General features: G+C 31.4%; 53 protein-coding genes (2 of these 53 cut by a window edge). 34 read left to right on the forward strand and 19 right to left on the reverse strand.

Annotated features, from left to right (window positions below; translation table 11 throughout):
• The 7 genes in view from BT107_RS01995 to BT107_RS02025 are tightly spaced (at most 52 nt apart) and all read left to right on the forward strand, a layout consistent with a single transcriptional unit that may run on beyond the window.
• A protein-coding gene (locus BT107_RS01995) for a CusA/CzcA family heavy metal efflux RND transporter (RefSeq protein WP_072302075.1) crosses the window boundary here: on the forward strand, positions 1–48 show its final stretch. The gene continues 4,278 nt to the left of window position 1, outside the view; only the last 48 of its 4,326 coding nucleotides appear in the window; the start codon falls outside the window, past its left edge; it ends in the stop codon at positions 46–48.
• Positions 44–1,240 carry an efflux RND transporter periplasmic adaptor subunit gene (locus tag BT107_RS02000; protein WP_244543103.1) on the forward strand — a complete coding sequence of 399 codons (1,197 nt, stop codon included), beginning with the start codon at positions 44–46 and terminating at the stop codon, positions 1,238–1,240. Before BT107_RS01995 ends, BT107_RS02000 begins: the two co-directional genes overlap by 5 nt.
• Before the next feature lie 4 nt (positions 1,241–1,244).
• Positions 1,245–1,655 (forward strand): Fur family transcriptional regulator, encoded by a 411-nt coding sequence (locus tag BT107_RS02005; protein ID WP_072302077.1) that lies wholly within the window; start codon positions 1,245–1,247, stop codon positions 1,653–1,655.
• 45 nt (positions 1,656–1,700) lie between these two features.
• Positions 1,701–3,638 carry a heavy metal translocating P-type ATPase gene (locus BT107_RS02010; protein WP_072302078.1) on the forward strand — a complete coding sequence of 646 codons (1,938 nt, stop codon included), beginning with the start codon at positions 1,701–1,703 and terminating at the stop codon, positions 3,636–3,638.
• Between the two features lie 45 nt (positions 3,639–3,683).
• Positions 3,684–4,187 (forward strand): SMI1/KNR4 family protein, encoded by a 504-nt coding sequence (locus tag BT107_RS02015; RefSeq protein ID WP_072302079.1) that lies wholly within the window; start codon positions 3,684–3,686, stop codon positions 4,185–4,187.
• 52 nt (positions 4,188–4,239) lie between these two features.
• A complete protein-coding gene (locus BT107_RS02020; protein ID WP_072302080.1) occupies positions 4,240–5,334 on the forward strand; it encodes a hypothetical protein in 1,095 nt (364 codons plus the stop codon).
• Positions 5,335–5,370: 36 nt separating this feature from the next.
• Positions 5,371–5,964 (forward strand): Crp/Fnr family transcriptional regulator, encoded by a 594-nt coding sequence (locus tag BT107_RS02025; RefSeq protein WP_072302081.1) that lies wholly within the window; start codon positions 5,371–5,373, stop codon positions 5,962–5,964.
• Positions 5,965–5,979: 15 nt separating this feature from the next.
• On the opposite strand, the gene BT107_RS02030 is transcribed toward BT107_RS02025, so the two are convergent.
• The 3 genes from BT107_RS02030 to BT107_RS02040 are packed head-to-tail and all read right to left on the reverse strand — an operon-like array spanning position 5,980 to position 7,880.
• Positions 5,980–6,693 (reverse strand): pirin family protein, encoded by a 714-nt coding sequence (locus tag BT107_RS02030; protein ID WP_072302082.1) that lies wholly within the window; start codon positions 6,691–6,693, stop codon positions 5,980–5,982.
• 12 nt (positions 6,694–6,705) lie between these two features.
• On the reverse strand, positions 6,706–7,584 hold the full coding sequence (locus BT107_RS02035; protein WP_072302083.1) for a pirin family protein: 879 nt from the start codon (positions 7,582–7,584) through the stop codon (positions 6,706–6,708).
• The gene (locus BT107_RS02040) at positions 7,584–7,880 is read right to left on the reverse strand and encodes a GNAT family N-acetyltransferase (RefSeq protein ID WP_072302084.1); all 297 of its coding nucleotides are present in this window, start codon (positions 7,878–7,880) and stop codon (positions 7,584–7,586) included. The genes BT107_RS02035 and BT107_RS02040 overlap by 1 nt, the downstream gene beginning before the upstream one ends.
• A gap of 166 nt (positions 7,881–8,046) precedes the next feature.
• Between BT107_RS02040 and BT107_RS02045 the strand changes: the two genes are divergently transcribed.
• Both BT107_RS02045 and BT107_RS02050 read left to right on the forward strand, forming a co-directional pair.
• Positions 8,047–8,982 carry an EamA family transporter gene (locus BT107_RS02045; protein WP_072302085.1) on the forward strand — a complete coding sequence of 312 codons (936 nt, stop codon included), beginning with the start codon at positions 8,047–8,049 and terminating at the stop codon, positions 8,980–8,982.
• 109 nt (positions 8,983–9,091) lie between these two features.
• Entirely contained in the window at positions 9,092–10,645 is a 1,554-nt protein-coding gene (locus tag BT107_RS02050) for a DEAD/DEAH box helicase (RefSeq protein ID WP_072302086.1), read from the forward strand.
• A gap of 849 nt (positions 10,646–11,494) precedes the next feature.
• Here the strand turns inward: BT107_RS02050 and BT107_RS02055 are convergent.
• The 3 genes from BT107_RS02055 to BT107_RS02060 form a co-directional block, all read right to left on the reverse strand.
• Complete coding sequence (locus BT107_RS02055; protein ID WP_072302087.1) at positions 11,495–12,829, reverse strand: serine hydrolase domain-containing protein; 1,335 nt, start codon at positions 12,827–12,829, stop codon at positions 11,495–11,497.
• A 477-nt stretch (positions 12,830–13,306) separates the two neighbouring features.
• Positions 13,307–13,474, reverse strand: coding sequence for a hypothetical protein (locus BT107_RS17475; protein ID WP_170854687.1), 168 nt, complete (start codon positions 13,472–13,474; stop codon positions 13,307–13,309).
• Between the two features lie 172 nt (positions 13,475–13,646).
• On the reverse strand, positions 13,647–14,747 hold the full coding sequence (locus BT107_RS02060) for a vWA domain-containing protein (protein ID WP_072302088.1): 1,101 nt from the start codon (positions 14,745–14,747) through the stop codon (positions 13,647–13,649).
• Between the two features lie 213 nt (positions 14,748–14,960).
• On the opposite strand from BT107_RS02060, the gene BT107_RS02065 reads away from it, so the two are divergent.
• From BT107_RS02065 to BT107_RS02115, 11 genes are all read left to right on the forward strand, one after another.
• Positions 14,961–15,422 carry a (2Fe-2S)-binding protein gene (locus tag BT107_RS02065; RefSeq protein ID WP_072302089.1) on the forward strand — a complete coding sequence of 154 codons (462 nt, stop codon included), beginning with the start codon at positions 14,961–14,963 and terminating at the stop codon, positions 15,420–15,422.
• 24 nt (positions 15,423–15,446) lie between these two features.
• Entirely contained in the window at positions 15,447–17,612 is a 2,166-nt protein-coding gene (locus BT107_RS02070) for a xanthine dehydrogenase family protein molybdopterin-binding subunit (protein ID WP_072302090.1), read from the forward strand.
• A 2-nt stretch (positions 17,613–17,614) separates the two neighbouring features.
• Complete coding sequence (locus BT107_RS02075) at positions 17,615–17,860, forward strand: MoaD/ThiS family protein (protein ID WP_072302091.1); 246 nt, start codon at positions 17,615–17,617, stop codon at positions 17,858–17,860.
• Between the two features lie 25 nt (positions 17,861–17,885).
• Positions 17,886–18,869 (forward strand): GTP 3',8-cyclase MoaA, encoded by a 984-nt coding sequence (gene moaA, locus BT107_RS02080; RefSeq protein ID WP_072302092.1) that lies wholly within the window; start codon positions 17,886–17,888, stop codon positions 18,867–18,869.
• Between the two features lie 30 nt (positions 18,870–18,899).
• Positions 18,900–19,490 carry an NTP transferase domain-containing protein gene (locus BT107_RS02085; protein WP_072302093.1) on the forward strand — a complete coding sequence of 197 codons (591 nt, stop codon included), beginning with the start codon at positions 18,900–18,902 and terminating at the stop codon, positions 19,488–19,490.
• Between the two features lie 22 nt (positions 19,491–19,512).
• Positions 19,513–20,574: a HesA/MoeB/ThiF family protein gene (locus tag BT107_RS02090; RefSeq protein WP_072302094.1), complete on the forward strand. Its 1,062-nt coding sequence runs from the start codon at positions 19,513–19,515 to the stop codon at positions 20,572–20,574.
• Positions 20,574–21,773, forward strand: a complete 1,200-nt coding sequence (locus BT107_RS02095) for a molybdopterin molybdotransferase MoeA (RefSeq protein WP_072302095.1) — start codon at positions 20,574–20,576, stop codon at positions 21,771–21,773. Before BT107_RS02090 ends, BT107_RS02095 begins: the two co-directional genes overlap by 1 nt.
• 1 nt (position 21,774) lies before the next feature.
• Positions 21,775–22,785: an XdhC family protein gene (locus BT107_RS02100; RefSeq protein ID WP_072302096.1), complete on the forward strand. Its 1,011-nt coding sequence runs from the start codon at positions 21,775–21,777 to the stop codon at positions 22,783–22,785.
• Positions 22,786–22,794: 9 nt separating this feature from the next.
• On the forward strand, positions 22,795–23,379 hold the full coding sequence (locus BT107_RS02105; protein WP_072302097.1) for a nucleotidyltransferase family protein: 585 nt from the start codon (positions 22,795–22,797) through the stop codon (positions 23,377–23,379).
• Positions 23,380–23,492: 113 nt separating this feature from the next.
• Complete coding sequence (locus tag BT107_RS02110) at positions 23,493–23,981, forward strand: sigma-70 family RNA polymerase sigma factor (RefSeq protein ID WP_072302098.1); 489 nt, start codon at positions 23,493–23,495, stop codon at positions 23,979–23,981.
• A 2-nt stretch (positions 23,982–23,983) separates the two neighbouring features.
• Complete coding sequence (locus BT107_RS02115; RefSeq protein WP_072302099.1) at positions 23,984–24,592, forward strand: hypothetical protein; 609 nt, start codon at positions 23,984–23,986, stop codon at positions 24,590–24,592.
• Positions 24,593–24,659: 67 nt separating this feature from the next.
• Here the strand turns inward: BT107_RS02115 and BT107_RS02120 are convergent, their stop codons facing one another.
• Positions 24,660–24,923 (reverse strand): heavy-metal-associated domain-containing protein, encoded by a 264-nt coding sequence (locus tag BT107_RS02120; protein ID WP_072302100.1) that lies wholly within the window; start codon positions 24,921–24,923, stop codon positions 24,660–24,662.
• 163 nt (positions 24,924–25,086) lie between these two features.
• Here BT107_RS02120 and BT107_RS02125 point away from each other — a divergent pair, with 163 nt between their 5' ends.
• The 3 genes from BT107_RS02125 (at position 25,087) to BT107_RS02135 (ending at position 27,845) form a co-directional block, all read left to right on the forward strand.
• Positions 25,087–25,659 (forward strand): uracil-DNA glycosylase family protein, encoded by a 573-nt coding sequence (locus BT107_RS02125; protein ID WP_072302101.1) that lies wholly within the window; start codon positions 25,087–25,089, stop codon positions 25,657–25,659.
• A gap of 259 nt (positions 25,660–25,918) precedes the next feature.
• Positions 25,919–26,368, forward strand: a complete 450-nt coding sequence (locus tag BT107_RS02130; protein WP_072302102.1) for a cold-shock protein — start codon at positions 25,919–25,921, stop codon at positions 26,366–26,368.
• 124 nt (positions 26,369–26,492) lie between these two features.
• On the forward strand, positions 26,493–27,845 hold the full coding sequence (locus BT107_RS02135; RefSeq protein ID WP_072302103.1) for a DEAD/DEAH box helicase: 1,353 nt from the start codon (positions 26,493–26,495) through the stop codon (positions 27,843–27,845).
• 4 nt (positions 27,846–27,849) lie between these two features.
• On the opposite strand, the gene BT107_RS02140 is transcribed toward BT107_RS02135, so the two are convergent.
• A complete protein-coding gene (locus tag BT107_RS02140) occupies positions 27,850–28,446 on the reverse strand; it encodes an acyl carrier protein phosphodiesterase (RefSeq protein ID WP_072302104.1) in 597 nt (198 codons plus the stop codon).
• Between the two features lie 95 nt (positions 28,447–28,541).
• Between BT107_RS02140 and glmM the strand changes: the two genes are divergently transcribed.
• Entirely contained in the window at positions 28,542–29,930 is a 1,389-nt protein-coding gene (gene glmM, locus BT107_RS02145) for a phosphoglucosamine mutase (RefSeq protein WP_072302105.1), read from the forward strand.
• A gap of 56 nt (positions 29,931–29,986) precedes the next feature.
• Here glmM and BT107_RS02150 read toward each other — a convergent pair whose 3' ends face one another.
• Complete coding sequence (locus tag BT107_RS02150; RefSeq protein ID WP_072302106.1) at positions 29,987–30,874, reverse strand: lysophospholipid acyltransferase family protein; 888 nt, start codon at positions 30,872–30,874, stop codon at positions 29,987–29,989.
• A 58-nt stretch (positions 30,875–30,932) separates the two neighbouring features.
• Between BT107_RS02150 and BT107_RS02155 the strand changes: the two genes are divergently transcribed.
• Positions 30,933–31,580 carry a rhomboid family intramembrane serine protease gene (locus BT107_RS02155; protein WP_072302107.1) on the forward strand — a complete coding sequence of 216 codons (648 nt, stop codon included), beginning with the start codon at positions 30,933–30,935 and terminating at the stop codon, positions 31,578–31,580.
• Between the two features lie 202 nt (positions 31,581–31,782).
• On the opposite strand, the gene BT107_RS02160 is transcribed toward BT107_RS02155, so the two are convergent.
• Positions 31,783–32,892 (reverse strand): TlpA disulfide reductase family protein, encoded by a 1,110-nt coding sequence (locus BT107_RS02160; protein ID WP_072302108.1) that lies wholly within the window; start codon positions 32,890–32,892, stop codon positions 31,783–31,785.
• 107 nt (positions 32,893–32,999) lie between these two features.
• On the reverse strand, positions 33,000–33,515 hold the full coding sequence (locus tag BT107_RS02165; protein ID WP_072302109.1) for a hypothetical protein: 516 nt from the start codon (positions 33,513–33,515) through the stop codon (positions 33,000–33,002).
• A gap of 89 nt (positions 33,516–33,604) precedes the next feature.
• On the opposite strand from BT107_RS02165, the gene BT107_RS02170 reads away from it, so the two are divergent.
• On the forward strand, positions 33,605–36,511 hold the full coding sequence (locus BT107_RS02170) for an FAD-binding and (Fe-S)-binding domain-containing protein (protein ID WP_072302110.1): 2,907 nt from the start codon (positions 33,605–33,607) through the stop codon (positions 36,509–36,511).
• A 10-nt stretch (positions 36,512–36,521) separates the two neighbouring features.
• Here the strand turns inward: BT107_RS02170 and BT107_RS02175 are convergent, their stop codons facing one another.
• A complete protein-coding gene (locus BT107_RS02175; protein ID WP_072302111.1) occupies positions 36,522–37,388 on the reverse strand; it encodes a UDP-2,3-diacylglucosamine diphosphatase in 867 nt (288 codons plus the stop codon).
• 167 nt (positions 37,389–37,555) lie between these two features.
• Between BT107_RS02175 and aroC the strand changes: the two genes are divergently transcribed.
• Together aroC and BT107_RS02185 are read left to right on the forward strand one after the other, a co-directional pair.
• Complete coding sequence (gene aroC, locus BT107_RS02180) at positions 37,556–38,617, forward strand: chorismate synthase (RefSeq protein ID WP_072302112.1); 1,062 nt, start codon at positions 37,556–37,558, stop codon at positions 38,615–38,617.
• Between the two features lie 125 nt (positions 38,618–38,742).
• Positions 38,743–40,074 (forward strand): dicarboxylate/amino acid:cation symporter, encoded by a 1,332-nt coding sequence (locus BT107_RS02185; RefSeq protein ID WP_072302113.1) that lies wholly within the window; start codon positions 38,743–38,745, stop codon positions 40,072–40,074.
• A gap of 37 nt (positions 40,075–40,111) precedes the next feature.
• On the opposite strand, the gene BT107_RS02190 is transcribed toward BT107_RS02185, so the two are convergent.
• From BT107_RS02190 to BT107_RS02215, 5 genes are all read right to left on the reverse strand, one after another.
• Complete coding sequence (locus BT107_RS02190) at positions 40,112–40,297, reverse strand: hypothetical protein (RefSeq protein WP_072302114.1); 186 nt, start codon at positions 40,295–40,297, stop codon at positions 40,112–40,114.
• 307 nt (positions 40,298–40,604) lie between these two features.
• Entirely contained in the window at positions 40,605–42,626 is a 2,022-nt protein-coding gene (locus BT107_RS02200; protein ID WP_072302116.1) for a DUF4139 domain-containing protein, read from the reverse strand.
• Positions 42,627–42,734: 108 nt separating this feature from the next.
• The gene (locus tag BT107_RS02205) at positions 42,735–44,000 is read right to left on the reverse strand and encodes a mechanosensitive ion channel family protein (protein WP_072302117.1); all 1,266 of its coding nucleotides are present in this window, start codon (positions 43,998–44,000) and stop codon (positions 42,735–42,737) included.
• A gap of 42 nt (positions 44,001–44,042) precedes the next feature.
• Complete coding sequence (locus BT107_RS02210; RefSeq protein ID WP_072302118.1) at positions 44,043–44,450, reverse strand: thiol-disulfide oxidoreductase DCC family protein; 408 nt, start codon at positions 44,448–44,450, stop codon at positions 44,043–44,045.
• Between the two features lie 39 nt (positions 44,451–44,489).
• Positions 44,490–46,364, reverse strand: coding sequence for a tetratricopeptide repeat protein (locus BT107_RS02215; protein ID WP_072302119.1), 1,875 nt, complete (start codon positions 46,362–46,364; stop codon positions 44,490–44,492).
• 359 nt (positions 46,365–46,723) lie between these two features.
• Here BT107_RS02215 and BT107_RS02220 point away from each other — a divergent pair, with 359 nt between their 5' ends.
• On the forward strand, positions 46,724–48,679 hold the full coding sequence (locus BT107_RS02220) for a thiol-activated cytolysin family protein (protein WP_072302120.1): 1,956 nt from the start codon (positions 46,724–46,726) through the stop codon (positions 48,677–48,679).
• 90 nt (positions 48,680–48,769) lie between these two features.
• Positions 48,770–49,381 (forward strand): hypothetical protein, encoded by a 612-nt coding sequence (locus tag BT107_RS02225; RefSeq protein ID WP_072302121.1) that lies wholly within the window; start codon positions 48,770–48,772, stop codon positions 49,379–49,381.
• A 456-nt stretch (positions 49,382–49,837) separates the two neighbouring features.
• Here the strand turns inward: BT107_RS02225 and BT107_RS02230 are convergent, their stop codons facing one another.
• Both BT107_RS02230 and rlmF read right to left on the reverse strand, forming a co-directional pair.
• Positions 49,838–52,009 (reverse strand): endonuclease MutS2, encoded by a 2,172-nt coding sequence (locus BT107_RS02230; RefSeq protein WP_072302122.1) that lies wholly within the window; start codon positions 52,007–52,009, stop codon positions 49,838–49,840.
• Positions 52,010–52,081: 72 nt separating this feature from the next.
• Positions 52,082–52,939 carry a 23S rRNA (adenine(1618)-N(6))-methyltransferase RlmF gene (gene rlmF / locus BT107_RS02235; RefSeq protein ID WP_072302123.1) on the reverse strand — a complete coding sequence of 286 codons (858 nt, stop codon included), beginning with the start codon at positions 52,937–52,939 and terminating at the stop codon, positions 52,082–52,084.
• A 101-nt stretch (positions 52,940–53,040) separates the two neighbouring features.
• On the opposite strand from rlmF, the gene BT107_RS02240 reads away from it, so the two are divergent.
• The 4 genes from BT107_RS02240 to BT107_RS02255 all read left to right on the forward strand — a co-directional run.
• Positions 53,041–54,378, forward strand: a complete 1,338-nt coding sequence (locus tag BT107_RS02240) for a DEAD/DEAH box helicase (RefSeq protein WP_072302124.1) — start codon at positions 53,041–53,043, stop codon at positions 54,376–54,378.
• A 16-nt stretch (positions 54,379–54,394) separates the two neighbouring features.
• A complete protein-coding gene (locus BT107_RS02245) occupies positions 54,395–55,705 on the forward strand; it encodes a DEAD/DEAH box helicase (RefSeq protein ID WP_072302125.1) in 1,311 nt (436 codons plus the stop codon).
• Between the two features lie 3 nt (positions 55,706–55,708).
• Positions 55,709–57,259, forward strand: a complete 1,551-nt coding sequence (locus tag BT107_RS02250; RefSeq protein ID WP_072302126.1) for an SDR family NAD(P)-dependent oxidoreductase — start codon at positions 55,709–55,711, stop codon at positions 57,257–57,259.
• Between the two features lie 134 nt (positions 57,260–57,393).
• A protein-coding gene (locus BT107_RS02255) for a peroxiredoxin-like family protein (protein ID WP_072302127.1) crosses the window boundary here: on the forward strand, positions 57,394–57,671 show its 5' portion. It continues 229 nt past the right edge of the window; 278 of the gene's 507 nt are visible here — the first part of the coding sequence; it begins with the start codon at positions 57,394–57,396; its stop codon lies off the right edge, out of view.

Here is a 57,671-nt window from a genome sequence, read left to right on the forward strand (position 1 = left end):
AATTATATGAATAGTTTGTTTCAAGTTCAATATTATAATCAAAATTAAGATGAAAAAATACATTTATATAACAGTTCTAATATTGGCAATTGGTATTTCTAGTTGTAAGAATACGAGTAGTACCAAAGAAAATCATTCAGAGGATACTCATAAAAAAAGCGAACAGGAAGTAGATGATCACGAAGAAGAAGTGATGTTAACAGCACAGCAATTTATAGCCTTACAAATGGAGATTGACACATTAAAAAAACGTACTATAAGTGGTTTTGTTGAAGCAAATGGGCAATTAGAGGTTCCGCCGCAAAATGAAGCTTCTATTACAGCAACTATAGGTTCTAATGTAGTTTCTATAAAGGTTATAGAAGGAGATAAGGTTGGTAAAGGGCAAGTTGTAGCTTATTTGTCGCATCCAAATATTATTCAATTGCAAACAGATTATTTAAAGGCATACAGTAACAGTAATTTTGTAAAACAGGATTTTGAAAGACAAAAAAAGTTGTATGATGCTGGTGTTGGTTCCGGTAGTACATACCAACAAGCAGAAGCAAGTTATAATGTATCTAAATCTTTAGTAAATGGATTAGGTGCACAGTTGCAAATTTTAAATATAAATGTTGCAAGTGTTCGTAAAGGAAATATCTTTAAACAAGTACCATTATTAAGTCCTATAGAGGGTTATGTACAAAAAGTAGCAATTAAAACTGGTCAATATGTAGACCCACAAACCCAGTTGTTTGAGGTTGTAGATACACACCATATACATGCAGATTTAATGGTTTTTGAAAAAGATGTGCATAAGGTAAAAGAAGGCCAAATAGTAATTTTTAGTGTGCAATCTGTACCAGAAGAACAGCTAACGGCTAAAATTATATCTGTTGGTAAAACTTTTGAAGAAAACCCTAAAGCAGTGCATATACACGCAGAAATTGAGAATAAGAAAGACAATTTAATACCTGGTATGTATATAGAAGGAAGAATAGAGACTGATAGTAAAAAGGGAATTGCACTGCCAGAAAGTGCTATTGTTAAAGACGGAGAACGATTTTTTGTGTTTTCAGTAGAAAAAGAAAATGAAGATTGGAGTTTTAAGCCAGTAGAAATTTTAAAAGGAAATACAGTAGATTCTTGGGCAGCTGTAAATTTTTTAGTAACTATAGATCCTAATACCAAATTTGCTTATAACAACGCATATTATTTATTGGCAGAAATGAAAAAAGGAGAGGCAGAACATAGTCATTAAACATATGGAAACTATAGAGAAACACTTAGAAAAAAAAGGAATTAGGGTAACAGCAATGAGACTCTTAATTTATAAGTTTTTAGCAGAAAAAAAGAGCGCTGTTACACTTAGTGATATAGAAAACGCTTTTGATAAAGTAGATAGAACTACGTTATATAGAACAGTAAAAACGTTTGAAAGTAAAGGTGTTGTTCATCAAATAAATGATGGTTCTACGGGAACTAAATATGCTTTATGCGAAACAAATTGTAAGTGCGAACTGGAAACAGATTTGCACTTACACTTTCATTGTAACAATTGTGAAGAAACGGTCTGTTTAACAGATCATAAAATTCCACAAATAAAAGTTCCAGATGGCTTTATTGCAGAAAATGCAAATTTGGTAGTAAAAGGAATATGTAACAAATGTAGTTAAGTCCAATGCACTATTGTTGCACGTATATTTTATAGAAATTTGAATATGAAAGAGAGAAAAGAGTTAAAAGATCTAGAAAAAAATACACACAACCATACACATAATCACAGTCATTCTAATACAAATTTTGGTATAAAAGTATATATACCAGCAATAGTTAGTTTTGCTATGCTGTTTATTGGTATTGCAGCAGACTATTTTAACTTTGTTTCCTTTTTTAAAGGATGGGTACGAGTAATTTGGTATACAATTGCTTATTTACCGGTAGGTTTACCAGTTGTAAAAGAAGGCTGGTTAAGTATAAAAAAAGGAAATTATTTTACAGAATTTTTACTAATGTCTATTGCTACAATAGGCGCTTTTGCAATAGGAGAATATCCAGAAGGTGTTGCTGTAATGCTTTTTTATGCTGTTGGTGAGCTGTTCCAAAGTGCAGCGGTAACAAGAGCAAAAAGCAATATACAAGCATTGTTAGATGTTAGGCCTAAAGAAGCCTTAGTGTTTAGAGATAACGAATATGTTTCTGTTTCACCAGATGATATAAAAATAGGGGAAACAATACAGGTAAGATCTGGAGAAAAAGTACCTGTAGATGGTATGTTGTTGTCTGTTAAAGCATCTTTAAATACAGCTGCTATAACGGGAGAAAGTAAACCAGATACAATTGGTGTAAATGATGCAGTGTATGCAGGTAGTATTAATTTACAAGACTTAATAGAGATAAAAGCTACTAAAGAATTTAAAGATAGCTCTATAGCGCGTATTTTAGAGTTGGTTCAAAATGCTACGGATCGTAAATCTAAAACCGAATTATTTATTAGAAAATTTGCAAAAGTCTACACACCAATTGTTGTGTTTTTGGCTATTGGTTTAACCTTTTTTCCGTACTTTTTTACAGATAATTATGTATTTAAAGATTGGTTGTATAGAGCACTAATTTTCTTGGTTATATCTTGTCCTTGTGCATTGGTTATTTCTATTCCTTTGGGTTATTTTGGAGGATTAGGAGCAGCATCTAAAAATGGAATTCTATTTAAAGGAGCTTCCTTTTTGGATACAATGGCAAAGGTAAATACATTGGTTATGGATAAAACGGGGACCATAACAAAAGGTGTGTTTAAAATTCAGGAAATCCATACTTTAATTATGGAAGAAAAAGAAATGATGCAATATTTATTAGCATTAGAAGCTACATCTACACACCCAATAGCACAAGCACTTTTAGATTATCCGTTAGATGAAACGTTTAAAGCAGTAGATACTCAGGAAATTGCAGGAAAAGGCTTAAAAGGTATTGTTAATAATAAAAAAGTTTTGGTAGGTAACGCGGCCTTATTATTAGACTATAAAATAGATGCATTAACAGAGATAGAGGATGTTGTAGAATCTAGTGTTTTAATAGCAATAGATGGCCAATTTGCAGGTTATGTTATTATCGCAGATGAAATTAAAGAAGACGCAAAAGAGACTATTTCTGAAGCTTATAAAGTTGGCGTAAAAGATTTTTATATGTTTTCTGGAGATAGAGATTCTATTACTAAAAAAGTAGCAAAAGAAATTAATGTTCTAAGAGCTAAAGGTGGTTTATTACCAGAGCAGAAACTTAAAGAAGTTGAAGAAATTATGACCAACCCCAATGCTGTTGTAGCTTTTGTTGGTGATGGTATTAATGATGCTCCTGTGCTTGCTGTTAGTGATGTTGGTATTGCAATGGGTGGTTTAGGTAGTGATGTGGCTATAGAAACAGCAGATGTTATTATTCAAACAGATCAGCCATCTAAAATTGTACAAGCCATAAAGATTGGTAAATCTACAAGAATAATAGTTTGGCAAAATATAGCATTAGCTTTTGGAGTAAAACTAATTGTTTTACTTTTAGGTGCGGGTGGTTTAGCAACAATGTGGGCAGCCGTTTTTGCAGATGTTGGTGTAGCTTTACTAGCTATTTTAAATGCAGTTAGATTGCAACGAATGAAGTGGTAATTAAAAATAAGCAACAGCAGAAATACAAATGTATTATAACGTATAATGGATTTTAAAGAACAATGCACACAACTAGCTAGTTGGGTAAGCTTAAGTAATGGAATTCCTTTAACTCAATTAGGGGAAGAAGCAAATAGCTTTATTCGTTACAGACATATTACAAAACAAGAAATAGTAGATTTTGAGGAAACTAACAATGTAAAGTTACCTCAAGATTATAGTTTCTTTTTAGAAACGATTGGTGAGGCCGACTTATTTATTCCTTGGGGATTTAAAGTTATATCACCACAAAAATATTTAGAAAACGCAAGTAGTACTTTTAAGAATTACGGAGAAGATCCTTTTCCCAAGATTTTAATTGTAATTAATACCGTATCTGGTGAAATGGGAGGGTTTATTCTTGATGAATCTAAACGCGAGTACACCACTTTTGCATTATTTAGAGCGGAAGTTCCTTTAGAGCATTGGCTAGAAGATAACGACTCTTATGAAAGTTTTAGTGCTTGGTTATTAGAAGAGGTCAACGATTTATTAGATGCTTATTTCTAAAATAGATTAAGTTTAATATATTTAACTACTCTTAATATCTAAGTCTTTTCAAATGAAAAATATTGATAAAATAACTCCTTTTACAGTTTCAACATCAGAATCTAGTTTTGGTGTATTAACAACCTTAACGGTTAAAAATGAAGTATCCGTAAAAAAGAGTATATCTTGTAAGGAGCAGACGCTATTTGCAAGTAATATTTATAATGAAGACGATGGTTATAATCTGGTGTATACTGTTATAGATGACACAGGAAAAGCAGAAAGTTTTATAGAAGATGATGGTATTTTGCCAACCTTGTTTTTAAGCCCAGATTTAGAAAATTATGTATCTGTTATTCCTTATCATCCAGATAAAGAATTAGAAATTAGTATTCCGCTTTTTAATAGAGAAAATACAGATTTACCTAAAGGTAATAGACCTTTTATAGGTGATTTTATAGGTGTTTCTAATCAGTTTTCAATTTTTTATGATGTAGATATTTGGGACGACAAAAAACCTGATAAGCTTTTAGCAATAGAATTTAAAAATGGTGTTCTTAAGAAAAAGCACAATAAAAAAGTACCACTCCCTAGAAACAATAATATATATATTAATGCTAATGAAATTCACTTACTTTCTAGTAGTGGTAATACTTGGCTGCATAGACAAATAGATGAAAAAGGAGTAGAGGTAAAAAGTAGAGCGTTAAAAGCAACTACAAATTATTTTTGGCAAATTATTAGTTTATCTTTTGAGTCTAACTCTTATGTTTTATATGAAAAAAAGGGTAAGATTAGTATTGAGACTATAACTGTAGATAACGTTTGTACTTCGAAAGCTATAATAGATATTAAAGATGAGTTTTTTAATACGTGGCAGCCAGAACAAATTAGTGATAACACTTGCGTTATAAGGTTTAATACAGAATTTGGTAATGGTTGGTTGACTATAAAAAATGATGAAGTTTTAGAACTTTTTTATAGTAAAGACGCTAAAGGGTATAAGAATTTAATCAGTGGTGATGTCTTAGAGTTTGAAGAACCTAATTTGATTATATCTAGCATTAATAAAACTAAAGAAAACGGCTATGCAGTTGTTTTTTATCCTTCCGTAGACGGAAAAGAAAAGAATAAAAAGATACTGATTTTTCAAAGGCAGTTAGAATAATAAAATAAAAGTATTTTTATATTTAATACATTGATTATGCTACAAAACTTTAAAACATATCTTTTTGATAAAATGGGAGTAGATGCTATAGCCTATGAGCAATTAGAGCCTTACATTAAAAGCAGGGTTGTTCTAAAGGGAGAACAGCTTTTAATAGCTGGAGATGTTTGTAAACACACGTTTTATGTAGAAAAAGGATTGCTTCGTCTTTATGGTTTAGATGAAAACGGAAAAGAAAATGTATTACAATTTGCTACTGAAAATTGGTTGGTAAGCGATAGAGATAGCGTTTATTTTAAAGAGCCATCAATCTATTATATAGATGCTTTAGAGAAAACAGTAGTGGTTTTATTAGATGAAGAGTTTATAGAATTATTAGCAGAGCTAACACCATCATTTAGGAAAAATAATGAAAAATTACTGCACAATCATATTAGACATTTAAACAGAAGAGTACATTTACTTTTGGGAGCTTCTGCCAAAACAAGATATCTTGAGTTTGTAAAAATGTACCCAGATGTTTTATTGCGAGCACCACAATGGATGATAGCATCTTACTTAGGTATTACCCCAGAAAGTTTAAGTAGAATACGCAAAGACTTAGCAAAACAAAATTTTACTAAATATTAGTTTTCTCGCTCCCTATTAAAATTCCATAGGAACTTCCATTAGTAAAATTTTACTGTCTTTAGTAGCTTTTATTTCTATAGTATCTACATCCCAAAGTCCAAAACCATCTCTTTTCTGTAATTTTTGACCTTCTATTTCTATAGCACCCTCTAAAATAAAAGCATAAACACCATTGTTAGGCATATGTAATTTATAATTAGAAGTAGTCTCTTTAGAAAAATCACCTAAACTAAACCAAGCATCTTGATGCGCCCAAACACCAGCATCGTTTTTATTAGGGGATAAGACTTGGTATAATTCGTTTTCTTTTTGTAATTCTATTGTAGAAATTTGATCGTATCGTGGAGTAACATTTACTTTATTAGGTATTACCCATATTTGTAAAAACTGTACAGCTTTATCTCTGTTTTTGTTATACTCGCTATGAGTTACACCTGTACCTGCGCTCATAATTTGAATATCTCCTTGTTTAATTACAGTGGAGTTTCCCATATTATCTTGATGTTGTAAATCACCCTCTAGAGGTATAGATATAATTTCCATATTTTGATGAGGATGTGCACCAAAACCTCGACCTTCACTCACGGTATCGTCATTTAATACACGTAATGCACCAAAATTCATTCGTTCTGCATCTTGGTAATTTGCAAAGCTAAAGCTATGGTAGCTGTTTAACCAACCGTGATTAGCGTGTCCTCTTGTGTCTGCTTTATGTAATATAGTTTTCATAATTTACCTTTTTTAATCTTCTAAATAACCAAACTTGCCCATATTAAAATCGTTTATGGCTTGTTTTATTTCTTCTTTTGTATTCATTACAAACGGACCTTGAGCTGCAATAGATTCGTTAATTGGTTCTCCGCTTAGGACTAAAACAATTGCTTTTTCTGTCGCTTTAATTGTAAAGTCTTCTCCTTTGTTTTCAAACAATACAAAATGATCTGTAGCAACATTTTCTTTATCATTTATAGTAATAGAACCCTCTATAACTAAAACAGCTGTATTGTAATTTTCAGGAAAACTAAAAGAAGCTTCTTTGTCTGTGTTTAATTTTGCATTGTACATATGTAAAGGAGTAAATGTACTTGCAGAGCCCATTGTATTATTATAATTGCCTGCAATAACCTCTATAGTGCCCGCATTATTATCTAAAGTATGCTTGTTAATATCACTATTAGACAACCCTTGGTATTTAGGCTTACTCATTTTGTCCTTAGCAGGTAAATTAACCCAGAGTTGTACCATCTGGAATTCGCCTCCTGTTTTGCTAAATTCTTTTTCGTGGTACTCTTTGTGTAAAATACCAGATGCAGCTGTCATCCATTGTACGCCACCTTCACCAATAATACCACCACCGCCACTACTGTCGTGATGTGCAATTTTGCCCTTGTAGGCAAGGGTTACGGTCTCAAAACCTCTGTGTGGATGTACGCCAACACCTTTTGGAGAGTCTGATGGCGGAAAATTATATTTAGAGTTGTAGTCTAGTAAAATAAACGGACTCATACGTTCCATATCTAACCTAAATCCGCTAGGTATAAAATTATGAACTCTAAATCCGTCTCCTACAAAGTGCGGAGCTCTAGGAGTTGCTATTAATTCTATGTTTTTAGTACTCATTATTGTAAGTTTTTATTATGAAAAACTGAGATTTTTTGATATTCAGGATGTTTATCGATATAACTTTTTATAAACGTGCAATATGGTTTTACTTTTAACTTGTTTGTAATTGCATATTCTAAAATAGACTTGGCTATAAAAGAACCAACCCCTTTGCCAGCAAGTTCTTTAGGAACTTCTGTATGTATATAAGAAATACCACCATCAAAAAGTTTGTATTCTTCAATAGCAGTATAAGGACCAACTTGTACCTCAAATCTGCTTTTTTCTGTGTTATTAATTAGTTTGTACTCCATATCCTAATCTTATTTACAACAAATTTAATAAGCATTACACTTGTTTGCATTGATCTATGTTAAGAACGTAATAAAAGCAACTTGTTTTGTCTATTTAGTATAGCTGTAATTCATTACTTAAAACTTATTCTTACTTTTGCAGAATTAATATTTTAGCCTCTTTATAATGAGTAAATCATCTAACACAACGCTAATAGTTTTAGCCTTTTTTTCAATCTATATTATATGGGGTTCTACTTATTTATTAAATAAAATAGCAGTTACAGAGCTGCCACCTTTTATGTTAGCTTCTTTACGTTTTATATCTGCAGGAATACTTGTTTTTATAATTAGTAAATTCTTAAAATTAGAGATTAAAATCACCAAAAAGCAACTCATAAATACTGTAATAGCAGGTTTTTTATTTTTAGCTTTAGGTAATGGAGTAGTGGTATGGGCTTTACGTTATGTAGATAGTGGTTTTGCTGCATTAGAGATATCTGCACAGCCTTTAGTTGTATTGTTATTAATGCGAATTTTACAAGGTAAAAAAATACAGCCAATGTCTATTGTAGGTGTTATTTTGGGTGTTATAGGTGTGTACTTATTAGTGAGTCAGAAACAAGTAGTAAATCAAGAAGGTTCTTTATTAGGAATGATTATGATTTTTGTTTGTATGGTAAGTTGGTCTTATGGTAGTTTATTTGTAGCCAAATCTGACTTGCCAAAAAATTATTTTGTTAATACCGGATACCAGATGCTTTCTGGAGGTGTTTTTTTACTTATAGCAAGTTTGTTTTTTGGAGAAACCTGGTCTTTACCTACAGCGTGGCAAGGTAAAACACAACTAGCAATGATATTACTAGTTGTTTTTGGTAGTGTTGTTGCGTTTACTTCTTTTAACTATTTGCTTAAGTTTGTTTCGCCAGAAAAAGTAGCAACGTCTACTTATGTAAATCCTATTATTGCTTTGTTGTTAGGATGGTATTTTTTAGATGAAAATGTAACAGGACAATCTGTTGCTGCTGCTGTAATTCTTTTAACAGGAGTTTATTTTATAAACACGAAGAAAAAAATTATGATTTTTTCTAGATTTTCAAATCGTATAGGACGAAAGTCTTAATTTTTGGGCTATACTCCTTTTTTAAAAAATTATAAGTAGTTTTTTACCTATTTATTCGTGTAAAACGCACTAAAGAATGTATTTTTGCACCCCAACAGAAATGGATACTATGACGAAGACTGCTTTTGAATTACAAGAAAAAAAGACAGATAAGGAACTTTATGACTACCAGAAAGGAGCCCTAAATGAGATTTTTCAGCGTTTTGAAACAGCTCCAGACGATCATCACTTACTGTATCAATTACCTACAGGTGGTGGTAAAACGGTTATATTTTCTGAAATAGTAAGGCAATACCTAAAACACCATCAAAAGAAGGTGTTAATAATGACCCACCGTGTAGAACTTTGTAACCAAACATCTAAAATGTTAGATAGTTTTGGTGTAATTAACAAAGTGGTAAACAGTACAGCAAACTTAGACGACCAAGAAAGATATAGCTGTTTTGTAGCAATGGTAGAGACTCTTAATAACCGTTTAAATGACGGTATGTTAGATATTTCTGATATTGGTCTTGTAATTATAGATGAGGCGCATTACAACTCATTTACAAAGCTTTTTAAGTTTTTTGATAAATCTTTTGTTTTAGGAGTAACAGCTACGCCTTTAAGTTCTAATAAGAACTTACCAATGAAAGATAATTATGATGAATTAATCACTGGTGAAAGTATTGGGTCCCTAATAGAGAACGAATTTTTAGCACGTGCAGATGTTCATCAATACAATATGGGGTTAACATCATTAGAGATTGGTTCTAATGGTGATTATACAGTAAAGTCTTCTGAAGATTTATACTCTAGTTCGGCAATGCTAGACAAATTAATGGAAGCCTATAAGGAGCATTCTAAAAATAAAAAGACACTTATTTTTAATAACGGTATTAATACCTCTATACAGGTTTATTATACTTTTAAAGATGCAGGTTACCCTGTAATGCATTTAGATAATACAGCTACAAAAAAGCAACGTAAACAAATATTAAAGTGGTTTAAAGAAACGCCAGATGCTATATTAACATCTGTAAGTATTTTAACTACTGGTTTTGATGAGCCAACAATTGATACTATTGTACTAAACCGAGCAACTAAGTCTTTAACTCTGTATTACCAGATGATTGGTCGTGGTTCTCGTATTTTAAATAATAAATCTAAATTTACAGTAATAGATTTAGGTAACAACTACCATAGATTTGGCCCTTGGGGAGCAGATTTAGATTGGCAAACAATCTTTAGTAATCCTAATTTCTATATGGATCGTTTAAAGAACGATGAGGATATAGAAAGTACCTTTAAGCATGAGATGCCAGAGGAAATTCGTAAAGAATTTGAAAAATCTGAAGAAGTATATTTTGACATAAAGGAAACATATATAAGCGCAGTATCTGGAGGAGAATCTTCTAAAGTAGTTTTAGAAAGATCTATAGAACAACACGCAAAAATATGTATAGAGAACAGTGAAGATGTTTATGATGCTTTAGCTTTGGCTAAACTATTAGACGTTGATATTGATTACCGTATACAAGTGTATGCAAAGTGCATAAGTAGAAGTACGTTTAACTTTTTAAGTTGGTTAAAAGACGATTACAAGAAAAGGTTAACTGCTTACTTAAGAGAAAATTTCGATAAGGTTTTTGAAGAAATTCACGGATTTCCGCCAGAAGATTAAATTTATAGATTGTATAAATAATAAAAAGTGTTCAATTTTAATTGAGCACTTTTTTTGTTTTAAACAAATATTGATATGTGTATTTATAAGAAGCAGAATTTAGGATAAAAAGTACCTAAAATGAAAAAGAGTCTTGTCGGCAAAAACAAGACTCTTTTTACGAGAACACTATATGAAAATGAAAATTTTATTTCTTCTTTAATAACACTACTAATATAGAATTACAATATAGTTTTTAGAAACTTATGTTGTAAACTAACTCTTATTTGTTGTGAGGACACTCTATTTTGTTGTTAGCGTTTTTTAGAGACGTTTCATTTTCGAATGAAAAAGAGTCTTGTCGGCAAAAACAAGACTCTTTTTACGAGAACACTATATGAAAATGAAAATTTTATTTCTTCTTTAATAACACTACTAATATAGAATTATTATTCAATCTTAAAAACTATATGTTGTAAAGGGTTTCTTATTTGTGGTTATGTAAGAGGTTTCTGTTGTTTAGGAAAATTATGCTTGTTTGTATGTGTAGAATAGTTGTAATGTGGTTGTATATAAGTATAAAGTTATCTAAAATGAAAAAGAGTCTTGTCGGCAAAAACAAGACTCTTTTTACGAGAACACTATATGAAAATGAAAATTTTATTCTAACTAACTATGCAGCTAATATATAGTGCTTCTTCAATTTTAAAAACTTTAAGTTGTAAATGTATTCTTACTTGTGGTTAAACAAGAGAATTGTGTTGTGTTAGATTTAAATCTATTGATTTTTAATATGTTATGGGTTGTTAATTCATTGTAATATCAATTTATAAAAGAATAGTATTTAAGTATAATAAGATGTACTTGCTATTACTTTACAGCCTTTACTACGTCACCTAAAAAACCATTTAAATCAAAAATAGGATAAGTAGCTAAGCCAGTTCTAACAACGACTAAATCTTTAGATGGTATTACAAAAACATACTGACCTTGATAGCCACTAGCATAGTACATGTCTTTTGGTACATCAGGGAACCTGCCTTCTGCATTTAACCAGAAATGTGCACCATACGTACCATTAGAATGTGCTGTTGGTTTGGCAACATAGTCTACCCAATCTGCATCAAAAATTCTATTGCCATTCCAGTTGCCTTTGTGTAGGTATAATAACCCAAACTTAGCCCAATCTCTTGTAGTAGCCCAACCATAAGAAGAACCTACGTAGTTGCCATCCATATCTGCTTCAATTAGCATAGAGTGCATTCCTATTTTATCTATTAAGCTAGCATAAGGAAAATCTAAATACTCTTGGTGTGTGTTAAAGTTCTTTTTTAATAATCCAGACAATAGGTTAGAGGTTCCAGAAGAATAGTTCCATATTTCTGTTGGTTTAGCTATTGCTTCTTTGTTTTGTTGTACCAACGTCATATCAGACTCTAAAAACAACATTTTTGTAGCATCAGATATTTCTGTGTAGTTTTCATCCCATTCTAAACCACTTTGCATACGTAGTAAATGGTTATAGGTAATATTTTTTCTGTCATCATTTTGCCACTCAGGAATAGGAGCCAATTGGTTTACATTTAGTTTTCCGTTACACTGTAAAATACCATACAGTGTAGAAACAATACTTTTGGTCATAGACCAACCTAAAATTTTGGTGTCAGCCGTAAAACCACCTTCATAATTTTCAGCAATAATCTGATCTTTATAAATAACAATTGTGCTTCTTGTTTTTTGTACATCAGGATTAGAAAAACCCTTGTCTATCGCTTTTTGTAATGTAGTATAATCTATATTAGAAAAAACAGTATCTTTTTGTTTTTTATCGCCATAAGGAAAAGCTAAACCTGTTTTGGTAAAGTCTCTGTGTGGCTGTAATGTAAATTTAGTTGGGTCATAGTCGTTATTCACTAGAACTGCTCCTAAACCATCTCTATATACAGCGGTACGCTTCATTAAACTAAATACAGAAGAGCTAGCGTCTTTAGATTCTTTATCTACTTTAGAATCGGCAAGCTTAATTAGGGGTACATTGTTATCTACTGCATTAACGTCTTTAGCATCTCTGTCTGCTATATATACATTAGAAGCCATATTTTTAGCAGCATAACCAGAAATCATATTCAGTTTAGGATAATTGTACACTACCGCAACTATAATAACAAGGACTAAAACAAGTAAAACTCTTTTTACGTTTTTCATAAATAACAAATTAAGCTAGCATCAAAAATAGTAGTTTTTACGTAACAGATTTCATTTTAGCAAAAAGATTGTAATATGATATTGAATGCAGTTTATAGTATCTATATAGAGTAGAAATGTATATCTAAATTACTTAATGCATTTAGATATACAATAACAATAGTTAAAGTATATCTAAAAACAGTAGAGTCTACACAAGAATTTAATAAATTAGAAGGGCTTTCTATTTTAAAAGAGAGTTTTATGTATGTGCCGGTATTAAAAGTATCAGCCAAGCATAAAAGTACAAGGATACCTTTTATATATGGTAGACGTTAGTTTTATATTGCCTAAAACATTGCGTTTAACACCAGGTAAAAATCCTAACTTTTTTTTAGAAAAAGAGGGGTAACTTGTATACGCTGTTATTAATGGTTATTTAATAAAACTAGATACAGGTAAAGGCTCTTTTACAAACGGATTGGCACTAAAAAATAATTAATACCCAAACCCTGTAATTACTTGCTGCGGGTTTCTTAGTATTGCTGTTAGCATTGTAAAACTAATTAATACGATGCTAATAAATACACTTATTACAAATGCTTTGTAAATTGTTGGTTTGTTGCCTATGGCACTTTCGTGGATAATTTCTTTTAGTATTCCCATTTTAATATGTTATAGTGTTAGTACTTGGTTTGCAATTGTATTTATATATAAATCTTAATTGCTTGGTATGTTAGTATAACAACTATAGCTAGGAAAACCCTACTTTTTGCGCATAAAAAAAGAGCTTCTTATTAGAAGCTCTTTTAATTTATAGGTACTAATTTTAATCTTTTTATAGACCGCAACCACCTGTAAAACCGTCTGCACTAAATTTAGTTTGTACAGCGCCTTCTCTACTTTGGTTTTTAACTTGTATAACCAAGTTACTTGTGCCACTACCATCTCTTTTAGGAGTACAGTATTCAAATAAATAAAAGCTATTTGCTCTTTCAGATATTTTAGCAGAAATCTCATTAAACGTAGTTTCTAACTCTTCTTTGTTACTAGCAAAAACACTAAATGTTTTACCAAGTTCTTTTAAAATTTCCGTATCAATTTCGCTACCTAAACCAATAGTAAAGAAAGATATATTAGGATCTGCTTCTGTTACCTTTTTTAAGGCAGCAGCTTTAGTATATCTAGATGCTTGGTCTGTACCATCTGTAAACAATACTACAGAGCTGGCTCCAATTACGTCTTTAGCGCTATTATCTTTTAAATATCTACTAGCTATATCTGTAGATTTTATTGCTGCTCCGTATAAATCTGTAGAAGCATCAGAGCTAATGGTGCTTGTAATTCCTTCTACTGCTGTTATTAGTTCGTCTCTAGAAGAAGTTAAAGGGTTTAACTCGTGTAACTCGTCTTCACCATCAAACCAGTGAATACTCATTGTAAAAGAATCACTTTTATCAACTTCTTCTGGCATTACATTTTTAATAAAACTAATAGAAGCAGCTTTTAATTCGTCTAGGCTACTTTCTAAAACACTCTTACTTAAATCTAATACAAGCAGCGTACTGTTGTTAAAAATTTTTCCGTTAGGCGATATTTTTTTAGAGGACTCAGAAGTAGATATTTTGTTAAAGCAGTCATCATTTCTACCTTGCTCGTATATTGTAAAGTCATCCTCAACTAAACCTACTACAGGGTTACCTGCAGCATCAGATACTTTAAAAAAGACAGATACTTTAGATGGTTTAGCAGTATATTGTTCTTGTATAGATAGTATCAATTCGTTTTCTCCAAAACCAAGGCAATCATCTACTGTTGTTCCTTTTCCTAATTCGCCTTTGTCATTAAAGTCAAACTTTACGTCATCATCTGCATTTCCGCAAGAAATAAATAAAAGTGTTAGGCAAAAAAGAGAAAAAATCTTCCAATTCAATTTCATATATAATAATTTATGTTCATTAGTGTTAACGGTTGTAAACCTACAAAATTATAGGTCTACTGTAGTTAATGCTGTTAAAAAATGTTAAGGTTCTGTTTTAAGTGTCTATACGGTCAGTATATGTTAAGATTGTGCTATTTGATAGTGATTTTTTTGGTAAATTGTCATTGCTTAATTACAGGTTTTGTGTGAATCAATCTAAAATTAAAAAATATGCCAACTTACACCATTAAAATAAACGGAAAAGAACAAACAGTAGATGTTAGTGAAGAAACACCTTTATTGTGGGTGTTAAGAGATCAGTTAGATTTAGTTGGTACTAAGTTTGGTTGTGGTATTGGGCAGTGCGGTGCTTGTACAGTACATATTAATGGTACAGCAATGCGTAGTTGTTCTACACCAATAAGTGTTATTGCAGATAAAGAGATTACTACCATAGAGGGGTTGTCTAAAAATGGTTTACACCCTGTACAAGAAGCTTGGAAAGAAGTAGATGTGCCACAATGTGGTTACTGTCAAGCCGGACAAATAATGACAGCTTCTGCTTTTTTAGCTAAAAATAGTAGTCCGTCTTCAGAAGAAATAAAAAATGCAATGCACGGAAATATATGTAGGTGTGCAGCTTACAATAGAATACATAAAGCAGTAGAAGTTGCTGCAACTAAATTAGTATAATCTCTTAATTTAAAAGCAACAACTATGTCAGATTCAAAAATAACATTTAGTAGAAGAAATTTTATAAGAACGTCGTCTTTAGCAAGTGGAGGATTATTAATTGGTTTTAATCTTTTTAACTCTTGTAAACCCAATGCCAAAGCACCTATAGATTTAGCAGACTTAGATTATAAAGATTTTAATGCATACATTAAAATAGCAGAAAACGGAGCAGTAACAATATTTTCTCCCAATCCAGAGATAGGGCAAGGTGTAAAAACCGCAATGCCTATGTTAATTGCAGAGGAATTAGATGTTGCTTGGAGTAATGTAAATGTTGTGCAAGGAGATTTAGATACTGTAAATTTTCAAAGGCAAGTGGCAGGTGGTAGTCAATCCATACGCTTAGGTTGGGAACCTCTACGCCAAACAGGTGCAACAGCTCGTCAAATGCTAGTAAATGCAGCAGCAGCTCGTTGGGGAGTAGATGCTTCTAATTGTACAACAAAAGATGGTATAATTACTAATACTAAAGGAGAGACTCTAGGTTACGGAGAAGTTGTAGCTGAAGCTGCAGCATTAGAAGTTCCAGAGAATGTTAGTGTAAAAGATCCAAAAGACTTTACTATAATTGGTACAGATGCAGTAAATGTAGATATAGATAAGATTATAACAGGTAAACCTTTATTTGGGTTAGATTATAAGGCAGAAGGTATGGTCTATGCAGCAGTTGTACGTTCTCCTGCTTTTGGTAAAAAACTTGTTTCTTTTGATGCTTCAGAGGCTAAAGCATCTGGTAACGTTATAGATGTTATTGAGTTTGATAATAAAATTGCTGTTTTAGCAAAAGATACTTGGTCTGCTTTTAAAGCAAAGAAAACTATTAAGGCAGAATGGAAAACAGATACAGAATTAGAGAGTACAGAAGACCACGATAAAATACTTAAAGAATTATTACAAGATAAAGAAGCTAAGGTATTACGAGAAGATGGTAATGTAGATAAAGCATTTGCAGAAGCAGATAAAATATTAGAACGTACATACGAAGCACCTTTTTTGCCACACAACTGTATGGAGCCTATGAACTTCTATGCTAATGTAACAGCAGATAAGATTCATTTGGTTGGTCCTATACAAACGCCACAACGTACAGCTGCTGTTATAGCAAGTAACTTAGGAAGAAAGGCAGAAGAAGTTCATTTAGAAATGACACGTATGGGTGGTGGCTTTGGTAGACGTTTGTATGGCGATTTTGCTATAGAGGCAGCAACCATATCTAACTTAGCTAAAAAGCCAATAAAGGTTGTGTACTCTAGAGAGGATGATATGACAGCTGGTATATACAGACCAGCATCTAAATATAAAATAAAGGCCTCTATAAAAGATGGAGAGATAACGGGGTATCATTTAAGAGAGGCTGCCGTAAATGGTAATATGTACGGACTAATTCCTAACTTTTTTCCGGCAGGTGCTATAGCTAATTATAAAGTTGATGCTGCTAATTACCAAAGTAAAATTACAACTGGTGCTTGGCGTGCACCGTATACAAACTTTTTGGCTTTTGCAGAGCAAAGTTTCTTTGATGAACTTGCAGATGAGTTAAAGTTAGATCGTGTGCAAATGAGATTAGATCTATTACAGAAAGTAAAGGGTACTACAGATGAAGAAATACAATATTCTCCAGAACGCTTAGAGAATGTTATAAAACTAGCCGTAGAGAAATCTAATTGGGGCAAAACTCCAGATACAATATACCAAGGTTTTTCTGCGTATTATTGTCATAACTCTCACGTTGCTGAGGTTGCAGATGTAGAAGTGGTTAATGGCTTACCTGTAGTTAAAAAAGTTACTTGTGTAATAGATTGTGGTATTGTAGTAAACCCAATAGGGGCAGAGAACCAAGCTCAAGGTGGTGTTGTAGATGGTATAGGTCATGCAATGTATGGCGACTTTGCTTTTAATAAAGGTGTGCCATCATCTAAAAACTTTGATACATATAGGCTAATAAGAATGAAAGAAGCTCCTATGGTAGAAACTCATTTTGTAGAAAACACTCTAGCGCCAACAGGTTTAGGAGAACCAACGTTACCACCAGCAGGCGCAGCTGTGGCAAATGCATTAAAAGCAGTAACAGGACATAGGTTTACACAACAACCCTTTACTAAAAATCCAGAGCATTTACGAGTTCAGAATAAAGAGATAATAGGTTAATTATGAAAGTTTTATTATTTGGAGTAACCAAAGATATTATTGGTTCTAGTATCTTAGATGTTTCTAACTTTACAACCAATACAGAAAAAACAGTAGGGGATTTACATACCTACTTACAAGAAGAATACCCGGAGTTAAAAAAACTATCATCTTTGGCTATTGCGGTAAATAGTGCTTATGCAGAACATAACATAACACTTAAAGATACAGATGAGGTTGCTTTAATACCACCAGTTAGTGGCGGATAATATTTTGACAAACCAAAGGAGAATAATGCTGATAGATAATCATAATAGAAAAATAAATTACTTACGCTTAGCTGTTACAGATAGATGCAATTTACGTTGCAACTACTGTATGCCGTCTGAGGGAATAGACTTTGCTAAAAACGATAAGCTTTTTACAATTGAAGAATTGGTAAAACTTAGCGAAATTGTGGTTTCTCAAGGTATAGATAAAATAAGAATTACTGGTGGTGAGCCTTTTGTACGTAAAGATCTAATGGTTTTGCTACGTAGGTTAGCTGTTTTAGATGGTTTAGATGATATTTCTATAACTACAAACGCAACACTAATTGGTCCGTATATTACCGAGTTAAAAGAACTTGGTATAACCAATATAAATGTAAGCTTAGATGCTATAACCAAAGAGACATTTAATAAAATAACGCGTAGAGATACGTATGATACTGTTTACAGTAATCTAATTAAGTTAATTTCTGAAGGTTTTAATGTTCGTATTAATTTTATTGCCTTAGACGGACAAAACACAGAGGATATAATTCCTATTTTAGAACTAATGAAACACTATAATGTTTCTATTCGGTTTCTAGAAGAAATGCCATTTAATGGTGGTTCTAAGGAATTTTCAACCATAAAGTGGGATTATAAAAGTATATTTAATCATATTAAAACAGCTTTCCCAGAGATCGAAAAATTAGAGTCGCCTGCTACATCAACTTCTATCAACTATAAAATTAAAGGACATAAAAGTACATTTGGTCTAATACCGTCTTTTAGTAGAACATTTTGTGGTTCTTGTAATAGATTGCGTATTTCTGCCACGGGAGATATAATTACGTGTCTGTATGCTAAACCTAGTGATAATTTAAGAGCTATTTTAAGAGAAGGCAATTCAGATGATGCAGTTAAGGAACAGATTTTAAAAGCTGTGGGCAGTAGAGCAAAAACAGGATTTGAAGCGCAGAAGAAATATGATGGTGTTTTTAGCAACTCTATGACTTCTATTGGCGGTTAAGTTTGTAATTTTAACCTAAAAACAACTCTTTTGGAAAAAACAAAAATATACGGATTAGTACTTTCTGGTGGTAAAAGCACTAGAATGGGTACTGATAAAGGGTCTATTGTATATCATTCTATACCACAACGAGACCATTTATATAATTTATTAAATACTGTTTGCGATAGTACTTTTTACAGTATTAGAGAAGATCAAAAAAATGAATTTTCTAATGAAGCAAATGTTATCGTAGACGAAAACAAATTTAGAGGTCCATACAATGGTTTATTAAGTGCGTACAATTATAATACTAATGTAGCTTGGTTAGTTGTTGCTTGCGATTTACCATTGCTAGATAAAGAAGCTCTGCAACAATTAATAGAAGAAAGAGATAGTACTAAATTAGCAACTGCTTTTGCAACTAGTGAGAGTAAATTACCAGAACCATTGTGTGCTATTTGGGAACCAGAAGCATTACAGCAATCTGTAGCATATTTAAACGCAGGAAATGGAAGCTGTCCGCGTAAATTCTTGATTAATTCTGATGCTAAATTAGCATATCCAGAACAAGATAAAGTATTGCTTAATGCTAATTCTGTTCAAGAGTATGAAGATGCAATACAAAAGATAAAACAATAACAACAAAGTAGTTTTAATTTATATGAAGAGGTACGTAAGACAAACCGTTTTAAAAGAGTTTGGTTTAGCTGCACAAGAAAAATTGTCTAAAGCAAAGGTTTTAGTTATTGGTGTTGGTGGTTTAGGCATTCCTGTTTTACAATATTTAAACGCAATGGGTGTTGGTACTTTGGGTTTGGTAGAAGCAGATACTATAGATATTACCAATTTACAACGTCAAGTGTTGTATACAGAAGCTGAGGTTGGTGCGTCTAAATTGGCAACTGCCATACAGAAATTAAAAGCACAAAACAGCACAACACTATTTAAACAATACAATACGTTTTTAACAAAAGAGAATGTCTTAGATATAGTTTCTGGTTTTGATGTTGTTGTAGATGCATCAGATAATTTTGCGACTAGATATTTAGTAAATGATGCTTGCGTTATTTTAAATAAACCTTTTGTTTCGGGAGCAATACAAGGTTTTGAAGGTCAGTTAAGTGTTTTTAATTACAAAGGCGGACCAACGTACCGTTGTTTGTTTCCTAATATGCCATCTGCTAATGAAATACCTAATTGCAACGACAATGGCGTTTTAGGTGTGGTTCCTGGAATTATTGGTAATTTACAAGCTTTAGAAACCGTAAAGTTATTAACCGGAATTGGAGAGGTGCTGTCGGGTGAATTACTGCTATTTAACGGCTTGCAACAAACATATAACAAAATAAAGTTTACATCTGTAAAAGAAAATTTAGAGCGTACAGTTTTAGAAGATTCGTATGGCGATAATGGTTGTTCGCTAGGATCATCAATAGACATTCAAGACTTTAAAAAAATAGTCAACACAGATGCTAGTTTTCAACTGGTAGATGTGCGTACTATAGAAGAGTACAATACATATCATATTCCAAATTCTACACATATACCTTTAACAGAACTTGGTTTTCATCATTCTAAAATAGAAAAAGAAACAACAGTTTATGTTATTTGTCAGTCTGGTAAGCGTAGTAAAATGGCTCAGAATCGATTAGAAGAAAATAATATTAGTGTTATAAATGTAGAGGGTGGTATTAACGCCTACAGAAGTTTAGAAACAGTATAATGATAACATTTAAAGAAGCATACGCCAAAGTTTTAGAACATACAGTAGATTATGGTACAGAACAAGTATCTTTAAAAGATGCTGTAGGTAGAGTTTTAGCTGTTGATGTTAAATCTGATAGAGATTTTCCGCCATTTAATAGAGCTACAAAAGATGGTATAGCATTGTCTTTTTCGGCTATTAAAAATGGTCAAGATTCATTTAAGATTGAAGCTGTAATACCAGCTGGTAACCCTACCATAGAGTTAAAAGAGACTACTTCTTGTGTAGAGATTATGACAGGAGCAGTTGTGCCAAACAGTACAGATGTTGTTGTAATGTACGAGGATATTAGTATAGAGAATGGTATTGCAAAACTGCAAAAAGTACCAACACAAGGTCAAAACATACATTTAAAGGGTAGCGACGAAGTTAAAGGAGCTGTTGTGCTACATAAGAACACACTAATTACTGCTGCAGAAATAGGCGTATTATCTGCTGTTGGATCTGCAGAAGTCTTAGTTAAAAAGTTACCTAAAATAACAACTATAGCAACGGGTAACGAGTTGGTAGAGGTTACAGAAGTTCCTTTACCACACCAAATACGTAAATCTAATATAAATTCTTTGTGTGCTGCTTTGTTAGAAGAGCATATTGTTGCAAAGTCATTGCATTTAAAAGACAGTAAAGAGGCTATTAAAGAGGCTTTAGAAGTTGCTTTACAAAATAATGACGTATTGTTGTTAAGTGGAGGTGTAAGTAAAGGTAAGTTCGATTTTTTACCAGTTGTATTAGAAGAGTTGGGTGTAGAAAAAGTGTTTCATAAAGTATTGCAACGACCAGGGAAACCTTTTTGGTTTGGTATACATAAAAAAACAAATACTGTTATATTTTCGTTTCCTGGCAACCCAGCGTCTACATTTGCCAATTACCATATCTATTTTAAAGATTGGCTTACAGAGTCGTTAGAGCTACCGGTAACCGCAAATTTGGTTGTTTTAAATGAAAATGTAGAAAATAAAGGTACGTTAACATTGTTTTTACGTGTAAAAATTACATTTGAAAACGGAAAATTAATAGCGAACAGAATAAAAGAAAATGGTTCAGGAGATTTAACTAGTCTTGCAAATTGTGATGGCTTTATTAAAGTTGCTCCAAACCAAAATACATATTTAAAGGGAGATACAATACCTTTTATAAAAACAAGAAGAGTTTTATAAGATGACACATGAATTAAAGAAAATACTAACTGCTTTTACTATTGCCAAAGAACAAGGTAAAAAAGCTGTATTGGCTACTGTTGTTGCTTTAGATGGTTCGTCTTATAGGCGTCCTGGAGTTCGTATGCTTATTTTGGATAGTGGTGAAACTATTGGCGCTGTTAGTGGTGGTTGTGTAGAAAAGGAAGTAATAAGACAAGCAGATTCAGTTTTTAAAACAAACATTGCAAAAGTAATGACGTATGATGGTCGTTATAGATTGGGGTGCGAGGGTATTTTATATATATTAATTGAAACTTTTAATCCGTCTACTGACTTTGTAACTACATTTTGGAGTACAATAAAAAACAGGACTAATTTTAGTGTTTCATCTTATTACGAGAAAAAAGATGCTAAAAACTTAAGTTATGGCTCTATTTTTACTTTTTTAGACGAAAAAATAGCAGTTTCTAATAGTTTTACTAAAAATGACGAGTTGCCAATATTTAATCAAAACTTAGAACCTTGTTTTAGATTACTTGTGGTTGGTGCAGAACATGATGCAGTACAATTAACTTCTTATGCCGCTTTAACAGGCTGGGAGGTTACGGTATGTACAATACCAAATGAAGAAAAACAATTGTCAGATTTTCCTGGAGCAGAAATTTTACAAGTAACTACACCAGAAAATTTAGATGTTTCTGCTATAGATAAGCAAACAGCAGTAGTATTAATGACGCACAGTTATGTTAAAGACTTGCAATATTTGTTAACTTTAAAAAATACAAATCCGGTTTATCTAGGTTTGTTAGGCCCGGCAACTAGAAGAGAAAAATTGTTAAACGAGTTTATAGAGCATTATCCAGAGGTTACAGAAGAGTTTTTAGATGTAATTCACGGTCCAGCCGGATTAAATATTGGAGCAGAAACTCCACAAGAAATTTCTATTGCAATTGTTGCAGAAATTTTGACAGTTATAAGAAAAAGAGAACCTATACAATTAAAAGATAAAATAGGAAAAATACACAACTAAATACAACCAATGAAAATAGCCAACCTTATTTTAGCAGCAGGATCTTCAAGCAGAATGCAGAGTACCAAACAAGTATTACCTTGGAGAAACACAACTCTTTTAGAAAATGCTCTTCAACAAGCAGAAAACACTGCTTTGTTAGATGTTTATTTGGTTTTAGGCGCAAATGTAGAAGAAATTAGGAGTAAAATAGATTTAAAAAAAGAGAATGTTTTTCTAAATTTAGATTGGAAAAAAGGACTTGGGAGTTCTATTGCTTGTGGTGTTACAGAATTAGAGAAGTTGCCCGAAGAGTATAATGCTGTATTAATAACATTGGCAGATCAGCCCTTAATAGATAGTGCTTACTTAACTAAAATGGTAAGTTTATTTTCTACATCAATAAGTACAATTGTTGCTACTAATTACGGAGATAGAGTAGGAGTTCCTGCTATTTTTGATGCTACTTACTTTTCAGAATTAAAAGAACTAGGTCAAGATTATGGAGCAAAAGAGGTTTTAATAAAGTACGCAGAGGAAATTGTAATGGTAGAACCTAACGGTAAAGAAATAGATATAGATACCAAAGAAGATTATAGTAATTTGATAAAATAATAATAAAATATAGCAGTAAACAAAGGCCTCTATTAAAAATAGGGGTTTTTTTATGCTCAAAAGTGTGATTTTTTTAAAGTATCTTATACTAATGCTATAAATAGAAGTTAAGTATGACCAAAGAAGAAAAATTTGTAGAACTAATACAAAATAATCAAGGTCTAATTTTTAAGATTACAACTGTATACACTACTAATAAAACTGATCAACAAGATCTGTATCAAGATATAGTATACCAACTTTGGAAATCTTTTGATGGTTTTAAAAACCAATCTAAAATTAGTACTTGGATGTATAGAGTAGCATTAAATACAGCTTTAACTAGACTTAAAAAGAAAATTAAAGCACCTAAGAGCATAGCTATAGAAAAGGTTGTATTGCAACAGACGGAAAATTATGACCCTGTTTTTGAAGAACGATTGAAAATGGTGTATGCGCAAATACAACAGTTAAACGTATTAGAGAAAGCACTTATGTTATTACTGTTAGAAGGTAAACAATATGATGAGATAGCAGAAATAGTAGGTATTACAGCAAGTAATGTTGGAACTAAAATTTCTAGAATTAAGCAAAAAATGAAAAATAATATTTTAAATAAATAATTATGGATATTGAAGAGATGCAAGCCATATGGTCACAAATAGGTCAAGATTTAGAAAAGCAAAAGAAAATTACAAACACATTAGTTATGAAAATGACACAAGAGCGTTACGCAAATAAATTCAGCAAGCTAGCAACGTATGAAACATTAGGAGCATTTATTTGCTTTATTACAGCTTTGGTAATTTTATTAAATTTTAATAAGTTAGATACTTGGTACTTAGTTTTGTGTGGAGCCCTTTTAACAGGATATTTTATAACGTTACCTGCTTTAGTATTAAAGTCTTTATACACTATTAAAGCTATAAAAATAGATGTAACTAGTTATGCCGTAACAGTAAAAAAATATGTAAAAGCAAAAAATAAATTAATGCTTGTACAGCAATTAGGAGTTTATTTAAATTTTGTTGCTTTATTATTGGTAATTCCTGTTTTTTCAAAATTATTTAAAAATAAGGATGTTTTTGTAACGCCAAATACCATTTGGTATTGGTTGTTGCCAGTTTTGGTAATATTAATGGTTTTAGTGTCTAGATGGGGGTATAACTGTTATAAAAAGATAACAAACTCGGCAGAAAACTTACTAAAAGAACTAGAAGACATAGAGGTTTAGTTTAAAGCATTAAAAAAAGGCTGTCTATTTAAAATAGACAGCCTTTTTTGTTTTATAAGTTTTTTACTTATAACTGAAACAATCCACCTTTAGGAATGGCGTGAAAACCAGTTGGTTTAACTGCATTTTCAATTTTTTCTATTTCTACTATTGCATTAGTGTGTACTGTAAGTTCTGCAGGGAAAACATCAGCATTTACTAATACATCTTTAATACCATCAACAGTAAGTATAGCTTCTACTACTATAGCAATTTCTGCTTGTTCTTTGGCGTTTGTACCAAATACTTTACCATGATTTCCAGGTATTACATTTTCAGAAAGTAAACTCATTTTTATATGTTTTATAGTGTGTATATGTACTTTTAATAAAAAACAAAATTAAAAATTAATATGTGTAACCTCTAATTTAAAAGGTTAAAAACATTAAATGTTAGCATACTTGTAGATTAAGACTATAATTTATCCTAAATTTAGAATTCTACCTTTCTATGCGATGGAAAAACTTTTTGAGAAAATTAAAGACTGTACAGTATGTAGTGCTAAATTACAATTTGGGCCACGGCCAATTGTTAGTGCCTCTAAAACTAGTAAAATAGTTATTATTGGTCAGGCTCCAGGTAGCGTTGTACACAAAACAGGAATTCCTTGGAACGATAAAAGCGGTGAGAATTTAAGAAAATGGATGGGTATTTCTAAAGACGATTTTTACAATCCCCAAAAAGTAGCTATAATACCTATGGGGTTTTGTTATCCCGGAAAAGGAAAAACAGGAGATTTACCACCAACAAAAGAATGTGCACCCTTATGGCACAAACATATTTTAGACGAGATAGATTCGGTTAGCTTAGTTTTATTAATAGGTTCTTATGCGCAATCTTATTATTTAGATAAAAAGGCAGAGAGAACTTTAACACAAACAGTAAAAAATTATCGTAATTATTTACCAAATTATATGGTGTTACCACACCCATCTCCTAGAAATAATATATGGCAAGCAAAGAACAAATGGTTTGCAGAAGAGGTGTTGCCAGTACTAAAGAAAAGGGTTAAAAGCATTCTTAAGTAGTATATAAAAGAAGCTAAAACCATTAGTTATCAAAAAATTAACTTTGAATTTAGATGTAAATACTATTTTATATTTTAAAATTTGTATATTTGTAGCCTAAAGAAAAAGTTTAAATACACAACAAGTGGTCCCTATAAATCCTGACTCTAGATCTTTTTAGACAGGTTAATTAATAAAAGTCGCCCCTCTACGTATTTACTCAATTCCTTTTTAAAGAGCTAAATAGGCTAAGTACAATTCTAAAAAATAGTAAATTTTAATGGCGAGATCGCAACAGACATTCGGTAAAAAAGAAAAAGAAAAGAAACGTTTAAAAAAACGTGAAGAAAAAGCAAAACGTAAAGTAGAAAGAAAAGCCAACTCTAAAGGTGGTGAATTTGAAGATATGCTTGCTTATGTTGATGAAAATGGACATCTTACCGATACTCCACCAGATCCAACCAAAAAAGTTAAAGTAGACGCTGAAAGTATTGTAATTGGTATTCCTAAGAAGGAAGAAATGGAAGAAGAAGATCCAGTAAGACAAGGAAAGGTATCTTTCTTTGATACTTCTAAAGGCTTCGGATTCATTATTGATGCAGAAAATAACGAAAAGTATTTTGTTCACGTTAGTGGATTAGTTGATGAAATCGCAGAAAACGACAAAGTTAGCTATGAACTAGAAAGAGGTATGAAAGGAATGAATGCCGTACGTGTAAAAAGAGTATAATACAATAACTACTATTGTATACAAAAGCGGTCATATTTTAGTATGACCGTTTTTTTTATGTAAAACTAATTCTAGAGTTTATAACTACTAGAAATATCTTGTAACTTTGCCCAAAATATTATAAATGGAATCTTTTTCTGAATTTAATCTTAAAAAACAACTGCATTACGCAATTGATGATTTAGGTTTTTCTACCCCAACCCCAATACAGCAAGGTGCTTATCCTGTAATTTTATCTGGTAAGGATATGATTGGTATTGCGCAAACAGGTACAGGAAAAACTTTTGCTTATATGTTACCTATTTTACAAGATTTAGAATATTCTAAACAAAAAAATCCAAGAGTATTAATATTAGTACCAACAAGAGAACTTGTTTTACAAGTAGTAGAACAAATTAATAGTTTTGGTAAGTACATAAACACAAGAGTAATTGGTGTTTATGGGGGTACAAATATGAACACACAAGCACAAATGGTATCTAAAGGTTCAGATATTATTGTTGCTACACCAGGTCGTTTATACGATCTTGTTTTATCTAGAGCATTACAATTAAAATCTATAAAAAAGTTAGTTATAGATGAAGTAGATGTAATGTTAGATTTAGGTTTCCGTTTTCAGATTACCAATATTTTTGAGCTGTTACCTACACGTAGACAAAACATTATGTTTTCTGCTACAATGACAGACGATGTAGAAGTTTTAATTAATGATTTCTTTATTAATCCAGAAAAGGTATCTATTGCTATTAGTGGTACGCCACTAGATAATATACATCAAAAAGCATACGCTGTTCCAAACTTTTATACAAAGGCTAACTTGCTAGTTCATTTGTTAAAAGATGAAAAAACATATAAAAAAGTATTGGTTTTTGTAGCAAACAAACGTTTTGCAGATCGTCTATTTAAATCTTTAGATGAAATTTTTGCGGAAGAATTATGTGTTATTCACTCTAATAAAACGCAAAACTATAGAATACGTTCTATTAATCAGTTTGATGAAGGTAAAAACCGAATCTTAGTGACAACAGACGTTATGGCTCGTGGTTTGGATTTAGACAAAATATCTCACGTAATTAATTTTGACACACCTACTTTTCCTGAAAACTACATGCACCGTATTGGTAGAACAGGTAGAGCAGAAGAGCAAGGTAATTCTATCTTATTTTATACAGAGAAAGAAGAACAGTATAAAGATGCTATAGAGGAACTAATGGATTATAATATTCCGGCATTAGAGATTCCAGAAACAGTAGAGATATCTAAAGAATTAATACCAGAAGAGCGTACTGTAATTTTAGAGCATCATAACCCTATTAATGTAAACGCAGAAGAAAGAGGAGCTAGTTTTCATGAAAAGAAAGAGAAAAACCAAAAGGTAAACAAAGGTGGTTCTTATAAGTTCGAGATTGCTAGAAAATACAAAAAACCTAAAACTAAAGGAGACAAGAACTATAATAAACGTAATAAGAAAAAGTAATAATTTACTCTTCTTTCAATAAGGAAATATACTTTTGCTTTGCAAAGGTTGTTAATTCATCAAAAAAGGAAGTAAACTCTTTTTCAAACTCATCGTAATGTTCTTTTAAATCTATAATAGCAAAATTCATTTTAGATTTATTTTTAGTACGTCTATTCATTCCGTCTAAAACCTTAGAAATACCAGTAAGACTGGCGTAACTTAGTATCCAGTTATCAGCTATCATATACGGCATCATATGCTTTGTATTATCTGGTAAAATAGGGAAGTTGTCTTCTAATAGATCGTAAAAGTTATCTACAAAAACATCTAAAGGAGTGTCCGAGTATGTGCTCCAGTTTTTAGCTAAGAAATGATCGTAAAAAATATCTACAATTACACCACTATAATGCCCGTAATTTTCGTGTAGTTTTTTTGTGCTTTTACGTACCGTTTTATGTGCATCTGTAAAAGTGTCTATGTGTCTATGCAGCGTAATACCTTTTTGTATGTTTTTAGGCAAGTGTTTAAACTTATTGCCTCTAATACTATCGGCAATAAAATTTCCTATGGTTATTTCATCGTTATCAAAAGAAAGGTAAATGTGCGCAAGAAAATTCATAAATCGATATTAGTATTCTTAAAATCGAATTTACAAATTCAAAACCTAAGAATTGCTTCTGTACATGTATATTTGTAAAAACTTTTATAATATATATGACACTAATCAAATCCATTTCAGGAATACGAGGAACAATAGGAGGTAAGCCTTCAGAAAACTTAACACCTTTAGATGCAGTAAAATTTGCAGCAGCTTACGGTATTTGGTTAAAAGAGTACTCTAAAAAAGAAAAATTAAAAGTTGTAATTGGTCGTGACGCTAGATTATCTGGAGAAATGATTCAGAATATCGTAGTTTCTACTTTAGTTGGTTTAGGAATAGATGTTATAGATTTAGATTTGTCTACAACACCAACCGTAGAAATTGCTGTGCCTTTAGAAGCAGCAGACGGTGGTATTATACTAACTGCTAGTCATAACCCAAAACAATGGAATGCATTAAAACTTTTAAATGAAAAAGGAGAATTTTTAGATGCAGAACAAGGAGCAAAAATATTAGCTATTGCAGATAAAGAAGAATTTGTGTTTTCTGAGGTAGATGACTTAGGAACAATACTTAGAAATGATTCTTATATAGATATACATATTGATGAAGTTTTAAACTTATCATTAGTAGATAAAGAAGTAATAAAAGCAGCTAAATTTAAGGTAGTTGTAGATGGTGTAAACTCTACGGGAGGTATTGCTATACCAAAGTTATTAGAAGAATTAGGTGTAGAAGTTGTAAAGCTTTATTGTGAGCCTACAGGTCATTTTCCGCATAACCCAGAGCCCTTAAAAGAACACTTAGGAGACATTAGTGCTTTAGTTATTAAAGAAAAAGCAGATTTTGGTATTGTTGTAGATCCAGATGTAGACCGTTTGGCGTTTATTAGCAATGATGGCGAAATGTTTGGAGAAGAGTATACATTGGTTGCTTGTGCAGATTACGTTTTAGGTAAAACTAAAGGAAACACAGTATCTAACTTATCTTCTTCTAGAGCGCTTAGAGATATAACAGAAAAACACGGTGGTACATACGAGGCTGCTGCAGTAGGAGAAGTAAACGTAGTTACTAAAATGAAAGCTACTAATGCAGTTATTGGAGGTGAAGGTAATGGTGGTATTATTTATCCAGAAAGTCACTATGGTAGAGATTCTTTAGTAGGTTCTGCTTTGTTTTTAATGCTTATGGCAGAAAAAGGAGGTACAGTTGCAGAATTAAGAGCAAGTTACCCAAGTTACTTTATGAGCAAAAAGAAAATACAACTAACACCAGGATTAGATGTTGATGGTATTTTAGTTGCTATGGCAGATAAATATAAAGATGAAGAAATATCTACCATAGATGGTGTAAAGATAGATTTTGCTGAAAACTGGGTGCATTTACGTAAATCTAACACAGAACCAATTATTAGAATTTATACAGAAGCTAAAAGTCAGGCTGAAGCAGATAAGTTAGCAGATCGTGTTATATCAGAAATTAAAGAAGTGGCAGGTTTATAAGTTATAAACCGCTTTAGAATAAAAAAACTCATTGCTTTTAAAAGCAATGAGTTTTTTTATTTATTAAACTTAGGAGTTTTACCTGCGTGTTTCCAGCGTTTATGTGTCCATAAATAATACTCAGGCTTTTCTCTAATTTGTTCTTCTGTAAGCCTTAAAAATTCTTTTGTAATGTAGTTTTTTTCAGTTTCTTTACCAGCTAATGTAATTGGTATAAACTCCGCGTTATAATATCCTCTTTTTACTTTGCTAACTTTTATAAATACAACAGCAAGGTCTAATTTTCTGGCTAAAATTTCGGCACCATTATGTATAGGTACATTTAGTCCCATAAAGTTGTTCCAATACATTGCTTTAGAATATTGGGGAGATTGGTCGCTAACCATACCATACACAGACCTAACTCCATTTTTCTCGTTTCTAATAACGGTTTTTACAGTATCTTTTTGGGTAATAGGTGTTGTGTTCCATCTAGAACGAACATTTTTAATCCATTTATCAAAATACTTATTTCCTATTTTTTGGTATACAGCATAACCTTTTGTATCTAATATATTGTTAATACTTACATTCCACTCCCAATTGGCATAATGTGCACAAACTAATAAAATACTTTTTTCTTTTTCTATAGCTTTTAACTCTTCAATATTTACAACATTAAATCTTTTTTTAACAGCTGCTTTAGATAAGCTCATAGTTTTAACCATTTCCATAAACATATCACACATATGTTTAAAAAAATTAGCACGTATTACTTTTAATTCGTTTTCTGTTTTGTTAGGGAAAGTAAGTTTTAAGTTGTCTAAAACTACTTTTTTACGGTAGCCAACCACGTGGTATACTAAAAAGTACATCACATTAGAAACCCCATAAAACAAAGTATATGGAAGAATAGAAACAATCCAAAGAATTGGATACACTAAAATAAAAACTAGTAACTGCATTAAGAATAAAATTATGCAAATATAGTTATATTTGAAGCTAAACTACAGCAGTTAAAAAATGAATTTACACCCAGTAACAATAGTCCTAATAGCATTGAATATTATAGTAACTCTAAAGGGTTTAAATGATACTTCTTTTTTTGAACGTTATAAATTTAGTATTGGCGGTATAAAAGCGGGTCAAAAAGACAGGATGTTTACTTCTGGTTTTCTACACGTAGACATCTCTCATATATTCTTTAATATGTTTACGCTTTATTTCTTTGCTAACGTAGTAATATCGTACCTAGGACCAGTAAACTTTGTACTTATATATTTAATAAGTTTAGTTGCTGGTAGTTTACTGGCTTTATTTTTTCATAAAGATGAACCTTACTATAGTGCTGTAGGAGCCAGTGGTGCAGTGACAGGAATTTTATATGCAGCTATTTTACTAGAACCAAATATGCGTTTGGGTATTATGTTTATTCCTATACCATTGCCGGCATATGTATTAGGTATTGGTTATTTACTGTATTCTATTTATGGTATGAAAAAGAGAATAGGTAATATTGGGCACACAGCACATTTTGGAGGAGCTATTGGTGGTTATGTTACCACAATACTTTTTAAGCCAGATTTATTAATTACAGATACTTTGGTTGTAGCATTACTAGCTATACCTATAATAGTATTGTTTATTTTAGCTAAACTAGGTAAGTTATAAACGCATCTAAGGTTTTTAAAAGGAGAAGTAAAAACCTTAGAACTTCTACAAGAAAATGTAGTTATAAATATATATATAGAACTTTTACAGAAGCAGTTAGTAATTATAGAGATGCTAGAAAGAAGTTCTAATTTTAAGTTTCAAAATATAAAAAAAGCCCTGAACTTAATTAAGTTCAGGGCTTTTTTGTAGGTCTAATAGACTATTGTAGTAACTCAGCTATTTTAGTTTCTAAGTCATCTCCTCTTAAGTTTTTTGCAATAATAATACCATTTTCATCTAAGATAAAAGTAGATGGTATAGATGTTACATTGTATAACTTAGCAACTTGTTGTACATCTTTAGCATTGTAAACGTGATTCCAAGTTAAACCATCTTCTTCAATAGCTTTTTTCCAATCATCAGCAGTTCTGTCTAAAGAAACACCAACAATGTTTAAACCTTTGTCGTGGTACTTATTGTATACTTTTACAACATTAGGATTTTCGTTTCTACAAGGAACACACCAAGCAGCCCAGAAATCTATAATTGTTACTTTACCTAAAGCATCTTTTAAAGCTAAATTTTTACCTTCTAAATTAGGCGCAGAAAACTCAGGAGCTTTAGCACCAATAGTTGTAGCCTTAGTTTTTTCTAAAACTTCTAAAATGGCTTTAACAGCTTTTGTTTTTTTAACATCATCAGACAAACCATTTAAAAGCTCATAAATTTCTTTTTCTCCTAAAACTTTATTGGCAAACAACCTACTAACAATCATTCCAGATATAACAGCATTAGGGTTTTCTTTAACAAAACTAATTTCGTAATCTTTGCCTTCTTCTTGTATTTCCTTTATTTCATCTTTTAAAGCTTTTACAGTAGCAGTATCTCTTGCCATAGAAGCTTTTTGGTAATCTGCTTGTATAGATTGTACTTTCTCGCCTATTTTTTTAGAGCCTTCTATAAAGTTAGTAAATGCATCGTTCTGTAATGTTCCAGAAACAACAACATTTCTTATACTGTCTTTATGTGCAGATATTTCTATTGTTCCTTCTTCAGGGAAAAACATCATATTACCTCTAACTTTATCAATAAAAACATAATAAGGATCTAATGTTGCAGGCGTAGCTGTGTTAAAAACAAACTTACCATCCTTAATAGCTACAGTATCTATTTCTACAGCAGAATTTTTTTCTCCCGCAGTTTTTAAAAATACTTTTGTACCATCTGCAATTTCGCCTCTAAGGGTACCATTTACAACAAATGTATCTGCTTTTTCTCCACAAGCTACTGCTAATACAGCAATAGTAAGTGTAACTAGTAATTTTTTCATTCTTTGTTTTTATTTTTTAGATTTACAAATGTAGGCAAACTAAAAGTCATAAAAAAAGCCCTTAACATTTTGTATAGTTAAGAGCTTTTATTGTTTTTATTTCTAGTTTAAAACTTGTAACGTAAGCCTAGAGCTATGTCAAAATCAAAATTATCGCTAAAATGTTTGTAACCAGTTAAACCTATTTCTGGTCTAATATCTAAAGAAACAAGCAAAGGAAAATCAAAATTATACTCTATACCAACATCACCAGCAGCAAAAATAAATAAGCCTCCATCTGGCTCTCTTATATCTGTTGGGTCGTTAGGGTTTGCTATTGGTTCAAAATCTACACTACCAAAACCAGCACCAGCACCATAATACCAGTTAAAGCCATTGTCTATTTCAAAAACCCATTGGTGAATACCAGAGATTTTAAAAGAGTCGTAGCTTTTACTATCTCTCCAACCTAAATTGGCTTCTAAACGTGTATATCTTGTTAGACTTTTTTGGTACGATAATTCGGCTCCAAAACCATTACTATCTCCCAGTCTTAAACCACCAGTATGCTCTGCTAAATCTTGAGCACTAATTGTTGCGGTTATTAAAAAAATAAAAAATGGAATTACTTTTAAGATTTTCATAATACTATTAATTTTGTTGTAAAAATATGATGTTTAAATTACATTTAAGTGAATAAAAACTTATTTTAGTTCCCAAAAATTGTACCAAATTGAACATCGAACTACTTAACTCGCTAAGTCTTAATTTAGAAGGAGATTTATTAACCGATAAACTTTCTACTACTTTATATGCTACAGATGCATCTGTATACCGTAAAATACCTATAGCTGTTGCTTTTCCTAAGAATACAGATGATATTAAGCAATTGATAAATTTTGCATCAGAAAATAATATTGGTTTAATTCCTAGAACAGCTGGTACATCTTTAGCTGGGCAATGTGTTGGCGATGGTCTTGTGGTAGATGTATCTAAACATTTTACAAAAATATTAAATGTAGATGTAGAAAAAGGACAAGTAACAGTACAACCTGGTGTTATTAGGGACGAGCTAAACTTGTTTTTAGAGCCTTATGGTTTGTTTTTTGGACCAAATACTTCTACGTCTAATAGATGTATGATAGGCGGTATGGTTGGTAACAACTCATCTGGTACAACCTCTATACAATATGGTATTACAAGAGAAAAAACAGTTTCTTTAAAAACAATTTTAGCAGATGGTACAGACGCTAATTTTGGTAATTTAAGTGAGGCCGAGTTTCATAAAAAAAGGGAAGAAGATACTTTAGAAGGTAAAATATATAACTCAATTTATAGTGAGCTAAGTAGTAAAGAAACTCAAGAAGAAATTATATCTGAGTTTCCTAAACCCTCAATACACAGAAGAAATACAGGTTATGCAGTAGACGAGTTGTTGCATAACAGTGTTTTTGGTAAAGAAGGTAGCTTTAATATGTGTAAGCTTTTAAGTGGTAGTGAAGGTACTTTAGCTTTTACAACAGAAATTACACTTAGTTTAGATCCGTTGCCTCCTAAGTTTGCGGCAATGATTGTTACTCATTACAACTCTTTAGAAGATTGTTTGTCTGATGTGGTTCCGGTTATGGAGCATCAGCTTCATCTTTGTGAGATGATGGATAAAGTTATTTTAGATTGTACTAAAAATAACAGAGCTCAGCTAGAAAATAGATTTTTTGTAGAGGACGATCCTGCAGCCTTATTAATGTTAGAGATAAAGGCTGTAACCAAAGCAGATCTTAATTATTTAATAGATAGTTTATTAGAAACCATTAAAAAATCTGGATTAAGCTATGCTAGTCCTATTTTATTTGGAGACGATATTAAAAAGGCAGTAGAGTTACGTAAGGCTGGTTTAGGGCTTTTAGGGAATATGGTAGGCGATAAAAAAGCTGTTGCTTGTATAGAAGATACTGCTGTTGCTATTGAAGACCTTAAAGATTTTATAGACGAGTTTTCTGTAATAATGAAAGGTTATAACCAGAGTGCTGTTTATTATGCACACGCTGGTGCCGGAGAATTACACTTGCGCCCTATTTTAAATTTAAAAAAAGGCGATGATGTAAAATTGTTTAGAGATATTACTACAGATGTAGCTAAATTAACTAAAAAGTATAATGGTTCTTTTAGTGGTGAGCACGGTGATGGTATTGTGCGTGCCGAGTTTATACCGTTAATGATTGGTGATAAAAATTACCAATTACTACGTAGAATTAAATCTTATTTTGATCCTAAAGGAATATTTAACCCTGGTAAAATTGTAGATTCTTATCCAATGGATGAATCTTTTAGATATGAGATTGATAGGGTAGAACCAGAGATAAAAACATTGCTAGATTTTTCTGAGAGCGAAGGAATATTAAAAGCAGCAGAAAAATGTAATGGTAGTGGCGACTGTAGAAAAACAGAAAAGGCATCTGGTGCTATGTGTCCTAGTTACCACGTTACGCGTAACGAAAAAGATACAACAAGAGGTAGAGCTAATGCATTAAGAGAAATGCTTACCAATACAGATGAGACCAATAAGTTTAATCAAAAAGAACTTAAAGAGGTTTTTGACCTTTGTTTAAGTTGTAAAGCTTGTTCTAGCGAATGCCCTAGTAATGTAGATATAGCAACATTAAAGGCCGAATTTACATATCAATACCAAGAAGAAAATGGTTATTCTTTTAGAAATAAACTTTTTGCATATAATACAAAATACAATGCTTTAGGGAGTAAAATACCCAAAATCACTAATTTTATGTTTAATTCATCAATCTTTGGTGGGTTATTAAAAAATATAAGTGGTGTGGCTCCTGAACGTAGTTTACCTAATGTTTATAAATTTAATTTTGATTCTTACCTGAGCAACATCAGCAAACCTAAAATTAAAAATAAAGGAAATGTTGTTCTATATATAGATGAGTTTACAAAGTATTTAGATGTAAACCTAGGAATAGATGCCATACAAGTACTTACAAAGTTAGGATACAATATAGAGTTGTTTTATGCAGAAAGCGGAAGAACTTTTATATCTAAAGGATTTTTAAAAGAGGCTAAAGAAATTGCACTTAAAAACGTTGTTAGCTTAAAAAAATATGTAGATAAAGATGTAGCAATAATCGGATTAGAACCGTCTGCGATATTAACGTTTAGAGACGAATATAAAAAACTAGTTAGCGATAAAGAGTTGGTAAATGCCATTGCAAATAATTCTTTTATAATTGAAGAATTTTTGGCTAAGGAAATTGAAAAAGGGAACATTTTAAAAGGTCAGTTTACCAAAGAAGCAAAAACAGTTAAAATACATAGTCATTGTCATCAAAAATCTTTAAGCAACCAAAAAGTAACTTTTGATGTGCTAAATATTGTAGAGAACTATAAGGTTTCTATTATAAGTTCTGGTTGTTGTGGTATGGCAGGTTCTTTTGGCTACGAGAAAGAACATTATAAAACAAGTATGGCTGTTGGTAATTTAAAGTTATTTCCGGCAATTAATAATAGTGATTGTGATGTAATTATATCTGCAAATGGTACAAGTTGTAGGCATCAAATTTACGATGGTACAAAGCGTAATGCATTGCACCCAATAACAATATTAAAAGAAGCACTTATTTAATTAAGTGTTTTTACTCAGCAGTATTATCTTCAACCTTATTACCATCTGTAATAGGGTTGTTGCTTGTTATAGTGTTTATTAGCTCTTGCATATCCATATTTTTTATTTCTTCATCGGCAAAAAAAGGAGCTAATTTATCGTGATTATATTGGTATAGTTTCCAGCGTTTAAAAGAGTATTCTAAAGCAGTAAGGTTCTCTATCCAATCACCAGAATTTAGGTATACACAACGGCCATATTTATTTTCTCTTAATTCCTTTTTTGGTTGGTGTATGTGTCCGCATGCAACATAGTCGTACCCTTTTTCAATAGCTAGATTTATGGCTGTTTCTTCAAAATTGCTAATATATTTTACTGCGCCTTTTACGCTATTTTTAATGCGTTTAGAGAGCGAGTATTTTTCTCTTCCAATTTTGGTTAATCCCCAATTTAAGGCTCTATTTATCAGTATTAAAATATCATAGCCTTTACCGCCTAATTTTGCTAGCCATTTTGCGTTTGTTATAGAAGCATCAAAAACATCGCCATGGAAAAACCATCCTTTTTTTCCGTCTAAATCCAAAACAAGTTTATCTACAATATGTACGTTACCCATAACGGTACCACTAAATTTACGTAGCATTTCATCATGGTTACCAGTAATATAATAGACCAGAACACCTTTAGATGCCATTCCTATTATTTTTTTTAAAACTTTCATATGTGATGAAGGAAAATAACGCTTGCTAAACTGCCAAACATCTATAATATCTCCGTTTAAAATTAGAATTTTTGGGTCTATACTATTTAAGTAAATTAGTATTTCGTCTGCGTGACAGCCATAAGTGCCTAAGTGAACATCAGAAATTACAGCAACATCAATTTTTCTTTTCTTCATCTCTAGTTGTTTATACAAACTAACCCTTTCTATATGAAGTGAATATGAACAAACAATAAAAATTTTGTGATGATTATGTTAAGTGTGTATTAAGGCATATCTAAATTTTATATTCTGATGCTTATAAATTACCTTTGGGACTTATACATACCAATTAAATTAATTAGATGGCAGGAAACACTTTTGGTAACCTTTTTAAGGTAGCAACCTTTGGAGAATCTCACGGAGTAGCAATAGGCGGAGTAATAGATGGTTGCCCTTCTGGGATAGAATTAGACTTAGAGGCAATACAAACAGAATTAAACCGAAGAAAACCTGGACAATCTAAAATTGTTACACAGCGTAAAGAACCAGACACTGTTGAATTTTTCTCTGGTCTTTTTGAAGGTAAAACAACTGGAACTCCAATTGGTTTTGCTATACGTAACACCAATCAAAAATCTCATGACTACTCGCATATAAAAGATTCTTACAGACCGTCTCATGCAGATTATGTGTACGATAAAAAATATGGGTTTAGAGATTACAGAGGTGGTGGCCGTAGTTCTGCAAGAGAAACAGCAAGCAGAGTAGTAGCTGGCGCAATTGCAAAGCAATTTTTACCTAACATAAAAATTAATGCTTTTGTATCTCAAGTAGGAGAATTAAAACTGACAAAAAATTACAAAGAACTAAACTTAGAAGAAACCGAACTAAATCCAGTTCGTTGTCCAGATCAGAAAATGGCAGCAGAAATGGAGGCTTATATAAAAGATATTAAAAAGGAGGGCGACACTATCGGTGGCGTTATTACTTGTGTTTTACAAAACGTACCAATTGGCTTAGGAGAGCCTGCTTTTGATAAATTACACGCAGAATTAGGTAAAGCTATGCTAAGTATAAATGCCGTAAAAGGTTTTGAATTTGGTAGTGGTTTTAGCGGTGTAGCTATGAAAGGTAGTGAGCATAACGACCAATTTAATACAGACGGTACTACAAAAACTAATTTTAGCGGTGGTATACAAGGAGGTATAAGTAATGGTATGGATATTTACTTTAATGTAGCCTTTAAACCAGTTGCAACAATTATACAACCTTACGAGACTATAGATAAGGAAGGTAATATGGTAAAAACACAAGGTAAAGGTCGTCATGACCCTTGTGTTGTGCCAAGAGCAGTGCCTATTGTAGAAGCAATGGCAGCATTGGTTTTGGCAGATTATACCTTAATAAATAATAGCATTAAGTAAGTTTTAAGTTGAATTTACATTGAATTATTACTAATAATTGTCATCAAAAATTATTGATTCAATTTTATTTGGATGATAACAATCCAAAATGGTATATTACTCACAAAAAATTATAAAATTTTAGTATGAAGAAGTTGGAGCTGCATTGGCAGATTATGATTGGGATGGTTTTAGGTATCCTCTTTGGTTTTGGAATGGCGCAAGTCGTTTGGGGAAAACAATTTATATTAGATTGGATTGGACCATTTGGACAAATATTTGTAAATCTTCTAAAGTTAATTGCAGTACCATTAATATTAGCTTCATTAATTAAGGGAATATCAGACTTAAAAGATATCTCTAAATTTAGAAACATAGGTGTACGTACTATTCTAATCTATGTTTTTACTACTATAGTAGCTATTTCTATTGGTTTAGTTTTAGTTAATGTTATAAAACCAGGTGAAGGTATTTCTGCAGAGACAATTGAAAAACTAGCAAGTACTTATGCTAATGATAGTAGTTTGCAAGGCAAAATAGCAGAAGCAACTAGCCAGAAAGAAAGTGGACCATTACAATTTTTAGTAGATATGGTTCCTAGTAATGCTTTGGCAGCTATGAGCAACAATAAACTAATGTTACAAGTAATATTCTTTACCATATTTATGGGAATTTCTATGCTGTTAGTTGGTGAAAAAAGATCTAAACCATTAAAAAAGTTTTTTGACTCCCTAAATGATGTCATCTTAAAAATGGTAGATTTAATTATGCTTGCAGCTCCTTATGCTGTATTTGCATTATTATGTAAGGTTGTAGTAACGGCGGATGATCCAGAAATTTTACAGAAATTACTATCGTATGCAGGAGTTGTTGTTTTAGGATTATTATTAATGATCGCATTTTACTGCTCATTAGTATATTTTTATACAAAAAAGAACCCTATTTGGTTTTTAAAACAAATGAGTCCGGCTCAATTGCTAGCTTTTTCTACAAGTTCTAGTGCTGCTACTTTACCTGTAACTATGGAGAGAGTAGAGGAGCATATTGGTGTAGATAAAGAGGTATCTAGTTTTGTGTTACCTGTAGGAGCAACAATTAATATGGATGGTACAAGTTTATACCAAGCGGTTGCAGCTGTATTTATAATGCAAGTGCTTTGGCCAGAAGGCTTAACTTTAGGGAACCAACTATCTATAGTTTTAACAGCTTTATTGGCTTCTATTGGTTCTGCTGCAGTTCCAGGAGCAGGTATGGTAATGTTGGTAATTGTTTTAGAAGCTATAGGTTTTCCTGCAGATCTATATCCAATAGCATTGGCATTAATTTTTGCAGTAGATAGGCCGTTAGATATGTGTAGAACAGTTGTAAACGTAACTGGTGATGCTGCAGTATCTATGATTGTTGCTAAATCTGCTGGAAAATTACACGACAATCCTAAAGCACGGAATTGGGATGACAATTATGATAAAGTAAAATAGGAAAACTACTTTTATATGTAAAAACAGCATCAGACTATTAAGTTTGATGCTGTTTTACTTTTACAACTACATTGTTTTTAAAAATAATATCTAATACGTCTGTATCTATATTAAATATACCAGGTGTAAAACCCAAAGTATAAGCAATATGATCTTGGGTGTATTCATAAAAATCTTCACCTAACAATAGTATAACCTCTGTTTTAATTTTTCCAATAAGCATTTTACTCTCAATAATATCAGCAGATAATTCATAACGTTGCTCAGGAATATTGTTCCATTTTTGTTGATTAAATTGATATTTAGGGTAGTAAGAAATTATTGCTATATAACTAAGTTTAATAGCGGTGCAAAAACTATAGATAGTCCTATTGCAGTAATTCTTTTATACTTTAAAGAAACTTTATTACTTCTTTTTAAAAGCCAATTAAAAATGAAAAAAAAGACGATAGCTATAAATAGAATAATTAGTATTACCATAGTTGTAAATTAAATAAGCCCTTAGAATTAGAATTCTAAGGGCTTTATAGTTATAAAGAAATATGTTTGTTTTTAGGGAATTTAACTTGATAAGAGAAACGTTCTTTTTGTGTTTCTTTACTGTTTAAATTTACCTCCCAGGTTAGTAAGCCTTTGGTGTCATTGTAATTTGCATTGTACGTCTCTATTTCACTTACTTTAATTTCTTTGTTTTCAGATAAAGGAATTCTGTCCATTAGTTTTATAGTAACTGCTGTGTTTTTATTGTTTTTAATTTCAATATCATAAGCTCTATTTAAAACACGATTGTTACCAAGAAAAGATTTGCTTTTAAAGTTACGATCTTGTTTTCTTGTAACCGTTATTCCTGAATCTATACCTAAGGAAACAACCATTTCTTTTGTTGTTTTATAAGGATCAATTACTGTTTTACCTGCAAAGCCGCCTTTAAAGTAAATATTAGCTTCCCCTGGCAGTAAATTATATTGTTCCCAGTTTTTAAAAGATGCAGTTAAAAATACATTTTCATTTATAATAGGTATTGCTAAATACTGGTATGTAGTTTCTAGTTTAAAAGTATTTATTTCTATAGCAATTAGATCGCCATCAGACTTAATAGAATACGGTTTTTTAATTGCAAAAGTTGTGTTTGTTACATCGTCTTCTGTTGTACTCTTTTTTGTAGTTATAACTATAACTCCGTTACTTGCACGGCTACCATATACGGCTGTTGCTTTATAGCTATTTAAAACCTCTAAAGATTGTATATCATTAGTATCTATATCACCCTCTGTAAAATCTGGAATTGGTATGCCGTCTACAATGTATAAAGGAAGTTTTGGTTCAGAAATGCTAGAAGCACCTCTAACTCTTACACCTGCAACCTTGCCTTGTAATTCAGTACCATAACCTACTACAACAACTTCTTCCAATGCTTCATTATCTTCATCTAGTTTTGTGTTTATTATAGAAGCATAAATTGGAGTCTCAGCTGTTTGCATTCCTATATAAGAAAATACTAATTCTTGTCCTCTTTGTATTACTATTGTGTAATTACCATCAAAATCTGTTTGTGTACCAATGTTGGTACCTTTTATTAGTACGTTGCAACCAGGTAATGGTTGTCCGGATGCATCTGTAACTACACCAGTCACTTTTTTTACAGATGGATTGTAATAGTATTTATTTTTTTTAATTGCTTTGGATTGATAGTTGTATCCGCTAACAAAGTTTAGGTATTTTGTATCTATAACTGGGCTAGTTGTTTGTTTAACTGGGTTTCCGGTTGATAGATTAATTTTTACGTTCTTCCATTCGTTCCCAGTATTTTGGTACACATTGGCTTTGTATTTAAGTTGAAGATTACTACTGGTGTTTTCAGATTTAATATCATACGTTGGTACCCAACCAGCATCAGAAACAATGTAAGAAAGTACAAGATCTAAGTTAATAGTAATAGTTGTATCAAACGTAATAACAAGTTCTCCTTGAGCAACTGCTGGCCCAGATGTAAGTTCTTTAACTTGTAAGTTTAAATCTCTTATAGCGGTGTTTTTGGTTGCTATTTCTTTATTAATAGTAAATATCTCGTCTCTAATTTCAGTAATACGTTTTCTGTAATAGGTGCTAATTTGCTTTAATTTTTCTAAATCTAAACTTTCAGATGTAGAGCTTACTTGTCTGTTTTTAGAAATTAATAACTCTTCTTCTTGTAAGCCAGAAATTCTATTTTTTAAAAGCTCAATTTCTTCAGTTAATTTTTTAGTGCTTTCTATCATTGCTGTAGCTTCAGGCATAAGCATAAACTTATCTAAATAATTAATGCCGTAATCCATAGATAATATAGAAACCGACTTTAATCCGGAGATTTGAATGCTGTTTTCATCAATCTTAGGAGATAAACCAGTGAATTTTAATTCTGTTGTACCTTCATTTAAAACAAAATTACTAGTACGTGTAATTTGTGCGCCATTAAGGTATACAGTAACCTCTTTTATAGCAGAAGGAGTTTTTTTATCGTTTGCTGTTATTGCAATCGGAATTAGTAATAATAAGTAAAGTAGCTTTTTCATAGATATTAGTTTTTATGGTTGCGTAAACCTATGTATAGCAATACTTGTAAAAAACTAATAGTGTGTAAAGTGGTCTTTAGAGTGAGTAAAGTTGTTCTTTGGGCTAGTTTACGATTTAGGAGTGTTTTTAAAATTTGTGCTACTAGGAAGCTCAAACAATTCTAAATCAAAATAAGTAATGGCAGCAAGTAAATGGTCAAAAATATCTGACATTATATACTCGTAGTTTTCCCATCTTTTATCGCTGCTAAAAGCATAAACTTCTAGAGGTATACCTTGTGGAGTTGGTGCTAACTGCCTAACCATAACCATCATATCTTTATTTATTGCAGAATGATTTTTTAAATAGGTATCTGCATATTTTCTAAAAAGACCAATGTTGGTAAGGTTTCTTCCGTTTATTAAGATAGATTTATCTATGTTGTTACTTTTGTTATACTCTGTAATTGTTTCTTGTCTGCCAATGATATAATCTGTAATAAGACTTATTTTTTTGTATTTCTGAATATCTCTCGGCGCCAAAAACTTGATGCTTTCTTGTTTTACAATAAGAGCACGCTTAATTCTTCGTCCAGGAGAATTTGTCATTCCTCTCCAGTTTTTAAAAGAATCTGAAATTAATGCGTAGGTTGGTATTGTTGTAATAGTGTTGTCAAAATTTTGAACCTTAACTGTGGCAAGGTTAATTTCTATTACATCGCCATCTGCACCATAATTATCAAAAGAGATCCAATCGCCAATGCGTACCATATCATTTATAGATACCTGTATACTTGCAACAAAGCCAAGAATAGTGTCCTTAAATATTAATAATATTACGGCAGATGCTGTACCTAAACCAGTTAAAAACTTCCATAGTTCTATATCTGTAAGTATAGAAATAGCTAACAAAATACCTATAGACCATAAAAAGATCATAAATACTTGTATGTAACTATCTATGGGTTTGTCTTTAAGGTTAGGTAAGGTTTTAAAAAAATCTTTTAAGGTGTTAAGTAAGCTTCTAATAACCCAAAGCGTTAGTATAATACCAAAAACTTCTAGTCCTTTTAAAACTAATACTTGTGCTTTATCAAACCCATTAAAAACATAAGGCACTGTATTGTATGCTATAATTATAGGTACTATGTGTGCTATATTTCTTGGTACTTTATTGCGTACTAAAAAGTCATCAAAATTTGTTTTAGATAAGCTTGTAAAACGTGCAAAAACTGAAATAACCAGTTTTCTTAAAAAATAATCAAAAATATAAAGAGCTATAGCTAATAGTACAAGAAGTATTAATGTGTTTAAGTACTTAGCGTAAATATCACTTACACCCAAGTCTACTAAGTAGTCATGTAGTAAATAAGAAATTTGATTTAAACTGTACATAAAGATATTTTATATTTTAATGTTAAGTAATTGTACTATTTTTTAGTCTAAAAATTTAGATTTTAACTCGGGAGTAGGAATCATACAATTATCTTTTTTTCCAAACCATTTGTATCTATTTTTGGCAATGTAACTATATATCCAGTCTCTAAAAGATACTGGAATCTGTTCTAAAATCCATAAAAGGTGCCAAATACTTCCAAAATTACGACCAATTTTTAAAGCTGCTGTAGATTTTAAATAATAAGCAACACTAGGTTCTATTAGTATAATAGAATCTGTTTTTTGTTGATCTATATTTCTTTCTGATATAAATTTTTGACCAATTTCTCCTTGTAAAGTGGCAAACCTAAATTGGTCTTTCTTATCGTGTTTAATAATAAACTGTATAGCGTTGTTGCATAGATTGCAAACGCCATCAAAAAGAATTATTTTTTTAGTTGTATTCACACTACAAAGATAGAATACAAAGGTAAACTATCGCTGTTTTTATAATGAATTTAAGAAATCGCACAAATCTGTTTGTTTACCTAGATTAAGTTTCTTTTTTAATCTGTATTTAGACTTTAGAATACTATCTGGTAAAACATTAAAAATGGCTGCAATTTCTTTGGTAGATAAGTTCATTCTTAAAAAAGCAGCAAGTCTAATTTCTTTTTCTGTAATGTCTGCGTATATGGCTCTTAATTTATTGTCAAAATTATTATGTACATCTGCAAAATAAGATTTAAATAAGTCCCAGTCTTTATCGTCTGCAGTTTGCTTTTTAAGTAGCATTAGAATGCGTCTAAACTCTACATTAAACTTTTCAGGATTGTTTTTTAGTTTTTTTAAGTTTTCTATTAACTCTTGAGTAAATGTATTTTTCTGAACCAAATGCACGGTTAGGCTGGTTAATTCTTTTTGTTTGTGCTCAATTTCTTTTTTGTGAAGTTCGTTTTGCTTTTTCTGGTTGCTTTTATTTTTCTTAATTCTTTGTTTAAAAATAAAGAACAACATTATAGATAAAGAAACACCTGAAAACATACCTCCAGCATAAAGACTTTTGGTAAGTGTATCTACCTTAGATTTTTGGTGCAAATTTTTTATTTCTTCTTCATTTAAAGCTAATAGGGTCTGTTTTTTATCAGTTTCGTAAATAGTTTGTAATTCTTCTATTTGTTGATTTTTATTAGAGTTGTATATGCTATCCTTAAATTTCTGATGTTCTTTTAAATCTTTAATGGCCATATTAGTATTATTTAATTCTTCATAAGCCAAAGACCTTAGCTTGTAGAGATCCATTAAATAATCTAATCTTTTAGAAGGTATAGATTTAGTAATAGCAAGGTCTAAATACTCTAGAGCTTTGTTAGGTTCATCTAAATCTATATAAAGGCTACCGAGTTCTTTAAGCACATCTATATAATTAAAAGTAAAACCTTCTCTTTTATGAAAAACTAAGCTTTCTTCTAAGTATACTTTAGATTTTTCAAATTGTCTGGTTTCTCTGTAAAGTGCTCCTATATTTGTGTAGAGCATAGCTTCATTAGATTTAAGACTGTACTCTTTTGCAATTTTTAAACTTTCAGAAAAATTTTCTATGGCGCTATCATAATTTTTCAGCATTACGTAAGAAGTGCCAATTTGCAAGTACATATTACATTTCCAAACGTTATCGTTTTCTTCTGTGTATACTTTTAGTGCTTGTTTGTAATAATCTATAGCTTCTTCATAATTTTGTACATTATGTTGTATTTCGCCTATTCTTGCAATCATATCTGCTTTAAACATAGGATCTGCATCAATAGAATCTAATGTTTTTAAAGCTTGCATATATAGTTTTTGAGATATTCTAAACTGTCCATTACTTAAATAAACGCTGGCAATATTACCAATACAAGTGCTGAGTAATTCTATTTCATTATTTTTTTTATAAATTTCTTTAGCTTCATTAAAAAGTAGTAATGCTTCTTCTTTATTGCTATTTAATCTTTCTATATCCGCTAATTCAGACAAAGCTTTAGCATAAAAAATATCCTCATTTAACTCTTTGGCTAGTGACATTGCTATTCTGTGGTAGTAAACAGCAGAATCTAACTTATGTATTACTCTATAACTAACGCCAGATTGGTATGCAGCATTTAACATTTTTTTATTGTTACTAATAGACTTAGAAATTTGATAAGCCTTTAGCGAATATTTTAATGAAGATTTAGGATTTTCATACAACAATGTTGTGTACAAACTTTCTAAGACTTCTATTTTTTCTAAAGGATAAGTTTTTGTTTTTAAACTATTTTCTAAGCTATCAATTTTTTTTTCTGTTTGACTGTAACATAGCGTAGTAAAAAATGTAGCAACGACAATTATTAGAGTTTTCATAAGTAGAATTAAAAATATTTAGTAAACGAATAATTAAAATAATTGGGGAGTTTATTCTTATTCTTGGGTTCTAAGGTAAAGATTAAATGCTTTAAATTATATATATCATAACAATGTCTATTTGGGTAAAGTCCATTGTTTGTCTATAAAACAATGTGTTTTTTTATAATGATATTACTTTGTAAAACTCTGTTTTTGTTGGTGTTATAAGATTATTGTGTTGTGTTTTGTTTATTGGTTATTTAATGTGTTTAGAGTAATCATTATTCTTGTTTGTCCATACTTTGTCTATAATATTTTTTAGGCTAAGGAGGTATTAGCATCTAGTTTTGATAACACAAATCTTAAAATAATTAATGATGAAAGTAATGTATTTAAATAAGTTAAGAACAAACCTATGGGTGTTTTTAATGCTACTAGCAACGATAATTTCTTGTAATAAAGATGAAGAACCTAAAGAAGAAGAAGCAGTACCAGAAACCTTTTCTAGTGTTTTGGCTATGGGTAAAGAATTAGAAGAACCAATAGAAGAAGAAACAGAAGTTGAAAGTACAGAAAAAGAAGAAAGTATAACAAAAACTGACGATAATGGTTTACCTGTAGTAGAAAGTTGGAAATGTACAACTACTACATACGATTTAAAAAAAGGAACAGGTGGTGAAGAAGGATTTCCTTTATTTAGCCCTAACGCTAAAATAATTTATCCAGGAAGTTTACTACAAGGTAAAACTTTAAAAAACACAACTCCAGATGTTATATCGGTAGATCGTGCTGGTGGTACTATATCTTATGACTTAGTCAACGGAAACGCATCTAGCAATGTTAGTGTAGATGTTGTCTCTAAAAGTAGTATACAAGCAGCAATGAACAAAATTATAGCTGCGTCTCCTAATGTAGCACCTGCTAATTTTACCTTTGAGTACGAACAAGTACAAACAAGAGAAGCTCTAGCTATAAGTATGGGCTTGGATGTTAAATCTGCTTTTGTAAAGGCAGGAGCTAGTTTTGATTTTGAAAATGAAGATAACAGTAATAGAATTTTGGTTAAGTTAAAGCAAACTTTTTATACTATGTCTATGGACTTACCAACTAGTTTAGACGATTTGTTTGCAGACTCCGTAACTCCGCAGGATTTAGCTAAATACGTGCAAGATGATAATCCTGCCACTTATATTAGTGATGTTACCTATGGTCGTGTGTATTATATGTTAATAGAATCTAGTTCCTCTTACCAAGAACTAAATGTTGCAGTAAATGCCAGTTTTGGAGCATTTGGCGCTAAAGTTAAAGCAGACTTAGAGGTAGATTATTTAAAAGAGTTAAGTAACCTAAATATTAAAGTAATTGCTTTTGGTGGAGATACAGAATCTACAATATCTAGTATTGGTGTAACTAACTTAAGTACATTAGTTGGCTTATTATCTAAAAGTGCAGTTATTGGTTCTGGTTTACCTATTAGCTATGTAGTGCGTAGTGTAAATACAAACCAAATAGTTGGCGTGCAACTTGCAACAGAACTTAGTGAAACAGAATGTATTCCTCTTTTTAGTAATGGAGAACCAATACAAACTAAGCATTGGAGAGGTAATATTTTAAATAAAATGGGAGGAGTAGGAGCAGCTTTTGAGCGTAATTCTGGAGAGTTTATTTTGATAAATAAAACAGGAGATAAATATATACGTAGTTACAATGGAGAATTAGATGGTCCTTATGATGTAACTAATTTGTTTGAAGGAGATTTTCCGTTTTTTACAGGTGATAAAAATAATAATAATTTTGATGGCATTGGTGCAATAGTAAATATTAGAAACAATAGTAATGAAGATAGCATAGATAATGAAAGACAATTTTTAGCAATTTCAAAAAGTGGTTTGCAGTTTAAATACGCTAGCGGAAATTCTTGGGAAAGTTTTACTAGCGTAGCAGATCTATCTGTTGAAAAATTAAGCACTATTGGGAATAATCCTTTTGGTGTTAGTGGTATTGGAGCAGCACTAAATGTTTTTTATGAGGTAGAAGACAAGGAGACCGGTTATTATAAAAGCTCATTACATTTTTTTAATAAGGTTGGTACTAAACGAACTTTGTTCTGGTCAGGAAGTAGATACGGAAAAGGTGGAGAGATTAGTGATTCATCTGATTTAACTTCAACTTTTAGTCAGTATAAAAATATACCTTTTACAGCTATTGGTGCTGCATTAAGATTTGATGTTGGGGGTAGTAAAAAATATATAATATTTGATATAACAGGTACAAAATACACTATATCTGATATTACGTCTGCTACTGGGTTTTCTCCAGCCTATAGTTTATAATTTAAAAAACAGTTAGTAAAGCAATACTTTACTAACTGTTTTTTCTTCAATATCTAGTAACCTACTTATGCTTATTTAAATTAATTTATTATGAAAAGAGTAAAATTACTACTAGTGTTACTTACGTTAGTTATCTCTTGTTCTAATGAAGAGGATAGCATTCTGTTGCAACCCAAAGATGAAATAAACTTTACAATTCAAAAACTTAATTCTGATAATAATTATATATCAAAACCAAGTAAAGTAGTAGTAGCACAAAAAATGTCTAGTTGGTCACAAAGCCCTAATGATAAAATACATCTTGTAAGAGAAGCTTATTATAATGTTACTCTAGAAAACGGGGAACAAATTATGCTTGGGTTGTATTTTAGTAAAGCTAATGTAGAACGCAATTTATTACATATAAATGACACTAAAAAAGGACATTACTGGAGTTATAAATCTTTAGATAAAGAAATTAATAACTTTTACAAAGGCTGCGCTATTAGAATATTAATTAATAATACTAATGCATATTTTGTAGAACATCAAAATAAGAGTGCAAAAGTAATTAGTGTAACTGCAACACAAGTTTTAGGTAAAAATAAAAACGTATTAAACTTAGAATTTAGTGGTAAAGCTACAGGTTTTTACGATCCTAATGGTACAGAACAGGAGTTTTACTTACTTACCAATGGTAGTTTTAAAGGAATAATAGAATAATTTATTAAAATGTGGGAACAGTTGACCTCTAATGTAGTTTTTTAGTTTCTACTGCAATATGTCAACTGTTATTTTTTACATAAAATATGGACTATAACTAGACGTTTTAAATTTTTTATTAAAAATAATAAGCTGTAATTCAGCAAGTTGAATAAAAGTTAAACTTTTTGACAACTTTTTTTAATCCTTGTGCGTATATATTTAGGCGTAAGTTTTAACGCTGTAAAATTAAAGTGAAATACTTACTTTTTTTTAAGCTAATTTATAGGTGTCTATATTTTGTCTATGGTCGTTATTTTGTCTAAATAAGATAAAAATATAGTTTAGCTTCTGAATAGTAATTATCAAAATAAAATATATTTAGTCAAAAGAAATTCTTTTGGTTAAGTTTTAAAAGTTGGGGAACAGTCGGCCTCTCAAGTTGTTTTTTTAAACTTCATACTTGATGCTGGCTGTTTATTTTTTAGCCTGTACCAATTCTAACTTTTCTACATCTACGTTAGTTGTAAATAAACCATAATTTACAATCGCTTTTTTCTTTTCTAAGCTATCTATACTACCAACAGCTTTACCATCTAGTAAACGCACTCTATCACCAATTTTAAAGACATATTTAGGTTTAAGTTTTTCCTTAACAATAGCCTTTTTCTTTTCTACCTTTTTCTTTTCACGAATTACTTCAACCTTTTTAGCAACTTCTTCTTCTACTTGTTTCTTTTTAACCTTTAGAGCTTTAACTTCTTTGGTTGTTTTCTTTTTTCGTTTGCTATTTTCTGTTTCTACAATACGCAATAATTCAGATATTACTACCTTTTTTTTATTATCCTGAAAATACTTTTCGGCAGCATCATTAACCTTATTGCCTAAGTAAATCATACGTTGGTTATGGTCGTATAATTCCTGGTAATTTTCTAGTTTAGATTTTACTTTGTTATTTAATTCTTCTAAACGTCTAGATTCTTCTCTAGCTTTGGTTTCTTCTTCTTGTAGCCTAGAACCCGTTTTTTCCATTTTACTACGCTCTTTTTGCATTTTAGCTATAGTAGCATCAAAACGTACTTTACCTCGTTCAATCTTTTTCTTAGCCTTATTAATTAAACTATAAGGAATTCCGTTTTTCTGAGCAACTTCAAATGTAAAAGAGCTACCTGCTTGCCCTAACATTAATTTAAACGTAGGTTCTAAGCTTTTTGCATCAAACAACATATTAGCGTTTGTAGCGTGTGGTAATTCGTTAGCAAGCATTTTTAAATTGGCGTAATGTGTAGTAATTACACCATAAGCACCACGCTCATAAAAAACTTCTAAAAAGGCTTCGGCTAAAGCACCACCAAGTTCAGGATCACTACCTGTACCAAATTCATCAATTAAAAAGAGTGTTTTGTCGTTACACTTTTTTAAGAAGTTATTCATATTTTTAAGTCGATAACTATAGGTACTTAAATGGTTTTCTATAGATTGATTATCGCCTATATCGGTCAATATTTTTTCAAATAAGCAAACAGTACTACGTTCGTGAACCGGAATTAACATTCCGCTTTGCAACATTACCTGAAGCAGCCCTATAGTTTTTAAAGTAATACTTTTACCTCCAGCATTGGGGCCAGAAATAACTATAATTCTATTATCTTGTTTTAGCTCTATAGTTTGCGGCCACGTTTTTTCATTTTTTCTTGTATTGGTTAAATACAAGAGTGGGTGGTAAGCATCTCGCAAATACATTTCTCTTTCTTCACTAATTTTAGGCAAGAGAGACTTGGTGTCTTGTGCGTATTTAGCTTTTGCAGCAGTAATATCTATTTGTGCTAAATACTCTTGGTATGTAGCTAAAATATAATCAAAAGGTCTAATAGCAGCCGTTAATTCTTTTAAAATACGATTTACTTCCTCCTTTTCATCAAACTCTAAATTGTTTAATTCTCTACTATGGCGTAATGTAGCTTCTGGTTCTATATAAACAATACTACCAGTTTTAGATGTACCCATAACAGCACCTTTTACCTTTTTACGGTACATTGCTTTAACAGCTAAAACGCGTCTGTTTTCTACTACAGATTCCCTAATTTCATCTAAATAATCTGCAGAGTTATAAGAGTTTAAGGCAGATAAAAAACTACCATTAATTTTGCCTTTTACAGCATTAATTTCTCTACGTATATCATATAATTTATTAGAAGCTTTGTCTTTTACTTCACCAAACTTATCTACAATAGCATCTATTGCATTTGGTATTTCCGGAAGTACATTTAGCGTTTCTGCATTAGCAAAAAGTAGCGGGTAGTATTCTTTAAATTTTTTAAAGAATTTGGTGTGTATAACAATAGTGCTACAAATACTTCCTATTTTTTTAAATCCACCAATTTCTAAAGTGGCATTTTCTATTTTTAATAAGTATAATTCTTTGGTAATACTGTCAAAACCGTGATTAGGAATACGGTTTTCGTTTACGTAAGATGCAACATACTCATTTGTTTTACCTAAATGTTCTAGAATCTCTTCTTTACTACTAAAAGGTACTATCTCTAAAGCTAATTCCTTACCTAATTCGGTACTGCAGCGCAAATTAATGTGCTCTAATACGGTATTAAATTCTAGGTCTTGAAGTGTTTTAGTGTGTATTTTATGCATTCTATAATTTTAAGCCTTGCAAAGGTAAAGATAAGTGATGAAACTAGAAATTTGAGGTTCTCTTTAAAACCATTAAAATCTCCATACTAATATTCTACTTTTTTTATTACCCTGTTCCATTGGAACTATAAAATGAGTAGCTTTTAATTTTGTTAATTGTTTTTCTAGTTTTGGCAGGTTTTCACTTTTAGAAACTAGGCTTGTAAAAAATGTAACATTATTTTTAAATAGTACGCTTTCTTTTATTAGCCTCTTTAAAAACAGTGCTTCACCACCATTACACCAAAGCTCATTTGCTATACCACCAAAATTAAGTTCTAGGTTATTCTTTTTTAATCCAAGATTTTTAAGTTTACGCATTGTACCTTTAGTAGCCTCTTTTTTTGATGCATGAAAAGGTGGATTACACATTGTAAAATGGAATTTTTCATTAGGTTTTATTATTCCAGAGAAAATGTTGGCATTATCTTTCTGGTGTCTAATGTCAATTTTATCAACTAAATTAGAATTAGCGTTTACATTTTTAGTTGCAGATTCTACGGCTACAGTATTAATATCAGAACCCACCATTTGCCAATTGTAAATTTGACTCCCCAAAATGGGATAAATACAGTTTGCACCAACACCAATATCTAAACCCTTAATAGGTTCTTGTATATTTTCTTTAGCAACTATATCTGCTATATAATGTATGTAATCTGCGCGTCCAGGAATAGGAGCACAGAGGTAATTTTCTGGAATATCCCAAGAGCTAATATTGTAATGTAACTTTAATAAAGCCTTGTTAAGAGCTATAACAGCTAGTTGGTTAGCAAAATCTATAGTCTTATTTCCGTATTGGTTCTTAAAAACAAACGTTTCTAGAGCAGAATGTTTTTCTATTAATTCTTTAAATTGATAAGGCGAATTATGTAAGTTTTTTGGATGCACTACAGCTATTTTTTACAAATGTAAGATGATATCTAATTAGATAGGCTACTTTTTTCTGTATTCTAGTAAAAAGAGTACCTATCTTTGTGCAAAATTATATTATGTCAAAAAAGTTTTCTAAACTGGGTGTAAATGCACCTCTTCAAAAAAGTTTAGCCGAATTAGAGATTACTACTCCTACAGAAATACAAATAAAATCTATACCTGTTTTATTAGAGTCTAACAAAGATTTTGTTGGTCTTGCAAAAACAGGAACGGGTAAAACAGCTGCTTTTGGGTTACCACTTATACAATTAATAGACACAGAAAATAACAATATACAAGCTGTAATTGTTGTTCCTACAAGAGAATTAGGACAACAAATTTATAGTAATTTAAGCGCTTTTGGTAAATATGTGCCAGAAGTTTCTATAGCATCTGTTTGCGGTGGAACACCTATAAAACCACAAATAGAACGTTTAACACAAGATACACATATCGTAATTGCTACTCCTGGTAGATTAATAGATTTATTAAAACGAAATGCTATCAATATAAAAGAGGCTAAATATCTTGTTTTAGATGAAGCAGATGAAATGGTGACCTCTTTAAAAGATGGTTTAGATACTATTGTAGCTGCTTTGCCAAAAGAAAAGAGAACAATTTTGTTTACAGCAACAATGCCTGGCGCCATTAAGCAAATGGTGCAAAATTACTTATCTAAACACGTAACGCAGGTAAGCGTAAATATGGAGACCGTTGGTAATACAAGTATAGATCACCAATACGTAGTAGTAGAGCCAATAGAGAAATTAGATGTTTTAATGCATTTTTTAAACTCTAGAGAAGGCGAAAGAGGTATTATTTTTTGTAAAACAAAAGCAGCTGTAAACAAGCTTGCTAAAAACTTAGCTATCCATAAATTTTCTTCTGGTGCCTTGCACGGTAGTTTAACACAGCCTATTCGTGACCGTATTATGGGGCAGTTTAGAGAAGGGCATATAAAAATACTAGTTGCTACAGATTTAGCAGCACGTGGTTTAGACGTAAAAGAGATATCTTATGTTGTAAATTACCATTTGCCAGATGTTTATGAGACGTATGTACACAGAAGTGGCCGTACGGCTAGGGCTGGTGCAAACGGATTTTCATTAACCGTTTTACAAAAAGAAGAAGAAAAAGAAATAGCAGACTTTGAAAACGAATTAGGACTTAAATTTACTAAATTTAAAAAAGCAGATGCAGCTAGTATAGAAGAAAATAATAGTTTGCTTTGGGCTAAAAAGATTTTTAAAACAAAACCTAATCATACTATACCTACAGAGTTTAGAGATAAAATACACACTGTATTTCATCATTTAACAAAAGAAGAATTAGTAGATAAGATACTAGCAAACCATTTAGGACAAACTAAAAATATAGGTTCTGTTTCATCAGAAGACAAAAACTTTACGTTTTAATAGAACAAAAAATAGTATGGCAAATATAATTAAGAATAGGGCAGACATTTTAGAAAAGTTAAATATTCATCAATTAAACCCAATGCAGGAAGAGGCGCTTTCTGTAATAAAAAATACCACTAATACGGTACTTTTATCACCTACAGGAACAGGAAAAACACTTGCGTTTTTATTGCCTTTAATAGATAAGTTAGATCCAGAGTTAGAAGAAATTCAAGCTTTAATTTTAGTACCTTCTAGAGAGCTAGCTATACAAATAGAACAGGTTATACGTTCTATGGGGTCTGGTTACAAAGTAAATGCTGTGTACGGTGGTAGAGCAATGTCTAAAGATAAGATAGAGCTTAAACATATACCAGCAATATTAATTGGTACACCTGGTAGAATTGCAGATCATTTTGATAACGAACGTTTTTCTACAAATTTTATTAAAACGTTAGTTTTAGATGAGTTTGATAAGTCTTTAGAAACAGGCTTTGAAGAAGAAATGAAATATATAATTAATTTATTGCCTGCTTTAAATAAGCGTATTTTAACATCTGCTACACAAGGTGTTACAATACCTAAATTTGTGCGTTTAGATAAGGCTGTTACTATAGATTATTTAAAAGAAAATACAAATAAGTTAGCAGTTAAAACAGTGGTTTCTCCTAATAGAGATAAACTAAGAACACTACTAAATTTACTTAATCACGAGGGCAATAGTCCAGGAATTATCTTTTGTAATTTAAGAGAAAGTATAAAAGGGGTTAGCAAATTTTTAGATAAAAACAATATTACTCACGGCTGTTTCCATGGCGATATGGAGCAGAAAGATAGAGAACGTTCTTTACTAAAATTTAGAAACGGAACCTATGATGTAATTATTGCTACAGATTTAGCTGCACGTGGTATAGATATTCCAGAAATGAAATATATTATACATTACGAGTTACCCTATAAAAATGAAGAATTTATACACAGAAACGGAAGAACTGCACGTGTAAACTCTAAAGGAACAGCCTATATTTTAAAATGGGAAGAAGAGAATTTACCAGATTTTATAAAAAATGTACCAGTAGCAAAAATTAGTAAAACAGGTACTAGAAAACCACCATACTGGACAACTCTATTTATTTCTGGAGGAAGAAAAGATAAAATATCTAAAGGAGATATTGCCGGTCTGTTTTTTAAACAAGGAAAGATTAGCAAAGATCAATTAGGAGTTATAGAGCTAAAACAAGACTGTACGTTTGTATCTGTACCTGCCGATATAGCACCTAGACTTGTAGAAGAATTAAGCAATACCAGGTTGAAGAAGAAGAAAGTTAGAATTAGTATTATTTAATGTATGAAAGAGGAGAATACTAATGCAGATAATGCATTATCACAAGAAGAAATAGATAAGTGTATCTCTGTTTTAGAGCACTTAATTACCAATACAGATGAAATTTTTGAAATTTCGAAAGACAAAAGAACAACTTTAATTAAAGCTGCTGGTCAACTTTCTAGACCAAGTAGAGAAGAGTTTTCTCGCCGAAAAAAAGATGCTAAAAAGGCGCAAAAGCGTAAGCAAGATGCTAGAGATCGTAATGCTCGTAAAGAAACTGGTATACGTAGTGCACGTGAAGCCGTAGTTTTTGTTGCACCTAAATTGTTGCCAGAGGCAGATTTATCTAATCAAAAAAATCTAGAGTTAGAGTCGGCAAGAAACTGCTATGTCTGTAAAGATATGTTTACCAAATTGCACCATTTTTATGATCAAATGTGTACTAGCTGTGGAGATTTTAACTATGCTAAACGTTTCCAAACTACAGATTTAAAAGGTCAGGTTGCAGTAATTACAGGTTCTAGATTAAAAATCGGGTACCATATTACATTAATGTTATTGCGTGCAGGAGCTACTGTAGTTGCAACAACAAGATTTCCGGTAGATTCTGCTTTACGTTTTTCTAAAGAAGAAGATTTTACACAATGGGGACATCGTTTAAAAATTCACGGATTAGATTTAAGACACATACCAAGTGTAGAGATCTTCTGTAATTTTATAGAACAGAAGTACGAAAATTTAGATATTCTTATTAATAATGCGGCGCAAACAGTACGTAGACCAGCAGGTTTTTATACGCACTTAATGGCAAATGAAGAAAGGCCAATTTCAGATTTACCAAAGTACGCTGCAGATTTATTACAAGATCACTTAGGATGTATGCAAGAGTTAAAAGCTTTAACCTCTGGTGCATCACCAAACAAAAATATGCCAGTAACTTGGCACGGACCAGAACCAGGAATAGGAATTAGAGCTTCAGCAAAATTATCTCAAATACCATATAGTTTTGACAATTCATTACAAACATCAGAAGTTTTCCCAGAAGGTGAGTTAGACGCAGATTTACAACAAGTAGATTTACGTAAAACAAATAGCTGGCGTTTAAAACTTGGAGAAATAGAAACTACAGAAATGATAGAAGTACAGTTGGTAAACTCTGTTGCACCATTTGTATTATGCAATCGTCTTTCTGAAGTAATGAAAAAGGAGAATACGGGTAAAAAACACATTATAAATGTTTCTGCTATGGAAGGTAAATTCCATAGATTCTTTAAAGAAGACAGACATCCGCACACTAATATGGCTAAAGCAGCATTAAATATGCTTACACATACTGCTGCTGGTAGTTTAGCAAAAGATGGTATTTATATAAATGCTGTAGATACTGGTTGGGTTACAGATGAAGATCCTGCAGAACTATCTAAAAGAAAGGTAGAGTTACATGATTTTCAGCCACCACTAGATATAGTAGATGGTGCAGCACGTGTAATGGATCCGTTAATAGATGGTATTAATACAGGTAAGCATTGGAGTGGTAAATTCTTAAAAGATTACAGACCTATAGATTGGTAATTTTAAATAGAAGTTAAAATTCTGTTAGGGTTTGTTAAATGCTCTTTATTGGTTTTCTCTTTTTGTAAATTATAAAATATTGATGTTTTCATTAGTAAAACTATATGTATAACAAATTTTAAAAATAATATAGAATGATAAAACCTAGAGAAAAAGCACCGGAATTAAGTATTAAATTGGTAAATGATACTACTTGGAAGTTGAGTGAACAGTCGCCAGAAAATTTTACTTTAATTCTTTTTTATAGAGGTAAGCACTGTCCTGTTTGTCAAAAACAATTAGAGCAATTGCAAAAATCGCTTCCTAAATTTACAGAACGTGGGGTTAATGTTATAGCTATTAGTACAGATACAGAAGAGATAGCAAAAGCAACACATAATGAATGGGCTATTGATGATATTCCACTTGGTTA

The sequence above is a fragment of the Cellulophaga fucicola genome (assembly GCF_900119145.1).
GTDB lineage: Bacteria > Bacteroidota > Bacteroidia > Flavobacteriales > Flavobacteriaceae > Cellulophaga > Cellulophaga fucicola.

Bases quoted from the DNA above. Each gene is read 5' to 3' on its own strand.
- BT107_RS02150 (WP_072302106.1), bottom strand. From the start codon at position 30,874: ATGCAGTTACTAGTTTTTATTTTAGTGTATCCAATTCTTTGGATTGTT.
- moaA (WP_072302092.1), top strand. From the start codon at position 17,886: ATGCTGATAGATAATCATAATAGAAAAATAAATTACTTACGCTTAGCT.
- BT107_RS02040 (WP_072302084.1), bottom strand. From the start codon at position 7,880: ATGGAGTACAAACTAATTAATAACACAGAAAAAAGCAGATTTGAGGTA.
- BT107_RS02165 (WP_072302109.1), bottom strand. From the start codon at position 33,515: ATGAAAATCTTAAAAGTAATTCCATTTTTTATTTTTTTAATAACCGCA.
- BT107_RS02065 (WP_072302089.1), top strand. From the start codon at position 14,961: ATGCCAACTTACACCATTAAAATAAACGGAAAAGAACAAACAGTAGAT.
- BT107_RS02090 (WP_072302094.1), top strand. From the start codon at position 19,513: ATGAAGAGGTACGTAAGACAAACCGTTTTAAAAGAGTTTGGTTTAGCT.
- BT107_RS02250 (WP_072302126.1), top strand. From the start codon at position 55,709: ATGAAAGAGGAGAATACTAATGCAGATAATGCATTATCACAAGAAGAA.
- BT107_RS02045 (WP_072302085.1), top strand. From the start codon at position 8,047: ATGAGTAAATCATCTAACACAACGCTAATAGTTTTAGCCTTTTTTTCA.
- BT107_RS02015 (WP_072302079.1), top strand. From the start codon at position 3,684: ATGGATTTTAAAGAACAATGCACACAACTAGCTAGTTGGGTAAGCTTA.
- BT107_RS02240 (WP_072302124.1), top strand. From the start codon at position 53,041: ATGTCAAAAAAGTTTTCTAAACTGGGTGTAAATGCACCTCTTCAAAAA.
- BT107_RS02140 (WP_072302104.1), bottom strand. From the start codon at position 28,446: ATGAATTTTCTTGCGCACATTTACCTTTCTTTTGATAACGATGAAATA.
- BT107_RS02025 (WP_072302081.1), top strand. From the start codon at position 5,371: ATGCTACAAAACTTTAAAACATATCTTTTTGATAAAATGGGAGTAGAT.
- BT107_RS02230 (WP_072302122.1), bottom strand. From the start codon at position 52,009: ATGCATAAAATACACACTAAAACACTTCAAGACCTAGAATTTAATACC.
- BT107_RS02190 (WP_072302114.1), bottom strand. From the start codon at position 40,297: ATGCTTATTGGAAAAATTAAAACAGAGGTTATACTATTGTTAGGTGAA.
- BT107_RS02215 (WP_072302119.1), bottom strand. From the start codon at position 46,364: ATGAAAACTCTAATAATTGTCGTTGCTACATTTTTTACTACGCTATGT.
- BT107_RS02205 (WP_072302117.1), bottom strand. From the start codon at position 44,000: ATGTACAGTTTAAATCAAATTTCTTATTTACTACATGACTACTTAGTA.
- BT107_RS02225 (WP_072302121.1), top strand. From the start codon at position 48,770: ATGAAAAGAGTAAAATTACTACTAGTGTTACTTACGTTAGTTATCTCT.
- BT107_RS02060 (WP_072302088.1), bottom strand. From the start codon at position 14,747: ATGAAATTGAATTGGAAGATTTTTTCTCTTTTTTGCCTAACACTTTTA.
- BT107_RS02020 (WP_072302080.1), top strand. From the start codon at position 4,240: ATGAAAAATATTGATAAAATAACTCCTTTTACAGTTTCAACATCAGAA.
- glmM (WP_072302105.1), top strand. From the start codon at position 28,542: ATGACACTAATCAAATCCATTTCAGGAATACGAGGAACAATAGGAGGT.
- BT107_RS02050 (WP_072302086.1), top strand. From the start codon at position 9,092: ATGACGAAGACTGCTTTTGAATTACAAGAAAAAAAGACAGATAAGGAA.
- BT107_RS02035 (WP_072302083.1), bottom strand. From the start codon at position 7,584: ATGAGTACTAAAAACATAGAATTAATAGCAACTCCTAGAGCTCCGCAC.
- BT107_RS02115 (WP_072302099.1), top strand. From the start codon at position 23,984: ATGGATATTGAAGAGATGCAAGCCATATGGTCACAAATAGGTCAAGAT.
- BT107_RS02075 (WP_072302091.1), top strand. From the start codon at position 17,615: ATGAAAGTTTTATTATTTGGAGTAACCAAAGATATTATTGGTTCTAGT.
- BT107_RS02055 (WP_072302087.1), bottom strand. From the start codon at position 12,829: ATGAAAAACGTAAAAAGAGTTTTACTTGTTTTAGTCCTTGTTATTATA.
- BT107_RS02105 (WP_072302097.1), top strand. From the start codon at position 22,795: ATGAAAATAGCCAACCTTATTTTAGCAGCAGGATCTTCAAGCAGAATG.
- BT107_RS02125 (WP_072302101.1), top strand. From the start codon at position 25,087: ATGGAAAAACTTTTTGAGAAAATTAAAGACTGTACAGTATGTAGTGCT.
- BT107_RS02185 (WP_072302113.1), top strand. From the start codon at position 38,743: ATGAAGAAGTTGGAGCTGCATTGGCAGATTATGATTGGGATGGTTTTA.
- BT107_RS02175 (WP_072302111.1), bottom strand. From the start codon at position 37,388: ATGAAGAAAAGAAAAATTGATGTTGCTGTAATTTCTGATGTTCACTTA.
- BT107_RS02220 (WP_072302120.1), top strand. From the start codon at position 46,724: ATGAAAGTAATGTATTTAAATAAGTTAAGAACAAACCTATGGGTGTTT.
- BT107_RS02120 (WP_072302100.1), bottom strand. From the start codon at position 24,923: ATGAGTTTACTTTCTGAAAATGTAATACCTGGAAATCATGGTAAAGTA.
- BT107_RS02095 (WP_072302095.1), top strand. From the start codon at position 20,574: ATGATAACATTTAAAGAAGCATACGCCAAAGTTTTAGAACATACAGTA.
- BT107_RS02135 (WP_072302103.1), top strand. From the start codon at position 26,493: ATGGAATCTTTTTCTGAATTTAATCTTAAAAAACAACTGCATTACGCA.
- BT107_RS02245 (WP_072302125.1), top strand. From the start codon at position 54,395: ATGGCAAATATAATTAAGAATAGGGCAGACATTTTAGAAAAGTTAAAT.
- aroC (WP_072302112.1), top strand. From the start codon at position 37,556: ATGGCAGGAAACACTTTTGGTAACCTTTTTAAGGTAGCAACCTTTGGA.
- BT107_RS02005 (WP_072302077.1), top strand. From the start codon at position 1,245: ATGGAAACTATAGAGAAACACTTAGAAAAAAAAGGAATTAGGGTAACA.
- BT107_RS17475 (WP_170854687.1), bottom strand. From the start codon at position 13,474: ATGGGAATACTAAAAGAAATTATCCACGAAAGTGCCATAGGCAACAAA.
- BT107_RS02200 (WP_072302116.1), bottom strand. From the start codon at position 42,626: ATGAAAAAGCTACTTTACTTATTATTACTAATTCCGATTGCAATAACA.
- BT107_RS02155 (WP_072302107.1), top strand. From the start codon at position 30,933: ATGAATTTACACCCAGTAACAATAGTCCTAATAGCATTGAATATTATA.
- BT107_RS02030 (WP_072302082.1), bottom strand. From the start codon at position 6,693: ATGAAAACTATATTACATAAAGCAGACACAAGAGGACACGCTAATCAC.
- BT107_RS02070 (WP_072302090.1), top strand. From the start codon at position 15,447: ATGTCAGATTCAAAAATAACATTTAGTAGAAGAAATTTTATAAGAACG.
- BT107_RS02130 (WP_072302102.1), top strand. From the start codon at position 25,919: ATGGCGAGATCGCAACAGACATTCGGTAAAAAAGAAAAAGAAAAGAAA.
- BT107_RS02160 (WP_072302108.1), bottom strand. From the start codon at position 32,892: ATGAAAAAATTACTAGTTACACTTACTATTGCTGTATTAGCAGTAGCT.
- BT107_RS02010 (WP_072302078.1), top strand. From the start codon at position 1,701: ATGAAAGAGAGAAAAGAGTTAAAAGATCTAGAAAAAAATACACACAAC.
- BT107_RS02110 (WP_072302098.1), top strand. From the start codon at position 23,493: ATGACCAAAGAAGAAAAATTTGTAGAACTAATACAAAATAATCAAGGT.
- BT107_RS02100 (WP_072302096.1), top strand. From the start codon at position 21,775: ATGACACATGAATTAAAGAAAATACTAACTGCTTTTACTATTGCCAAA.